The following is a 43,183-nucleotide window of genomic DNA, read 5'->3' as shown; positions in this document are numbered from 1 at the left end:
GAATCCGCCATCCGTGCAACCCTTTTATTTCGCTAACCTTTTGATTTACAAGAGGTTTTGCTTAAGGACTGCGCCGGAAGTGGTGCGCATTATAGGAGCCTGAAAACTAACGTCAACCGTTTATTTCCACATCGGACGAATTCGTTGCCGGGCTCCTATATCGATAGCCGTTCCGGCGAGTTAACACTTAGAACAGCGTCAGCGTATAGCTCAGGATCAGACGGTTCTCATCAATGTCACTGCGATAATTGGAGCGTGCCGCCACATTGCGGATACGAACACCTACGTTCTTAAGCGGACCGCTTTGAACGGTATAACCGAGGTCCAGATCGCGCTCGCGTGCATTGCCTTCGAAACCGTTATCTGTATCGACGTTATCGCTGGTGATGTAGCGCACCGTTGCGACCAGGCCCGGAACGCCGACAGCGGCGAAGTCATAGTCGTAGCGTGCCTGCCAAGAGCGCTCATCTTTTTCGGCGAACTCATAAGTCGGCACCTCGTTACCCAGCGGCGTTACGTTGGCGAAGACCCGAGGAAACGCGCTGTCGCCGTAAATCGCCTGATAACCGACATAGAACGTGTGGCCGCCCCGCTTGGCTGACAACAGCGAATAGAAAGCCTGATTGTCGATGGTACCGGCGAGCTTGCTGCCATCTTCCTGCGAGTCATAGAAGCCAAGGTTGGCGCCAAGCGTCCAGCTGCCCAACGGCTCGCTATGCTTAAGACCAATGAAGCGTTGGTTATAAATGTCTTCCAATTGCGCGTACCAGGCACTCAGCGAGGTTCGCTTGGCATTGAACGCATAGTCGCCCCCAGCATAGTTGAAGGCATCGCTCAGCCCAGTCTGCGGCGTACGCCCCAGCATGGCCCGCATCCGGTCATCCCCCGCTTCGTTGCGCAGGCTGGTCGAACGCAGATGACCTCCCTGCAAAGTCAGGCCGTCGATCTCGTTGGAAACGATACTTGCGCCCTGATAGGTAGGGGGTAAGAGGCGAATGTCGCTGAAGGTCAGGACCGGGAGATTCGGCTGCAGTTCGCCAATCTTCAGCTCGGTATTGGACAGTCTCACCTTGAGCGCAGCGCCCAGTCGGCTGTAGTCGTCCGCTGCGCGGCCATCGTCGCCGACGGGCAAAAGCCCGGTCCCCACTCTATCGCGGCTACTGTCCAGCTTCAGTCCGAGCAGCCCGATTGCATCGATGCCCACACCGACCGTCCCCTGGGTATAGCCGGACTTGAAGTTCAGGATGAAGCCCTGCCCCCACTCCTCTGCCTTCGATTGCTGACTTTTGCCTACGATGTCGGAGAAGTCCCGGCTGAAGTAGTAATTACGTGCTTGCAACGTGGCAGTGGACTCCTCGATGAAGCCGCCTTCGGCGGCCTGCACAGCTGGGAAGGCGGAAGCCGCTGCAACGGTCAAGGCGAGTCGGGAGATCATTGGTTTTTGCATGGTTGGCGTCTCTTGTTGTTGTTTGCAGGTGCACGCGGCCGCCCTCCGACGTGGCGTCAGCGGTAACGGCAGCTTTGGTTGCTCGGGTGTGGCGTTGGTGTCGCGAAATCAGCGTGCCGTCTGTTGCCTCTTCGCCGCTGTTGCCCAGGCCGGATGCAAGCGCAGTAGAAGATGGGCAGTGATGCCGAAGATCAGCCCCCAGAACGCAGCAGACAGGCCAAGGAACGACATACCTGACGCGGTGACCAGGAATGTAATCAGCGCTGCCTCACGGTCATCGGGCAGAGCCATCGCAGCGCTCAACGCGCCGCCAATGGCCGCAAGCAGTGCGAGACCGGCCAGGGCAGCAATCAGGGCCGCGGGGAAGGCAGTGAAGATGGAAACCAGCGTCGCGCCAAATATGCCCAGCAATAGATAAAAGACGCCGCCGGATACGCCGGCCACGTAGCGTTTCGCCGGGTTCTCGTGTGCCTCTCGACCGGTGCAGATCGCCGCGGTGATTGCAGCTAGATTCAGGCCGTGACAGCCGAACGGCGCCAGCAATAGCGAGCCCAAGGCACTACTGCTGATCAACGGGCTGGCTGGCGTGCTGTAGCCCGCGTTGCGCAGTACCGCCATGCCGGGAACGAACTGTCCGGTCAGCGCCACCATGATCAGAGGGAAGGCGATATTCAACATGACCTGCCAGCTGAAATCAGGGTTGATCCAGACCGGCGTTGCCAGTCCGATTACCAGGGCTTCGCTACGCAGCTCTCCTGATGCGATCGTGATCGTCACGCCGATCACCAACACCGCGAGCACCGCGTAACGCGGCATGGCGCGCTTGAAGATCAGATAAGTACAGAACATCGCCAGCACCAGCCAGGGCTGCTCCTTGATGGAGACGAAAAGCCCGGTACCGAAGCGGAACAGGATGCCCGCGAGCATCCCTGCAGCAATGGCGGACGGCAGACGATTGATGATGCGATCGAACGCACCGGAAAGGCCGACCAGCAGCACCACCACGCTCGTGACGATATAGGCGCCGATGGCCTCGTTCAGGGTGATGTCGGGCAACATGGTCACCAGCAATGCCGAACCCGGCGCGGACCAGGCGATGATGATCGGCACTTTGTAGCGAAGGCTGAGCAGGATGCCGAGCACACCGCTGCCGATGGAGATCGTCCAGACCCAGGAAGACAGTATGTCGTGCGGCATGTTGCCGGCTTTGGCCGCCTGAAAAATGATCACCAGCGGGCCGGCATAGGAAATCACGGTCGCGATAAAACCGGCGACCACGGCGGAGAGCGAGAAGTCTTTGAGCAGAGCTTTCATATCGCCTCGCAAGGTAAGGCTTGGGCGTCCGTGACAGTGTCCGGAGCACTCTTGTTTTATGTGATGCGGCCGGCAACCCGCATCGCTTGTGTCGCTGACCCGCATTGCGGTGCACATGGGTTGGAAACGCACAGCGCTCCCACTGGCACCATCACCTCGGGTATGAATGGTTTCATCCATCCACACCCGAGCTGCCATCAGGCGTTCTGCAGAGCGCGCGGGCGGGCGCTGCGCTGTTCGGCTTCCGGCGCCGGAGCAGCCTGCAGCTGGAAGTCGAAGGTCAGTTCGGCGAAGCGGCTGCCTTCGATACCACGGGCGCGGGCGGCTTCGGCGTCTTCGACGAAGCGGATGTCACCGACCAGGCCGTCGCGGGTGGCGTAGGCGAAGTCGTCCCAGAGGTACTCGTCGCCAGCCAGATTGATCTGGGTGGTCAGGTGACGGTGACCCGGTGCCGAGATAAAGAAGTGGATGTGCGCCGGACGGCGGCCGTGACGACCAAGATGATCCAGTACTTCCTGGGTCGGGCCATCGAGCGAGCAGCCATAGCCGGACGGCACGATGCTGCGCGCGCGGTAGTTGCCGTTCTCGTCAGTGACGATGCGGCGACGCAGGTTGTACTCCGACTGGCTCTTGTCGAAGTAGGAGTAGTTGCCCTTGGTGTTGGCGTGCCACAGGTCGACCACGGCGTTGGCGACAGGCTTGCCGTCCGGACCGGTGACTTGGCCCTGCAGGAACATCACGGTGGCGACGTCCAGTTCGCTGCCGTCGTCCATGCGCGTTTCAGCTTGGCTGATCGGGGCGCCGGCGACGTACAGCGGGCCCTCGATGGTGCGCGGGGTGCCGCCGGTGAGGCCCTGCTGCTCGTCCTTGGCGTCTTCCAGCAGGTCGAGGAAGTGCTCCAGGCCCAGGCCGGCAACCAGCAGACCGGCTTCGTGGCGACCGCCAAGGCGGTTGAGATAGTCCACGGCCTTCCAGAATTCGTCCTGAGTGATTTCCAGGTCTTCGACGATTTTCGCAGTGTCGACCAGGATGCGGTTGATCACGGTCTTCATGCGGCTGCTGCCGGCGTCGTTGCCGAAGCCGCTGGCTTCCTTGAAGAAGTTCTGAACGTCGCTGGTTTGGGAGATTTTTACAGTCATGGCACAGGCCTCATCTTGTAATTGTGGTCACGGTTTAACTGACCGGGGCGAACCCCGGCTTCGAACAGAAATCAGCGGTCGTCGTCGCGGATCGACGAGGGGTGCCGGCAAAGGGCGTTGACCTCGATCTCCATGTAGGGGAACAGCGGCAGTTGCATCAGGGTGTCGTGCAGTTCCTGCACGCTGGCCACATCGAACACGCTGTAGTTGGCGTACTGGCCGGCGATGCGCCACAGGTGGCGCCACTTGCCCTCGCGCATCAGGCCTTGAGCGAGTTCCTTCTCGTCGGCCTTGAGCTTGGCGGCCTTTGCCGGGTCCATGTCGACCGGCAGTTTTACGATCATCTTTACGTGGAACAGCATCTGTTCAGCCTCCGGTTACTTGCGAGCAAAGAACGCCAGGCGCTCTTCATCCAGGGTCAGGCCCAGGCCCGGCGTGCGCGGCACTTCCAGCCGGAAGTCGCGGTAGACCGGCGCCTCGGTGACGATTTCCTCGGTGAGCAGCAGCGGGCCGAACAGCTCGGTGGCCCAGGTGAGCTTGTTGATGGTGACGAAGGCATGCGCCGACGCCAGGGTGCCGATGGCGCCCTCGAGCATGGTGCCGCCGTAGAGTGCGATGCCCGCCGCCTCGGCGATCTGCGCGGTGCGCAGCACGGCACGCGGACCACCGTTCTTGGCGATCTTCAGGGCGAAGATGCTCGCCGCGCCGTCGGCGGCCAGGCTGAAGGCGTCCTCGACGCTCTCGATCGACTCATCGGCCATGATCGGTGCAGGGCTACGCTGGTTCAGACGAATCTGGCCGCCACGGTTGATCCGCGAGATCGGCTGTTCGATCAGGTCGATGCCGTTGTCGCCGAGGATGCGGCAGGCACGCAGCGCCACCGACTCGTCCCAGGCCTGGTTGACGTCTACGCGCACGCTGGCGCGCTCGCCGAGAGCCTGCTTGATGGCGATGACGTGCTTGAGATCGGCGCTCACTTCGCCCGCACCGATCTTCAGCTTGAAGATGCGGTGGCGGCGGATGTCGAGCATGTGCTCGGCTTCCTCGATGTCCTTGCTGGTGTTGCCACTGGCCAGGGTCCAGGCCACTTCCAGGCTGTCGCGAACGCGACCGCCGAGCAGCTCGCTGACCGGCAACCCGAGGCGCTTGCCCTGCGCGTCCAGCAGCGCGCTTTCGAGGCCGGACTTGGCGAAGGTGTTGCCCTTCGCCGCCTTGTCCAGACGCAGCATGGCTGCGTTGATATTCGCCGCATCCTGACCCACCAGCAGCGGGCCGAGATGGCTGTCGATGTTCTGCTTGATGCTTTCCGGGCTTTCGTTGCCGTAGGCCAACCCGCCAATGGTGGTGGACTCGCCGATGCCTTCGATGCCGTCGCTGCACTTCACGCGGATCACCACCAGCGTCTGCTGCTGCATGGTGTGCATGGCCAGCTTGTGCGGGCGAATGGTCGGCAGGTCGACGACGATCGCCTGGATGCTTTCAATCAGGATGGGGCTCATATCGATTTCCGATTTACCAGTGTCAGTTCAGGGGATCAGGCCTTGGCAGCCGAAATCACCACCGGGGCCGCAACGGTGCTGCGCTTGCTGGAGATGGCGAATACGCTCATGGCCAGCGCCGCGATGATTCCCGGTACGGCGAAGGCCATGAAGTTCAGTTGCAGCGGCAGGTTGATGCCCAGCAGCGCACCACCCAGCAGCGGCCCGACGATGGCGCCGTTGCGGCCGATGCCCGAAGCCCAGCCCAGACCGGTGGAGCGGATCGACAAGCCGTAGAACTGTGCGGCGGTTGCGTAGAGCAGGATCTGGGTGCCGATCACGGTGGCACCAGCGATAAAGATCAGGGTGTAGAGCACCGGCATCGGCGTCTTGAAACCCAGCAGGCTGATCGAGACCACGGAGATGGCGAAGAACACCACCACCACCTTGGACAGGTTGAAGCGGTCACCCAGCCAGCCGCCGAGAATCGCCCCGGCCATGCCGCCGAAGTTCAGTGCCAGCAGGAAGGACAGGCTCGAACCCAGGCTGTAGCCGGCGTTGGCCATCAGCTTCGGCAGCCAGGAACCCAGCGCGTAGACCATCAGCAGGCAGCAGAAGAACGCGACCCAGATCGACACGGTGCGCACGCCACGACCGTCGCGGAACAGCTCGAGTACCGACGCGCTCTTGCCCTTGATGTCGCTCATCACCAGTTCGTCGTTGGCGCCGAGCTGGCGGGTCGGATCAACCTTGTTCAGCAGCGCGCGGGCCTGTTCGGTACGACCCTGACGAACAAGAAAACCGACCGATTCCGGCAGATACCAGATGATCACCGGCAACAGCAGCAGCGGCACGGCGGCAGCGAAGAACATCGCTTCCCAGCCGAAACGCGGCAGCATGTAGATACCGAGACCGGCCGACAACATGCCGCCCAGCGAATAGCCGCTGAACATGACCGCGACCAGAGTGCTGCGCAGTTTCTTCGGCGCGTACTCGTTCATCAGCGCGACTACGTTGGGCATCAGCCCGCCGCAGCCGAGTCCGGCGAGAAAGCGGAAGATGCCGAATTCGGTTGGGGTGCTGGCGAAGCCGTTGAGCACGGTAGCCGAGCTGAACAGCACGAAGCAGATTGCGATACCCATCTTGCGGCCGATGCGGTCGGCCAGGGTGCCGAATACCAGGGCGCCGAACATCATGCCGAACAGCGCGTAACTGCCCAGAGCACCGGCTTCCAGCGGGGTCAGCCCCCACTCTTTCATGATCACCGGCAGAACCACGCCGTAGATGAACAGATCGTAGCCGTCGAAGATCAACAGCAGTGCGCACAGGCACACGACCAGCCAGTGAAACCCGTTGAAGCGGGCGTTATCGATGACCTCGTGTACGTCTACTTTTCGCATGGCGAGACTCTCTATTGTTTTTGTTAGTCGCAGGTCGGCCACCGCCGGCGAAACCACCAGTAGCGTCGTGCCCTGGCGCTTCCCCCGGCCAAGGCCGGTGTATCGATCACTCAGCCGAGGTCACCGCCTCCCACCGGCAACGTCACCCCAGTGATATAGGACGCATCATCAGAGGCCAGGAAGAGAATGGCGCCGGCTTGCTCGTCGATGGTTCCGTAGCGCTTCATCAATGATGAATCGACGGTCTGATCGACGATCTGCTGGTACCAGATCTTCTCCTGCTCGCTCTGCTCGGCGGCGTTGCGCGGAATGCGGCGTGGCGGCGCCTCGGTGCCGCCCGGCGCGGTGGCGTTGACGCGAACGCCGCGCTGGGCATTCTCGAACGCCAGGCAGGCGGTCAGTGCATTGACACCACCCTTGGCCGCGCCGTAAGGCACGCGGTTCAAGCTGCGGGTTGCGATCGACGAGACGTTGACGATGGCACCAGCGCCCTGCTCCAGCATGTGCGGCAGCGCGGCGTGACAGCACCACAGCGTCGGGAACAGCGAGCGACGCACTTCGGCCTCGATCTCGTGCTCCTGGTAATGCTCGAACGGCTTGGCCCAGATGGTGCCGCCGACGTTGTTGACGAGGATGTCCAGGCGCCCGAAGCGCGCCTTGGCGGCGTCCATGACGCGGTGACAGTCGGCGAACTGCTCGAGATCGGCGGTCATGGTCAGGACTTCGACGCCCTTGGCGCCGAGCTCATCGGCCAGTTCATGGACCAGTTCGGAACGGTCGACCAGCAGCAGGCGACCACGCTCTTCGCCCATGCGCTCGGCCACACGACGGCCGATGCCCTGTGCGGCACCGGTGATCACCGCGACTTTGTTCTGGAAACGTTTGTTCATCTACCCAACCTCTGGAATGGCGAGGATTCGGTGGGCAATGCTGCGCAGTTGCCCACCCTACGGTTGGCCGATCAGGCGCTGGCGGCGAACTTCTCGTAGTAGAAATTGGCCGGCTGCAGGCCCTGCTCACGAATGAACTGGTTAACCGACTCGACCATGGGCGGCGGGCCGCACAGGTAGATGTCCACTTCGCCTTCGTTGAGGTGCTTGGGCTCGATGTGCTGGGTGACATAGCCCTTCTGCGGGTACTGACTGTCGGTGCTCGACACGCAGGCGCTGTAGGTGAAGTTCGGGATGCGCGCGGCGAAGTCGGCGAGGCGATCCATCTCCACCAGATCAAAGTCGTTGGACACGCCATAGATCAGGTGCAGCGGATGCTCGCTGCCCTGCTCGGCGATCTTCTCCAGCATCGCGGTGAACGGCGCCAGGCCGGTACCGCCAGCCAGCAGCAACAGCGGACGCTTGATCTCACGCAGGTAGAAGCTGCCCAGCGGACCTGCCAGGGTCAGGCTGTCGCCGGCCTTGGCCATGCCGCTGAGGAAGCTGCTCATCAACCCGCCCGGGACATTGCGGATCAGGAAGCTGACCTCACCGTCCCTCTGCAGCGAACTGAAGGAATAGGCGCGGGTCTGGTCGGTCCCCGGCACCTGCAGATTGACGTACTGCCCCGGCAGGAAGGCCAGCTGGGTCAGGGCTTCGCCCTTGATCGACAGTGCGATGGTGCTTTGCGACAGCTGGCGGACGTTGCTGATGGTCGCTTCGTAGCTGGCCTGGGTGGTCTTGCAGACGTCCGACGAGGCCGGCACGCGAACCACGCAGTCGCTCTCGGCGCGCATCTGGCAGGTCAGCACGTAGCCCTGGGCGGCTTCGTCTTCGCTCAGCGCGTCTTCGATGTATTCCTCGCCAAGGTCGTACTGACCGGCTTCGGCAAAGCATTTACAGGCGCCGCAGGCACCGTCACGGCAATCGAGGGGGATGTTGATGCCCTGACGATAGGCTGCATCGGCTACGGTTTCGCCGATCTTGGCGTCGATGAAGCGGGTGACCCCGTCTTCGAAATTCAGTGCGATCTTGTGGCTCATGGCGCACCTCGCTCAGGCGTTTTCTTGTTGTCAGCGCATGGCCTGGCCATGCGCACACGTAAGGTGGGCGAGCAGCGGGTTGGCCGCCGCCCGTACGGGCGACTCAGATGTGGTAAACGTCTATCACCTGGCGCACGTAGTCGTTCTTCAGCACGACCTTCTTGGCCTTGATCAGCGGGCTCTCACCGCGCGTATCGAGGGTGTAGAAGCTGGTGCCGTAGAAGTGGTCGACGGTCTTGTAGCGGAAGCTCATGGTGTGCCAGTTGAAGCGCACCTTGCAGAAGCCTTCACCCTGCTCGACGATTTCCAGGTTGGTGATGTTGTGCGAGGTACGGGTGTCCGGGATCGTCGCACTGGAGCGCTCGGTGCGGATGCGGAACACGCGATCCTCCAGGCCGCCGCGGTTGCCGTACCAGATCAGGGAGATTTCGGTCTGCGGGTTTTCCACCAGCTCGTCGTTGTCATCCCAGGCCGGCATCCAGAAGGAGGCGTCCGATGCGTAGAGCTCGAGCCAGCTGTCCCAGTCCTTGTCGTCCAGGTAGCGCGCTTCGCGATAGAGGAAGTCACGTACCGCTTCGTAGGAAATGGCCATTTACGCGCCCTCCACGTGGATCAGTTGGTCCTGCTCTTTCTTCACGGCCTTGACCATCTGGTCGCGCCAGTAGCCGTGCTGCACCACGTACAGACCTTCGTCTTCGGTGCGCACGCCGCTGAGCAGCGGATGCAGGTCGATCTGCTGGGCGCTTTCGTCGGCCCCTTCGATCCAGTGAGCAGCGCCGCGGGACATATCGTTCCACTGCAGCGAACGGCCCTGGAAGCCTTCCTGACAGGCGCGGAACTCTTCCAGATCGTCCGGCGTGGCCATGCCCGAGACGTTGAAGAAGTCTTCGTATTGACGGATGCGACGGGCGCGAGCCTCGGCGCTCTCGCCCTTCGGCGCGATGCAGTAGATGGTGACTTCGGTCTTGTCGACGGAGATCGGACGGGCGATACGCAGCTGCGAGCCGAACTGGTCCATCAGGTACAGGTTCGGATACAGGCACAGGTTGCGCGAGTGGCCGATCATCCAGTCGGCACGGGCCTCGCCGAACTCTTCGACCAGACGATCACGCTGCGAGAACAGCGGACGGTCTTCCGGGTTGTCCCAGCGGGTCCAGAGCAGCATGTGGCCGTTCTCGAAGGAGTAGAAACCACCGCCCTTCTTGCCCCAGCCGCCGGCGCTCATGGCGCGAATGTCGTCGCCCGCGTCTTTCAGCTTGCGCTGCTGCTGGGTCGCGGCGTAGTTCCAGTGCACCGCGGTGACGTGGTAACCATCAGCACCGTTTTCGGCCTGCAGCTTCCAGTTGCCGTCGAAGACGTAGGTGCTCGAACCGCGCAGCACTTCCAGGCCTTCAGGCGACTGGTCGACGATCATGTCGATGATCTTGCGCGACTCGCCGAGGAAATCTTCCAGCGAGGAAACGTCGGGGTTGAGGCTGCCGAACAGGAAACCGCGGTAGGACTCGAAGCGCGCGACCTTCTTCAGGTCATGCGAGCCGTCGCAGTCGAAGCTCTCCGGATAGCCGGCTTCCTTGGGGTCCTTCACCTTGAGCAGCTTGCCCGAGTTGTTGAAGGTCCAGCCATGGAACGGGCAGGTATAGGTCGCCTTGTTGCCGCGCTTGTAACGGCAGAGCGTTGCGCCGCGATGGCTGCAGGCGTTGATGAAGGCGTTGAGGACCCCATCCTTGTTGCGGGCGATGAAGATCGGCTGCCGCCCCATGGTGGTGGTGTAGTAGTCGTTCTTCTCGGGAATCTGGCTCTCGTGGGCAAGGTAGATCCAGTTGCCCTCGAAGATGTGCTTCATCTCGAGCTCGAAAAGCTCCGGCGCGGTGAAAATCTCACGCTTGCAGCGAAAGATGCCTTTCTCTTTGTCTTCTTCAAGCAGCGAATCAAGGTAGTCGATTCCCAGGGACATGGCCGGGGCCTCCGTTGTTATTGTTTCTACGTGATGAAGGCTACGGCGCTGGAGGCGGCATCAATATCCGTTTCCTGCAGGACCTTTATCCGTTTTCTGCACAACGCAAGAAGGCAAATTGACGCACCCACAGGCAGCCGACGGCCAGCCCGCCCGCAAGGGGGCGGAACAGCTCGACAGCGAGGGTGGTAGTGAAGAAAAGGAGCCGCTGCCGTCGGAATGGCAGCGACTCAAGGGGACTCAGTGATGGCGGCGCAGCGTGTCCGAAGGCAGCTCGCCGAAGGTGCTCTTATAGCTTTCCGAGAAACGGCCCAGGTGCATGAAGCCGTAGTCCATGGCGATCTCGGTGATGTTGCGCACCTTCGCCGACGGGTCGCTCAGTCGACCGTGGATCTGCTCCAGCTTGCGCTGACGGATATACGATTTTGGCGTGGTGCCAACCTTGCGTTCGAACAGCAGGTAAAGCGAGCGCAGGCTCATGTTGGCCAGTGCGGCCAGCTGCTCAACCGAGATGTCCTTTTTCAGATGCTCATCGATGTAGTCGGTCAACCGCCCGAACGAAGGACAGCTGTCGCCGAAAGGATCGCGCCGGATATTGCTGGCCAGGCTGAAAAGCAGCTTGCTGGCGATGATCCGACTGTACTGTTCCTGGATTTGCGGGATGCTCTGCTCGGAGCCAGCCTCGCGGCAAATCAGGCTGACCAGACTATCGAAGCCATCCAGATCCTTGAGTGCATGGCGATTGGCACTGAAGCGAATGCCGTCGGCAGGTGCCTGCCATTGGTTCTCGCTGCAGGCTTTTTCCAGAAAGGATGCCGGCAACTTGACGATGAGCTTTTCGCAATCATCCGAATAAGTCAGGTCAACCGGGTCGTCGGGGTTGATCAGCAACAGCTCGCCGGGAGTGAAATAGTGCTCCTGGCCTCGCCCGCGCCACAGGCAGTGGCCGCGCTGCAACAGCTGCAAGTGAAAGATGGTTTCCAGCGCCGGCGAAGTGACATGGACACTGCCGCCGTAGCTGATCTGGCAGAGGTCGAGTTTGCCGAACTTGCAGTGACTCAGGCTCGCCTGCGGGCTGCCCGTGCGCGGCAGACGAATGCAGTGCGACCCCACGTGCTGATTGACGTAGTCCGAGACGGCATGCGGGTCGGCATGCTCGAAGATCCTGCTTTTATCGCTCAGCAGTCTGTCCATCACCAGGCACTCAAATTATTTTTATCGTTCGCGGCGCTCACGCACCAGCGCCTTTGCACCAGCACTGCAAGTGCTCGGGCTTGATCCATGTCAAGAATATAGGTTGATTCAAGCATAGGAGATTCGACCAACGGACGACATACGTTCGTTCGGTGACCGCACAGTTTTTGTACAGCTTCGAAGCGGTCAGGATCGAGCACGCTGACGCGGAGCTAACGCACCGACGACTGATCCTGAGTAGTCCTGCTCGGCACCCACCGATGCCGCCTGAGCCAGCGGGTCCGCCAGGCTGCCCTGCATGTCCTCGATCTGCTGAAACATACCGCTCAATACATCGACCAGCGCCGGGTCGAAGTACAACCCCGCCTGCTCACGGATATAGGCCTGCGCCCTCTCCTTCGACCAGGGTTCCTTGTACGGCCGCGGGGAGCGCAGCGCGTCGTATACGTCGCATAGCGCTACCACCCGCGCCGAGAGCGGGATCTGCTCACCCTTGAGGCCCTGGGGATAGCCGGTGCCGTCCCAGCGCTCATGGTGGTACAGGGCAATCTCGGCCGCCATTTCCAGCAACGGAGACTCTTCCCCGTCACGCAAGATCGCGTGGCCGATCTGGGTGTGCCGCTGCATGATCTTGCGCTCGAGGTCGGTGAGCGTGCCGGGCTTGAGCAGAATGTGGTCAGGGATGCCGATCTTGCCAACATCATGCATCGGAGCAGCCAGGCGTATGCGCTCCACCCACTCGGCAGGCTGGCCGAGCGCCGCCGCGATCAACGCTGCCGACTCACCGATACGGATAATGTGCTGACCTGTCTCGTCATCCTTGTATTGCGCGGCGCGCGACAGACTGCAGATGACCGACTGGTAGCTCGCGTTCAGCTGCTCGGTACGCTCTAGGACCTTGCGTTCCAGTGTTTCCCGTTCGGTCTTCAGCTGCTTGCTGGCCCAGCTCAGCTGCAACTGGTTGCGTACTCGCAGCAGCAGCTCCGGCAGGTCCAGCGGCTTGCTGATGAAATCATTGGCGCCCAGCTTGAGACTTGTGCAACGACTTTCCCTGTCACTGAGCGCGCTGACCATGACTACCATGCGGTTGTGTTCGCGGTCGGAAAGGCTGCGGAGAATGTCGAAGCCGTTGGGAGTCGGCATGTCCACATCGAGCAACAGCAGGTCCCAATCGTTCTGCTGCAGCCACGCAAGCCCCGCAGCAGAGTCGTTGAAAGCCATTATCCGTTGCACGCCGATTGCCCGAACGCTGGACTCAAGCAGACGCAGGCTGGCAGTGATGTCGTCGATGACGACTACGGTGGAGTGGCGAATTTCATCAGACAACACCTTGCGCCACCTCCGCCAACAGCGCCTCGATCAACCCGCGCAACTCCTGCATATCCAGCGGTTTGCGCAACAGCCCCTGGCAGTCCAGGCTTGCCGCTCGCAAGGCTTCGGCGCCAGTGACGGCACTCAGCACCACGACGGGCACGCCCTGGCAGCGCACATCGCGGCGCAAGCGACTCAACAGCTCCTCGCCATTCATCTCCGGCAATTTGAGGTCGAGCAACACCAGATCAGGCGGCGCTGCAAGTATCTGCTGCAGCGCGCTGACGCCATTGCTCGCCACCTCGACGCTCGCAATGTCCGCAAGCGCAGTGCGCACCAGAAACTGGCTGGCAGGGTTGTCCTCCACGTAAAAGACACGGGGTAATTCCTGGCGCACCACGGGTTCCAGTGACGCTTCGTTCCCCAGCAGCGGCAGCTCGATCCAGAAGCTGCTGCCAATGCCCGGTTCGCTGTGCAAACCCATGCGACCCCGCATGAGCGTTGCCAGCTCCTGGCAGAGCGCCAGGCCGATACCGGTTCCCTGGATCATGGTGTTCTCGCGTCCGAGGCGCTGGAACGGCTCGAATACCCGGTTCTGCTGGTCGCTTGCGATACCCAACCCGGTGTCCTCCACCAGCAGCCGGATATAACCGGTCGCCACCTGATAGCTGAGCGTCACCTGGCCGGCCGGCTTGTTGTACTTGATCGCATTGGAAAGCAGGTTGAGCAGGACCTGGCGCAGCCGCCGCGGGTCGGCGCGAACCTGCAGTGTGCTTTCGGGAAGATCGACGTTCAGTTGCAGCCCGCGCTCGGCCACCTCCGCACGTACCAGCTCGGCACTCTCCTGCATCAGCTTGCTGACGTTGACCATCTGCAGCTCTACCGAGGTTGACTGCAGCTGGGTGCCTGACCAGTCGAGGATGTCGCCAACCAGCTGATTGAGATGACGGCTGGCCCTGAGAATCTCATCGAGGAAGTCGGCGTTGCCATCGGGCCGCACGTCCTGCTTCATGCGCATGAGCTGGGCGAACCCCTGGATCGCATTCAGAGGTGTACGCATTTCGTGGCTCATGCTGGAGATGAAGCGAGACTTCGCCTGGTTGGCCACCTGAGCATCCAGGATCGCCTGCCGCAATTCCGCCTCGATACGCTTGAGCCCATCGATGTCCACATGGGTTCCGGCGACCAGCGCGGCCTTCCGGGTGACCGGGTCTCGCTCCAGCACCCTGCCGCGGCTCAGCAGCCAGTGATATTCGCCGTCACGGCCGGCGAAACGGAATTCGCCCGAATAGCTGTCATCCGTGCCATTGGCCATATCCACGTGAGCCTGGCGAACCCGCTCGACATCATCCGGATGCACCCGAAGGAAAAAGTCTTCAAGCGCGATGACTTCGCTGGAAAGGCCGAAGCGCTGACAGAAACGCCCGCGAAGTCGGGTCATCCCGGTTCGGTAATTGATTTCCCAGAGGCTTTCGGTAGCACTCTCCAGGACCAATTCAAGGCGCTCATGGGTACGCAGGCGCTGCGCTTCGCTGTTTTCCAGCTGCATGCCGACCAGCGAGGCGTGCCCGGCCATCTGGTCGAGTTCGCGTATGTCGGAGGTCACCCGGGCAGGCAGCCAGTTGCCCTGCCCGATCTGATCCATCATCTGCGAAATACCGGCAATCGGGGCCAGGAGCTGCTGGCTGAGCCTGCGTGCGCGCGTCCACATGTAAGCGAAGAAGGCGAGATAGAACAGCACCAGACCACCAATCAACAGATAGCCGATCTGCTGGTAGCGACTGGCCAGCGCGTTGGTCCGGCTGAACACGTCCGCCTCATCGACGACCGTCAGCAGGCGCCAGCCGGTAGGCTCGATGACCGACCACGCCACAAGGTGGGTACGCCCATTGAGCACGACTGATTCGACACCGCTGGACCTTGCATCGATGGCCTTCGCCAGCGCCAACGTCTGCGGGTTCCTGTCCAGCCTGAAGTCCTCCGGCTTGAAGATTTCGCGGCGCACGGCATCGTCGTAGGAGTGCTCGGTCAGCTCGTCCAGGCCGAAATCGGCTTCACCGGGCTCGGGCAGCGCAAGAATGTTCAGGTCAGCCCCGACCAGCATCGCATAGCCATTCCATGGCACCTGCAACTGGCCAATCTGCTCAAGAATGCCGCCAACCGTGATATCGACCCCGACCACACCTTCGAGGAAGTCGCCACGGTATACCGGTGCGATCGCCGACATCATCCAGCCGTGCCCGGCCGGATCGACATAAACATCGGTCCACACCACTTTGCGCTCGGGGTTATGCGTGGCATCGGCCAGGTAGTAGAAGTTGTAGTTGGGGATCACCATGTCATGCGGATACTGATCCGGCGTCAGAAACCAGGGATAGATGTGGTTGAGACTGTCCCAGCTGTTGAAGTAAACGCTGTCCACGAGCAGGTTGTTGCGCTCGATCTCTTTCATCAGCGGCTCCAGAACCGACAGCTTCGCGACCTTCTGTAGGTCCTGCTGCTCGGCCGCCGTGGAGTTCGCGTAGAAAACCGCGGCGCCCCCGTCATCTGCTGGCGTATAGCGCACACCGTTGTCGCTGAGCGCGAGCTTTGGCAGCGCTGGCGTGCTCTCGTCGAGCAGCGCCCGAGTGGTGAGATTGCGATAGGTCTCGGCCTGCGCGCGAACCTGCACAAGCTGCTCGACCACCACGCGGGCCTCCTGATTCGCCGAGGCTTCGAGGTCCTCGACGGCGCTTTGCCTCAGGTACTCGATCTGAGCATCGCGAATCGCGTTGTTACTCAGCAGATACACCGCGATAAGCACCATCTCCACCAGAACCAGTGGAATCAGCGCACTCTGGACGAACGCGCGCCAGATCCATTTACGCAGCCCGAGAAAAGTTTTCGACCGCATGAAGGTAATTCCCAGATTACTTAGAGATGCGCAAGAGTTGCGGGCAGTTCGAATGATTGAGCATGGGCCTGACACAGGTAGCCAAACGGCGAATGAAAAAGCCCAGGTTGCAAAGAAGAAGGTCAGCCCGAACAGCCGTATGGCTGGCTGACCTAAGTGCGTGACCATTCGGTTTGCAGGGGCGCGAAAACCTGCGCCACCAGAGATATGTGCCCGAAGAGCGCAGCACACGCACATTTGCTGAGGAAATTCTGCGGAGACGTGCACGTTAATTCAAGGCGGCGCCAGCTAATAAGAAATTTCCTACAGCGGCATCCGACGTTTCGCCGTTAAGCCGGAAAAAAACTCTGGGATCATTTCGACAGACAGGCAGGAACCTGACCGAGCAGCAATGAATCTGCCCCTGGCCCGGTGTCGCCAAGCAATCCGCTCACGGAAACCGGGTGAATCATTCCCGAGCAAAGGAGAAACACAGTGAACCCTGTCCAGGTTATCGCTGTTACTGGAGGTAGAGGGGGCTGCGGCAAGACGAACGTTACCGTGAATCTTGCGCTGGGCCTGGCTTCCCTGGGGCGCCGGGTCATGATTCTCGACGCGGACCTGGCGCTGGCTAATGCCCATGTCCTGCTTGGGCTAACCAGCAAACAGACCGTCGCCGACGTGCTACGCGGCACCTGCTCAGCGGAACAGGCGATGCTGACCTTCAAGGGAAATGTCCGGCTTCTGCCAGGGACATGCGGCGATCTGTCGATGGCGCATTTGACCGCCACCCAGCAAGCAGGCCTGATTCATGCTGTCAGCGATATCCGCGACACGCCCGACGCTCTGATTATCGACACGGCGTCAGGGATTTCCGATTCGACGATGAATTTCATTCGTGCCTCGCGGCAGGTACTGGTGGTCATCACCGACGAGCCGGCATCGTTGAATGGCGCCTACAACCTCATCAAATTGCTCAACCGCAATTACGGGATCAATCACTTCCATGTGCTGGCGAACATGACCCGCACGCCCCATGAAGGTCGCGCGCTGTTCTCCAGGCTGGTCCAGATCACCGATCGCTTCCTGAGCGTCGTACTGGACTACCTCGGCGACGTGCCATTCGATGAAAGCGTCCGCGCGGCAGCGCAGAAGCGCCGTGCGGTATTCGAAGCCTATCGGAAGTCGAAATGCGCCATGGCTTATCAAAAGCTGGCAAAGAAGGTCGATGAATGGCCGCTGCCGGTCTATCCCCGCGCGCATCTGGAGTTTTTTGGAGACAACCTGCTCAATCCCGCGCTGGAGCGCCTGGCGTCCTGACTCGAGTGCTGCGAACGGCAGTCAACAAGCGCCGAGCTGCAGTTCCTGGAGAGCGGCGTCCAGATTTCGTAATGCGTTCAGCAGCGACTCCGTCTCACGGCGCACGCCACCGAAGGACGATTGTTCGATACAGACAGCTTCCAACGCCTGGCAACTACGAACCACATCCTGCGCGCCAATCAGACCGACCGCCCCCCTGATCCGGTGGGCGAAACTGGCCAGTTCCTCGATGTCGCGCGCCATTATCAACTGCTCAAGCTTGTGAATATCTGCCTGGGTGGTCCGATGCAAGGTGCTTATCAGCAACTGCATCGCATTCGGATCCGCCGCGGGCAAACGCCTCAGTCGTTCCCGCAGCACTTGCGAATCCAGTTCACCGCCTGGAGCGTTCTGCGCATCTGACGACACGCCTTGCATATGCGCCTTTATATAGCGGTCGATATCGACCAGATCCATTGGCTTGAAAAAGCACTCATCCATTCCTGCCGACAGGCATCGCTCACGCTCCTCCGCAACGGCATTGGCCGTAAAGCCGATGATCAGACAGGGTTGCGCCGACGCTGCCTGTTCCTCTTTGCGGATTGCCAGGGTCAAGGCACAACCATCCATCACCGGCATTCGAGAGTCGGTGATCACAACGTCAACATCACCGGAAAGCCATTGGGCAAGCGCTGCCTCACCATCAGATGCGGCGACGACCCGATAGCCAAGAAAGCTGAACTGCTGCTGAAGCAGCATCAATCCAGGCGGATAGTCATCGACAACGAGCAATCCCAGTTGCGGCGGGTTCGCGGATTCATCACCAGACGGCCTATCTGCTGGATAAAGGCTGGTAACCATTAGCTCGACTCGGTAAGTGAGGAAGCACCGCAATATGCCAGGCGGCACGCTCGCCCCGGCTCGTTGATGCCGTGGTCAGGTGAAGGAATTACGCTTGGCGATTTCCGCCAGATCGACCAAGGTACGGACCCTGAGCTTCTCCATGATGCGTGTCTTGTAGCAGCTGATGGTCTTGTTGCTGAGCGCCAGATCCTCACCAATCTGCTTGTTCGAGTGACCCAGAGCCAAAAGACGCAGCACGGTGATTTCCCGGTCCGAGAGTGAGTTCAACCGCTCGATCTCCGACCCCGAAGCGTCGCGATGGCTGACGGAACCGGCAGTCAGGCTCGGAAAATAATCGTAGCCAGATCTTATCGCTTGGATCGCGCTGCTCAGCTCGCCAAGATCTCCGGTCTTGCAAACATAGCCCGCTGCCCCTGCCTGGCGGCACCGCGTAGAGAACAGTCCTGCTGGCTGCGAGCTCAGCACCAGCACCTTGAGCGCATCATTCAACAGCCGTAACCGCATGATCACCGACAAGCCGTCCAGCTTCGGAATACCGATATCGACAATGACCAGGTCAGGCTCAAGTGCCTTGGCCTGCTGTATGGCATCGACGCCGTTGTCGGCCTCTCCCACTACGCTATAACCATCACGCTCGAGCAGCATGCGCACTGCCAGACATATGAATGGATGATCATCAACGATCAGGACTGTTTTCATACATTACATAAACCGAGGCGTACTAATAGCACTATGACAGAGCCCAGCTCCTGCTTGCAATTATGTGAGCGACTTAACATTCCTGTTTAGCCAATATCAATTTCCGATATGGACTTTCATCTAATTCCATAATTGGAACACTTTAGGAACACGGAAAAACCGTAGCCTCGCAAGTCACAACTGACACTGCCAAAAAAAGCAAACCGATCAACTTTTGGCTGCCGTTAAGTTTCCGTCTCGAATGAGCCTGGCTAAACCAGCCAGGCGACATTTCTCTGCACACATAAGCGACCTGACCGATTGCCTCATCATCCGGTCAGCCTCGCCCAGCTTGCCTGCCCCTCAGCCGCGCGCACACGAGCTACTGCGTGTAAACTTGCGCACTGTTTTTCACAGGGCTGTGGCGCAACCCACCATACAGGGCATGCGCCGTGATCAGCCAAACGCCTTGTCGTCCCCTCGGCGTGGCGTGAGAACGCTCCCTCAGGAAATGCTGCAGCAACACTGCTGGAACCCTATGTACGAATCCGCCCTAGCCGACACGCCGCGCCCTGTACTTACCCGCCGCTTCTCCGTAGCACCGATGATGGACTGGACGGATCGCCATTGCCGGTACTTCCTGCGCCAGCTTTCCAAGCATGCCCTGCTCTACACCGAGATGGTCACCACCGGTGCGCTGCTGCATGGTGATGCGCAGCGGTTTTTGCAGCATGACGAGAGCGAACACCCGCTGGCACTCCAACTGGGTGGCAGCGTGCCCGGCGATCTGGCGGCGTGCGCGAGGCTCGCCGAAGCTACGGGGTACGATGAGGTGAATCTCAACGTCGGCTGCCCCAGCGATCGGGTGCAGAACAACATGATCGGCGCCTGCCTGATGGGCCATCCGCAACTGGTCGCCGATTGCGTTAAGGCCATGCGCGATGCGGTGGGCGTCGAGGTAACGGTCAAGCACCGCATCGGCATCAATGGACGCGACAGTTATGCCGAGCTCTGCGACTTCATCGGTCAGGTGCGCGAAGCCGGCTGCCGCAGCTTCACCGTGCATGCGCGCATCGCTATCCTCGAAGGCCTGTCGCCCAAGCAGAACCGCGAAGTGCCACCGCTGCGCTACGACGTCGCCGCCCAGCTCAAGCAGGACTTCCCGGACCTAGAGATTATCCTCAACGGTGGTATCAAGACGCTGGAAGAATGCCGGGCGCATCTGCAGATCTTCGATGGCGTGATGCTCGGCCGAGAGGCCTACCACAATCCCTATCTGCTGGCGCGGGTAGATCAGGAGCTGTTCGGCAGCGATACGCCGGTGATCAGCCGGGCGAAGGCACTGCGCAACATGCGGCCGTATATCGAGCAGCATCTGGCGCAAGGCGGTGCAATGCACCACATCACTCGGCATGTACTTGGCCTGGGACAGGGCTTCCCCGGCGCACGACGCTTTCGCCAGCTGCTTTCGGTGGACATTCACAAGACCAGCCAGCCTCTTGCACTGCTCGATCAGGCGGTAACGCTGCTCGAAGGGCACTGACCGTCCGCATGCAAGGAACGCAGTCTGCGCAATTGAATCAAAGCCAGGCGCATCCGGGTCCACACGCTCGTTGAGCGGGCCGTCTGGCTCGGGTAAGGTCATGCCACTCACAGGACGGAGCCCCTCTTACATGACTTCCAAGCTGGAACAACTCAAGCAGTTCACCACGGTGGTCGCCGATACCGGTGACATCGACGCCATTGCCCGCCTGAAGCCGGTGGACGCAACCACCAATCCGTCGCTACTGCTCAAGGCAGCAGCCATGCCGCGTTACGCGGAGCACCTCGGCAATGCCATGAAGCAGTGCCAGGGCGATATCGGCCTGGCCTGCGATCTCTTCGCCGTAGCCGTTGGCAAGCAGATTCTGGAGCTGATCCCCGGGCGCATCTCCACCGAGGTCGACGCACGCCTTTCCTTCGATACCCAGGCCATGGTTCAGCGCGGCGAGCGCCTGATAGGCCTCTACGAGCAGGCTGGCATCAGCCGCGATCGCGTATTGATCAAGATCGCCTCCACCTGGGAAGGCATCCGCGCCGCCGAGCAACTGGAAAAGGCCGGCATCCAGACCAACCTCACGCTGCTGTTCTCCTTCACCCAGGCCGTGGCCTGCGCCGAGGCCGGCGTGTTCCTGATCTCCCCGTTCGTTGGCCGCATCTATGACTGGTACAAGAAGCATGAGGGTCGTGACTACCAGGGCGCGGAAGATCCGGGCGTACAATCGGTCAGCCGCATCTACGATTACTACAAGGCGCACGGCTACAAGACGGTGGTAATGGGCGCGAGCTTCCGCAATGTCGGACAGATCGAGGCACTGGCCGGTTGCGACCGGCTGACCATCAGCCCGGAACTGCTCGGCGAGCTGGCCGAAGCCAGCGGCACGCTGGAGCGCCAGCTGCAGCCCGGTCGCGAATCAGAAGCGCGTATCAGCCTGGATGAGAAGAGTTTCCGCTGGGGCCTGAATGAGGATGCAATGGCGACCGAAAAGCTCGCCGAAGGCATCCGTCAGTTCGCGCGCGATCAGGAAAAGTTAGAAGCGCTGCTGGCCAAACTGGCCTGATCAGGACCGCTCCAAAGCGGTGACGAGGTCATGGAAGGCCTCGCGATTGGACTCGTTGAGGCTCATCAGAATCCGGTGAGCCTCCAACACCTTCGCTTTCACCACCTCTTCCGACTGATCCTGCGATGGCAGATCAGCCAGGCACTCGGGGCAAGGGAGCGGAGTGTCGACGATATTGAATACCTGATCGAAGCCCATCGACTGCAAGAGTCGAGTGATATCCGGGTGGGTAGTGACCAGGGTCGGCAACATGCCGACCTTCTGCCGCGACAGGATCGACAGCTTGGCCAGCAGGCCCAGGGTGGTGCTGTCGATGCTACGGCTCTCAGTCAGATCTATGACGATGGACGAAAAATTGAGCGACGAGAAGATCTTCTCGATCGTTGCATCCAGCGCCGAACAGAGCGTCAGACGAATCTCACCAATGAACTTCAGAACAAAGGTGCCATCCATCTCGGCGAACTGGATTCTTCCAGTACTCATGCAAGGTTCCTGCTCAACACCAGCAAGGCGATATCGTCGGGCATGTCAGCCAGTTCGGCCAACCCGAAGACTCGACGTAATCCATCCAGCGTGCCACCAGCCTGGGTTATCAGGCCGGGCAGCGCGGACTCTTTTTCTTTGAGTGTCTCACCGGGCAAAAGGTCCAGAATGCCATCGGAGAGCAATGTCAGACTGAAGGTCTCCGGCAGCTTCAGCTCGAAATTCTGGTAGGTGGCCTCGACGAACAACCCGACCGGCAGACCACGCCCTTCCAGATAGTGGGCACCTTCGCCGGTATAAAGTACCGGCATCGGCAGATGACCACCGATGCTGTAATGCAGCACGTCATGTTCCTGATCGATCACCCCGCCAAGCATGGTCACGTGCTTGCCCAGCTTGCAATTGATCAGACCGCGGTTGATGTGGTCGAGCACTTCCGACGGTTTGAACTCGCGCAGCATCCCACCGCGGCGCGATTCGTACAGCAGGCGGGTGGTCATGAACTTGAGCAGCACGGTGACGAATGCCGATGAAGCACCATGGCCGGACACGTCGGCGAGGTAAAAGCCGATGCGCCGCTCGTCCACGCGAAAATAGTCGACGAAGTCACCGGACAGGTACAGCGAGGGGATGATCTGGTGGGCGAAGTCGAAGCCATCGACGCTCCAGGGGGTCACCGGCAGCATGTTCATCTGCACCTGGCGACCAGCGTCCTGATCTTCCTGCAACAGATGCAGGCTGGCTTGCAGGTCGCGGTTGGCCGTTTCGAGCTGCTCGCGGTAGCGACGGTTCTCCAGGCGCAGACGGGAACGGTCCAACGCACGGCGTACCGAGTGTTCGAGCATCGCCAGGTCTTCGAGTGGCTTGATCAGATAATCGGCGGCGCCCAGGCGCAACGCCTCGACGGCATCGCTCATCACGCCGGCACCGGAAACCACGATCACCGGAAGGTCGATCTGACGCTCGCTGATCTGGCGGATCAGTTCCAGGCCATCCATCTGTGGCATGCGCAGGTCGCAGATCACCAGATCAGGCTGTTCCGAATCGAACAGCTCCATACCCTGCGGGCCATTGGCTGCCTGCAGGACACGGAAACCGCTGTCATCCAGATAGGCAGCCAGACTGGCTCGAACCACATCGTCGTCATCTATGATCAGCAGCGTCGCGCTTGGTTTAAGCATGTTCCTACCAGGCGGTATCGCCAGGATGATTGGCGAAAACATTGGCCCCGCGTAACGTCGGGTTGGGTACGTTTCAAGGCGCAGACGGTACTCCCATACGTTCGGGGTTTCAAGCCGACCGGCCGGCGCCTTTACAGGTCGAATTGAGGGGAGCTATAAGAACGCAGCGAACCATATATAAAAGGTTGAGACCATGAGCCAGAAAGACCGGGATTACAGCGAAAAACGCGATTTTATCCGCATGCAGATCGAAACCACCGTTGCACTGGAACATGGCGATACAAAACTCAGCGGCATCTGCACCGATCTATCCAGCACCGGCATGCAGGTACTGGCCAGTACGGACCTGCGCATGGGCGACAAGGTTCGCGTACTGATCCCTTCCGAACACAGTGAGCTGAAAGGCCTCGACGCACAGACCGAAGTCGTTCGCATCACCCAGCTTGACGATGGCCGGCAGAGCCTGGGTCTCGCCATCCTGTCCATGTCCTGAACTGGCGCTGCAGATGGCCGCGATCACGCGGCCATGAGTCAGAAGTCGTCCTCGACCTCGCCATCCTTGACGCGGAACTCGCGGTTCTGCAGATAGGCGTTGCGTACGAAAATGTAGCGATCGCCGCGAATCATCTTCTCAGCGGACAGCAGCCCGGCGCGGGTATCCACCAGATCGACGCCACGCGTGACATTGCGCGTCGGGACGTGCCCCATGTGCGGATAAGGCTCGAGGAACGAGTCCGGCACACGGCCAAAGGCATCACGCACAGTACTCGGCCCCAACAGCGGCAGCACGACGTAAGGCCCGCTTCCCAGGCCCCAGGCACCGAGGGTCTGGCCAAAATCCTCATCGTTCTTGTGCAGGCCCATGCGGGTGGCGACATCAAAGAAGCCGAGCACACCGAAGGTGGTGTTGAACAGGATACGGCTGGTGTCGATGCCAGCATCGCGAACCTTGCCCTGCAGCAGATCGTTGGTCAGCACGATCACGTCGCCGAGATTGCTGAACACGTTACCGATACCGTCTTCGACGAACTCAGGGGTCACCTTCTGGTAGCCCTTGGCCAACGGCTTGAGCGTGTAGGTGTCGACAGTGTCGTTGAAACGGAACACCGCACGGTTGACACCTTCCCACGGATCTTCTTCTGCCAGTGCAGGCGCCGCGCCAAGCATGGCGATAGTGGCGACGAAACCGGCCTTGAGCACGGCGATCCAGGCCGTAGCGATCTTGGGCATTGCTTTTTCTCCATAGGTACTGGTGCATGCGGCGCACCGACGCAGACCGCGCAGTATAGAGCGAACGCCTGATTTTCGGCAGTCAGCCGGACGTTTGGCTTTCATCTCTCCGCGCTCAGTCAACGCCGCCTTTGGCAAAGGCACAGACAAGGTGCGGCCGCTGGTTTAACCTTTGATCATCGAGGTTCATACCAAGTCGCCCGTAAACCCATGAGAGGGAAGCAAAATGCCGGAACATGATCTGCAGTCGCAGCTCGAAGAACTGCGTAATCAACTGGCCCAGGACACACCGCTGACTGACGAGGAACGGGCTTCGCTGCACGCCATCGCTCAGGACATCGAGTCCAGACTGGCGACTCAAGACACCGGCGAATCCAACGACTCGCTGGTGGATGGCGTCAACCTGGCGGTAGAGCGTTTTGAAGTCAGTCACCCGAATATGGCCATGACCCTGCGCAACATCATGCAGACCCTGGCCAACATGGGCATCTGAAGCAGGATGGCGGGTCGCGCTGCGGGCGCGACCCGTTGCGTCACTGACGTACCAGCCGGCGATTGTCGACGGCCATCGCCTCGGTACTGCGATAGGGATTGATATCCAGCCCGCCGCGGCGCACGTAACGGGCATAGACGGTCAGCTTCTCGGGCTGCAGCAGGCGCTGCAGATCGAGGAAGATGCGCTCCACGCACTGCTCGTGAAAGTCGGCGTGCTGGCGAAAGCTCACCAGATAGGCCAGCAGACTCTCCGCCTGCAACGCCGCGCCGCGGTACTCCACGACCACGCTGCCCCAGTCAGGCTGGCCCGTCACCGGGCAATTCGATTTGAGCAAGTGGCTGTACAGCGACTCCTCGATCACACGTCCCGCATCACAGACCAACAGCTCCGGCTGCGGATGGTCATAGTGCTCGATGGCAACGTCCAGATCGTCGATACAGCGACCCGGCAGCGTTGCAACGCCCTCGCTCGCCACCTCATCCAGCGTACGCAGGCGCACCTTTACGGCTTTGCCGGCCGCCGCGGATAGATCGGCGATCATCAACTCGACCAGCGCCTCACGCGACTCGAACACAGACTGGTTCAGCGAGTTCAGATAGAGCTTGAACGACTTGGATTCGATGATGCTCGGCGAGTCCGCCGGAATCTCGAATTCACCGATCGCCACCACCGGCTTGCCCGACGGCAACAGCCAGGACAGCTCGTAGCAATTCCACAGATCCACGCCCTGATAGGGCAGCGTCTCGGCGGTCAGTCCGAGTTCGGCCCACTTTGGCGCGCGCGGAATCGGAAACAGCAGGTGCGGACTGTAGGTGGCGACGTAGTCACTGGACTTGCCCAGCGGGGAATGTTCGGCGGGATGCTGCATCGGAATGGACCTGAACGAAAAACGCCGCGAAGTTTAGCGCTTCGCGACGTTCTTTTCAGCGCCATCGGCGCAGCGGCCGAATCCAGTGCCAGCTACTGGCGCATCCCGCGCCCACTCTTGAGCAGCCCGACGGAGACCAGATAGAGCGCCGCCACCGCTACCAGCATGAAGCTGATCGCCACCCCGATGCGGATATCCGAGACACCGAGAATCCCGTAGCGAAACGCATTGACCATGTGCAGCACCGGGTTGGCCAGCGACAGCGTCTGCCAGAACGGCGACAGCAGGTTGATCGAATAAAACACCCCACCGAGGTAGGTCAGCGGCGTCAGCACGAAGGTCGGGATGATCGAGATATCATCGAAATTGCGCGCAAATACCGCGTTGATGAAGCCGCCCAGGGCGAAGATGCTCGCCGTCAGGGTGATCACCAGCACGGTCACGCCCAGGTGGTGCACCTGCAGATCGGTGAAGAACATCGACAGCAGCGTGACGATCACCGCGACCGCCAGCCCGCGGGTGATGCCGCCCAGGGCAAAGCCGATGACGATCACATGCGGCGACACCGGCGAGACCAGCAGTTCCTCGATGGAACGCTGGAACTTGGTGCTGAAGAAGCTCGACACAACGTTGCTGTAGGAGTTGGTGATCACCGACATCATGATCAGCCCCGGCACGATGTAGTCCATGTAGCTGAAGCCGTCCATGTCGCCGATCCGCGCGCCGATCAGGCTGCCGAAGATGACGAAGTACAGCACCATGGTGATCGCCGGGGGCAGCAGGGTCTGCGGCCAGATGCGCGTATAGCGGCGGATCTCGCGCTGGACGATGGTCTGCAGCGCGACCAGGTTGGGACGCAGTTCGCCGCTCATGACTTCACCTTCAGGTTGTTCTCCACCAGCGACACGAACAGCTCCTCCAGTCGGTTGGTCTTGTTGCGCAGGCTCAGCACCTCGATGCCCTGGGCACTGAGCAGACGGAACAGTTCAGTCACGCCCTGACTCTTCTCCACCTGCACTTCGAGGGTGTGGTGATCGATCAACTGCGCCCGATAGCTGCCCAGCTCCGGCGCCACCAGTTGCGACTCCTTGAGGTCAAGCAGAAAGGTTTCCACGTGCAGCTGCGTAAGCAGTTCGCGCATGCTGGTGTTCTTGACGATCTGGCCGTGATCGATGATGCCGATGTTGCGGCACAGCTGCTCGGCCTCCTCCAGATAGTGGGTGGTGAGGATGATGGTGATGCCTTCACGGTTGAGCTCGGTGAGGAACGACCACATCGAACGGCGCAGCTCGATATCCACACCCGCCGTTGGTTCGTCGAGGATCAACAGGCGTGGTTGATGGATCAGCGCACGGGCAATCATCAGGCGACGCTTCATGCCGCCGGAGAGCATCCGCGAGGACACGTCACGCTTGTCCCACAACCCCAGCTGGTTGAGGTAGCGCTCGGCGCGCTCCTTGGCGACCTTCGCCGGAATGCCGTAGTAACCGGCCTGGGTGACCAGGATATCGAAGGCCTTCTCGAACTGGTTGAAGTTGAATTCCTGCGGCACCACGCCCAGGCAGCGCTTGAGCCCGGACGGGTCGCGATCCAGGTCATGGCCGAACACGTTGACCGTGCCGCCGCTCTTGTTCACCAGCGTGGAGAGGATGCCGATGGTCGTGGACTTGCCGGCGCCATTGGGGCCGAGCAAGGCGAAGAAGTCGCCTTCGGCCACGTCCAGATCGATGCCCTTGAGGGCCTGGAAGCCGTTGCCGTAGGTCTTGGTTAACTGCCGGATGGACAGAGCAGTACTCATAAGAAGGTGCACACAACGCAGGAGGAGTGAAGCTAGATAAGGGCGCGAGCAGCCAATTGCAACCGCGCGTTTCCCGGCACGCGTCTCACAGCCCCGCTTCGGGGCGCTCCAGCGGCACGACGATCAGCGCCGCACGCTGGCCTTCGGCAACATCGGCCATGGGAAACAGGATGCGGGCGCCCGGCTCGTCGACCACCCAGCGCCTGCCATCATCCTCGGCCAGCACGCTGCCGAGCGGAAGTGGTGAGAAATTTTCGATATCGGTGGGCACACACAAACGAAATCGTGGGCTGCGCTTGATGACTTCGCGAGAAATCTGCAGCAGCTGCGGCAGCGCAAGTGTAGCCACCGGCGCCTCGCGTCCCTCGATCATGAGGTACAGGCCCTGCTCGAACTGCGTGACGGCCAGAGGCAGGCTCTCGCCCGAACCCTCGGCAAGCTCCAGCGTGAACGCCTCGGCGCCGTAGCGGGTGGCGGTCATCGCGCTGAAGGTCGAGGTGGCCTGGCGCTGCAGCAGCACACCCTCGATCGCCAGCCTGTTCAGACGAGCCAACGACTCGGCCGACACCTGCTCACATTCTCGCCAGGGGCAGATCGCGAACTGGGCAAGGCGTGACGGGCGCATCGCCGAGTGCAGGTCATAGTGACGCCGCTGGCGCCCGCCCCCGCTGAAAAAGCCGCCAACCAGCGCTTCGAGTTCCGCCGCACGAATGGCTTCACCACCCCATACATCCGCATGCTCGCCGCGAAACAGGCGGTTCAGATCGTGTTCGACCTGCCGCACCATTCGGCGCATCGCTGCCGGATTGGCGAACAGCAGCAACAGCCGCCCACGCGGCTGCACATCGCCCCGCGCGAGCGCGCGGACCAGACGATCCAGAACATGTATGGGGATGAGTTCGTTGCCATGAATGCCTGCAGAAAGCAGCAGGTCGAGGCCATGATCCTGGCCGGGTGGCGGCGACACCAGCAATGCGCCGTCGGCCAGCCAGTGCAGCTTCACCCCGCGCGGGGTGAGCTGGACCTTCTCGCAGGGCTCGCGCCCGGCGAGGGTCAGTTCCAGCAGCTTGCCAAGGGCGAGCATGCCGGGAAATCGTCAGTGGTTGCAGTCAGGCCCGTGGACGTGTTCGTCGTCATCGGCTTCGGCCGGTTCCATTTCCAGCTGCAGGCTGACCAGATTGGTCGCCAGCGGACGCAGCACCAGATTGGCGTACTCGGTGTCGCCGTCCTCGACGTCCACACCGATCATCAGCTGACCATTGCCAACCTGCTGAATCCATACCTCGCGACCCTGCCAGATCACGGCAAAACGGGTGCAGGAGGTTTCCAGTTGGGTTCCGTCGACATCTTCCAGAACCAGTTGCAGGCTATCGCTCATTGAATTGCTCTCGCTAGTAGAACGCGCGGCGCCAGCAGCGCCGCGCTTGGGATGATCAGGCCTGGGTCAGCGTAGCGACGGCGCGCTCGAGACGATCCAGCCCTTCGTCGATGTCAGCTTGGTCGATCACCAGGCTCGGCGCCAGGCGTACCACGTCCGGCCCCGCCTGCAGGACCATCAACGCTTCCTTTTCGGCGGCGGCGCAGAAGGCACCGGCCTTGCCCTTCCAGGCATCACTCAGCACGCAGCCGATCAGCAGGCCACGACCACGCACCAGACTGAACACGCCATAGCGCTCGCCGATCTGCGTCAGACGGGCCTTGAAGCGCTCATGCTTCGCCTTGACGCCCTCGAGCACTTCCGGGGTGTTGACGATATCCACTACCGCCTCAGCCACCGCGCAAGCCAGCGGGTTGCCGCCGTAGGTGGTGCCGTGGGTGCCGACGCTCAGATGCGCGGCGATCTCGTTGGTGGTCAGCATCGCGCCGATGGGGAAGCCGCCGCCGAGGCTCTTCGCGTTGGTCAGGATGTCCGGCGTGATGCCGTAATGCATGTAGGCAAACAGCTCACCGGTGCGCCCCATGCCGGTCTGCACTTCATCGAAGATCAACAATGCGTTGTGCTCGTTGCACAGCTGCCGCGCACCTTCCAGGTAGGCCTGTTCGCCCGGCAGAATGCCGCTCTCGCCCTGGATAGGTTCGAGCACCACGGCGCAGGTCTTGTCGGAAATCGCTGCCTTGAGGGCTTCGAGATCGTTGTAGGGTACGTGGGTAATGCCTTCGATCTTCGGCCCGAAGCCGTCGGAGTACTTCGACTGCCCGCCCACCGTTACGGTAAACAGGGTCCGGCCGTGAAAGCTGTTCAGCGCCGAAATGATCTCGAATTTCTGCGGACCGTAGACGTCATGCGCATAACGGCGGGCCAGCTTGAACGCCGCCTCGTTGGCTTCAGCACCAGAATTGCAGAAGAAGGCGCGATCGGCGAAGGTCGCCGCGACCAGCTTTTTAGCCAGGCGCAGCGCCGGTTCGTTGGTATAGATGTTGGAGATGTGCCAGAGCTTGCCGGCCTGCTCTGTCAGCGCCGCCACCATCGCCGGATGCGCATGACCCAACGCGTTGACCGCGATGCCGCCAGCGAAGTCCACCAGTTCTCGCCCGCTCTGATCCCATACTCGCGAACCCAGGCCGCGTACCGGTACGAAGGCTGCTGGGGCGAAGGTGGGAACAATGACCTGGTCGAAATCGGCGCGTTCTACCGGGGTGTGCGGGGCGGACATCGGGGCTCTCCTGCGAGGCGACACTGAATGAGAAATGAAAACGCCCCGCCGTCGGCGGGGCGTCACTCGCGCAGTGTAAACGCAGGGCCGGCCCTCGTGCGCACTCGATCAGAAATTCTCTTGTGCAGCCGGCCTGGTGATCAGCCGAAGTGCTGCTGGTCCAGGGCAATCGCCTGATCGAGGCTCTCCAGCAACGCCTTGCGCACTTTCAGCTTGGTGTTCTTGTGCGCCACCATGTTGATCTTCTTCAGCTGCTCCGCTGTGGCTTTGGCCACCGCCAACAGCTCACCGGCTGGCACCACCCTGTCAAGGAAACCAGCGTCGACCGCACTCACCGGATCGAACATCTCGCCGTTGATCACCGAGCGGTGGAATGCGGATTTGCGCAGGCGGTCGCGCGCCAGTTCGATACCGGCATGGTGCATCGTCATGCCGATCTGCACTTCATTGAGGCCGATATGGAACGGCCCTTCGACACCGATGCGGTAGTCCGAAGACAGCAGCAGGAAAGCGCCCTTGGCAATCGCATGCCCTGGGCAGGCGACGATGATCGGGAACGGGTGCGCCAGCATCCGCCGCGCAAAGGTCGAGCCGGTGGCAACCAGGGCCATGGCGTTCTGTGGACTCGAGGTCATGACCTTGAGGTCATAGCCACCGGAAAGAATGCCCGGCTGGCCGGTGAGAATCACGATGGCGCGGTCCTGCTCGGCACGATCCAGTGCGGCGTTGAGCGCCTCGAATACCGCAGGCGAGAGCGCATTGACCTTGCCATTGCACAGCGTCAGCGTGGCGACGCCGTCTTCGAATTGGTAAGAGACCAGCTCACTCATGACGAGATTCCTTGTTTTTGAAGTGCGCAGACGTTACCCAGCACTCCGGTTCAGGTAAAGCACGATGACCGACCGATCAGTCACGCCTGAGACCTCAAATGCCGGCTAGAGTCATGGTTGCTGACGCTCAGGCATCCTGCTCGAAGGATGCGAGTGTCTGTGGATGCAGGATGGATTGCAGTTCCGGATCGGCGATATGCAGCCCGAAGGAGCCGTCGGGCAAGCCAATGGAAATTCGATAGGGAGTGCCCGCTGCGTCCACCGTGACCTGGGCGAGGTCCAGATAACGCGGAGCACAGCGCTGCTTGGCGGCATCGCGCAGGATCACGACGCGCGGCCGGAGCTGGAACTGCTTGTGTTTCTCTACCACCACGGCGACTTCACCGGTATGCAGTTCAACCAGTGTGCCGACCGGGAAGGCGCCCAGCCAGCGGATGAACTCGAGCACCAGGTCCTCGTCGAACTGCCTGCCACTGCCGCTGCGCAGAATCTCGAAAGCTGCCTGGACCGGTCGCGCGCAATCGTAGGCCCGATGGCTGGTGATCGCATCGAACGCATCCACGATGGTGATGATGCGCGTCATATAGGAAATCTGTCCGGGTCCCGAGCCTAACGGGTAGCCGGTACCATCGAGCCGTTCATGGTGACCGTACGCCGCATGCAGTGCCGCCTCCGGAACTCCGGGCTGGGCGCGAAGCGCTTCCAGACCGAAGACCGGATGCCGCTTGATGACTTCGAACTCCTGCGGCGTCAGCTTGCCGGGCTTGTTGAGAATCTGCGGATCAATGCGCATCTTGCCGACGTCGTGCAGCAGACCAGCCATCCCCAGCAACTGCAGCTTGTCATCCTGCAGGCCGAGATGGTTGCCGAACCCCATCGCCATGATCGAAACGGACAGGCAGTGCAGGCTGGTGTACAGATCCTTGTTCTTCAGCCGGATCAGCCAGAGCATCGCGCTCTCGTTGCGCAACATGCTTTCCAGATTGCGCTTGACCGCGCCGTGGCACGCCCGGGTGTCGATGACCCGGCCATGCTGAACATCGGCTAGCACCTGCTCGGTCAGCTGGGAGCCATCCTGGTAGGCGGCGCGAGCCTCTTCCACTTCGGTCGAGAGCGCGTGATAGGTACGCTCCTGCGGCTTGCGCACGCGTGGCGTCCCGGTTGCGACAGGGGCGCCGTGTTGCAGGCGGACTCGCCGCGTGTCGTCGACATAGACATAGTCACAGCAGCTGCGAACCGCACGTATCTCACCGGGCGTCAGCAGCGGAAAGCCCTGGAATGCGAAGTTCGTTTCGTTCCATGGTCGGTCCAGCTCGCAGACGTACATACCCAATTCCAGGCTGGCGACAGCCACCCGGCGACGGGTCGGCACCAACAAGGTATCGGTATGGTTGTCTGATTGGCTTGTCCGTCGCATGGGACAGGTGCGCTCCGCTCGGCTTCTTTCCAAAATAACCCAGGCAGTGACCCGGGTTGCAACAGCAGTCTAGCGGAACATGCTGCCCGTCACCTGTGTGATGCCGGATTTGTTAAGCGCATGAATAAGCTAAAAAAGTTTTTGCCAAAGGCGGTGTGTTCGATTACATTAGCGCGCCTCGACGGACATGAACCTCCGTCGATCCGGTGAGGTGTCCGAGCGGTTGAAGGAGCACGCCTGGAAAGTGTGTATACGAGAAATCGTATCAAGGGTTCGAATCCCTTCCTCACCGCCATATTCGATTCAAGCAAACCCCTGACTTCACACGAAGTCAGGGGTTTTTGCGTTTGAGGTCCGACGCTCGCCTGCCATACATCCGCCGCCGGTTGCCGGCGTGACCAAGCTGTAGCAGATTCGCCCTTCCCTCCTGCGCCGAGACGAAGCCCATGGGCGACCCTTATGATCTGCAGCGTTTCGTCGATGCCCAGCAGGGTCACTACGAGCAAGCGCTCAAGGAACTGCGCAGCGGCCGCAAGCATTCGCACTGGATGTGGTTCATCTTTCCGCAACTTCAGGGCCTGGGCCGTAGCGCCATGGCACAGCGCTACGCCATCTCGGGTCGCGATGAAGCAATCGCGTACCTGCAGCACCCATTACTGGGAGCGAGGCTGCGGGCGTGCACCGAGGCGATGCTCGAACACGGCACCCGCAGCGCTCGACAGATCCTCGGCAGCCCGGATGACCTGAAATTTCATTCCAGCATGACGCTATTTGCCCAGGCGGCAACGGACCCAGCGCCATTCGCAGAAGCGTTACAGGTCTTTTTCAACAGCGAACCGGATCCGGCTAGCCTGGAGCGGCTGAACGACTGATCAGCCTCAGCGCTGCACAGCCATGCCAGACAATTAACGCTGGCCGGCAGCGCCACCTGTGGCACCGCCAGTGGCAGCGCCTCCGCTGTCCGCCCCACCGGCGTCGTTACCGCCACCTGTTCCGATTCCACCCGGAGGGGTGACGCCACCCTGGCCCGCGTTTCGATTGGCACCACCCGGAGTCGCTTGCGGCGACGTAGTGCCCGGAGCGGGAGTCGTCCCCAAGCCACGATTCGGTTGCTGAACATTGTCCTGGGCACTCGGTAAACCGGTCCCTGCAGGCGGGTTTGCGGTGCCAGGCACATTGGGCCGGGGATTGATGGCATCGCTCTGCACGCCGCCGCGATTGAGGCCCTGCGTATCGTTCCCGGTAGCTGCAGGTTCACGGATACGGTTGATATCACGGCCGATCTGCTGGCGATTCTCCTCCAAATCGGCCCCCATCTGCTCGCGCTCCTGCTGCAGGGTCATATCCTCCTGCTGGGCAGAGACAGCCGTCGAGACGGCAGCGAGCAGCACTATCAGCGATAGCTTTGACGTGTTCATGGCTTGCCCTCCGAATGAATCACTCAAGGAAGACAACCAAAAGCCCGGCGCAACTTCATCGCTCCGTCAATTTGCTGGTGTGGAACTTGCTTGCTTATTTATAGCCAGGCGAACGTCCGGTACGTCTCGTTTCCGTCGCACGACTCGTGGAAATCACAAACAGCGTACCGTCTCGGTCCTTCCGGCAAGGCGACAATTCGCTGCACACAAGAATAAAAGGCCATGTCATGCTCAACCAGAAGAAGTTCCGGCAGGCGACCCTGATCGTCATCGCCACGGCAGTGATTCTTATCCTGCCCAATCTGACCCGTATATTCAGCTGAGCGCGCGCCTCAGGCGCGCCCATGAGGAAGCCCTGATGCGCACGCCCGCCCTGTTCGTACTACTTGCCCTGAGCCTCGGCGCCATGGCCGGCGAGATCGACCAAACCACCGCGCTGCAGGTCATGCAGCGCCCGGACGCCGTTGTGATCGATGTCAGGACCGCCGAAGAATTCGCCGAAGGCGCGCTACCGGGCGCCAGACGAATCGAGACACCAGATCTTGCCCGGCGCATCGGCACTATCGCGCCCGACAAGGACACGCCCGTGGTGCTCTACTGCCGCAGCGGCCGGCGCTCGTCGGCCGCACAGGAGGTGCTGGAAGATCTCGGCTACAGCCAGGTCATCAACGCCGGCGGCTACGATCAGCTTGCCGCCCTCCTGCAGCGCAACTGAAGCGCGCACCGGTCGATAGCGCCTGCCACACCCGTCCTGCCGGGCACGACAAGGGAACTTATGCGCAGCAAGGACCACTGAAAAACGTGGTCTTCGCCGCATCAAGCGCACCCTTGCCGGAGGATATGGATGAACTGGGACGCCCTGCTCAACGAGACATTCTGGATCAACCTGGCCATCGTGCTGGGCATCACCATCGTCACCTTTCTGGTCCTGCGCACCATTCTCGGCATCGTGACCCGGCGCCTGAGCAAGCTGGCGACCGGAGCGAAGACCAAGTTTCTCGGCATCGCCGCCGAACTGCTTTCGCGCACCAGCAACCTGCTGATCCTGGCCTTCTCACTACTCATTGCCCTGAAGACGGTCGAATTGTCGCCACGCTGGGAATCGACCATGTCCCACGGCTGGTTCATCGCCCTGGCGTTCCAGTTCGCCCTGTGGATGGACACCGGCGTGCGCCTGTGGATGGAAAGCCTGACCCGCGACGGCAAGGCGCGCAATCCGGTTACCACCACCATCATCGGCATCATGATCCGCATCGTGGTCTGGACCATGATGCTGCTGTCGATCCTCGCCAACCTAGGCGTCGACATCACCGCCATGGTCGCCAGCCTGGGGGTCGGCGGTATCGCCATTGCCCTGGCCGTACAGACGCTGCTGAGCGACATCTTCGCCTCCTTGTCCATCGGCGTGGACAAGCCCTTCGAGATCGGCGACTTCGTGGTCTTCGGTGAAGTCGCCGGCAACATCGAGCACATCGGCCTGAAGACCACGCGCATCCGCGCGCTCAGCGGCGAACAGGTGGTCGTCGCCAACGCCGACCTGCTCAGACAGATCGTGCACAACTACAAGCGCATGAATACCCGGCGGATCGTTTTCAAGTTCGGCATCACCTACAACACCCCTACCGAAAAGGTGAAAGAGGTGGCAGCACTGGTGAAGCGCATCATCGACGGCATCGAGGTGGCGAAGTTCGACCGCGCGCATTTCCTCGGCTTCGACGACAGCCAGCTGACCTTCGAGGTCGTCTACATCATGCAGGTCTCGGACTACAACCGGTACATGGATACCCAGCAGGAGATCAACCTGGCACTGCTCGAGGGCATCCGCGAAATGGGCGTGCAGTTCGCCTTCCCGACCCGCAGCGTGGAATTCATCGGCGGCAGTCTGCCGGAAATCACCGTGGCCGGCGTTGCACAGGAAAAGCCGGCCGCCAACCAGAACGAGGGAGACGCCGGGCGCCAACCCCGCGAAGCCCAACCGCGGGCCTGAACCATTCCCGGTGCCACCGCATGCCCGGCGGCACCTCGTCCCTTCGCTGTAGCGGCGCAAGCGCCTATGCTGACGATGGAAGCTGTTCGAATCTAAAAGGATAAGACTCATGACACTGCTCTGGTTGCTGGTCCTGCTGCTCGGCATCGCCGTACTCGCCCATCTGCGAGTGTCGCCGGTGCCGGCCCTGGTGATCGTCGCCACCTACCTGATCTTCATGACCGCCGCCGATACGTCCGGCGTGGTGGTATTGCTGCTCTGGCTGACACTGATCGCCGTCGCTGTGCCGCTGCTGGTCGCGGATGTGCGCCGCAAGTATTTCAGCGGGCCGATGTTCGACTGGTTCAAGAAGGTGCTACCGCCGATTTCCGCGACCGAGCGCGATGCCATCGATGCTGGCACCGTCTGGTGGGACGGCGAGCTGTTCAGCGGCCGGCCGAACTGGGACACCCTGCTCGGCTATCCGAAGGCGCGCCTGACCGCGGAGGAACAGGCCTTCCTCGACGGCCCAACCGAAACCCTCTGCGCACTGGTCAGCGAATGGGACATCGCGCAACGGATGGACCTGCCGCCTGCTGCCTGGGACTACATCAAGGCCGAAGGCTTCTTTGCGCTGATCATCCCCAAGGAATATGGCGGCAAGGGCTTCTCCGCCTACGCCCACTCGCAGATCGTCATGAAGCTGGCGACCCGCAGCGGCGATCTGGCCAGCACCGTGATGGTGCCCAACTCCCTCGGCCCGGCCGAGCTGCTGATGCATTACGGCACCGATGAGCAACGCAACCACTACCTGCCGCGTCTGGCCAATGGCACCGACATTCCCTGCTTCGCCCTGACCGGCCCCTACGCCGGCTCCGACGCGGGCGCGATGAACGACAGCGGAGTGATCTGCCGCGGCCAGTGGCAGGGCGAAGAAGTGCTCGGCCTGCGGCTGAACTGGGAGAAGCGCTACATCACCCTCGGCCCGGTCGCGACGCTGCTCGGCGTGGCCTTCAAGACCTATGATCCGGACCACCTGCTGGGCGATGAGGAAGAGCTCGGTATCAGCCTCGCGCTGATCCCCACCGACACCCCCGGTGTCGACATCGGCCGTCGTCATCTGCCGCTGGGCGCGGCGTTCATGAACGGGCCGAACTGGGGCAAGGATGTCTTCGTGCCACTGGAAGCCATCATCGGCGGCCGCGACATGATCGGCAAAGGCTGGATGATGCTGATGAACTGCCTGTCGGTCGGGCGCTCCATCTCCCTGCCGGCGACCGGCACCAGCGCGGCCAAGGTCTGCAGCTACGTGAGCGGCCGCTATGCGCAGGTCCGCGAGCAGTTCAACGTGCCGCTGGCCGCCTTCGAAGGCATCCAGGAGCCGCTGGCACGCATCGGCGGCAACGCCTGGCTGATGGACGCGGCACGAATCCTCACCGCCAACGCCGTCGACCTCGGCGAGAAGCCCTCGGTGCTGTCGGCGATTCTCAAGTACCACCTCACCGAGCGCGGCCGCGACTGCATCACCGATGCCATGGATATCCATGGCGGCAAGGGCATCATCCTCGGACCGAACAACTACCTCGGTCGGCTGTGGCTGTCGGCGCCGATCTCCATCACCGTGGAAGGCGCGAACATCCTCTCGCGCAACCTGATGATCTTCGGCCAGGGCGCAATCCGCTGCCATCCGTTCGTGCTGCGGGAAATGGAGCTGGTCCACGAGCCCGATCGCGAAGCCGCTGTCGTGAAATTCGATGAGCTGCTGATGCAGCATATCGGCTTCGCCGTCAGCAACACCGCCAGCACCCTGCTGCTGGGTCTGAGCTTCGGCCTGATGGGGCGCGTACCGGGGACGAGCATCACGCAGCCCTACTTCCGCGCACTCAACCGCATCGCTGCAGCATTCGCCATGCTGGCGGACCTGTCGATGATGCTGCTAGGCGGCGAACTCAAGCGTCGCGAACGGCTGTCGGCCCGCCTGGGCGACGTGCTCAGCCATCTCTACCTCGCCTCCGCGGCGCTCAAGCAGTTCCATGACCTTGGCCATCCGGCTGAACAGGAACCACTGCTGCGCTGGGCGCTGGAGGATTGTCTGGAAAAGGCCGAATCCGCGCTGCAGGACGTGCTGGCCAACTTCCCCAACCGCATCCTCGGCCACCTGCTGCATGCCCTGGTCTTCCCGTTCGGCGCACGCCACAAAGGGCCATCGGATGCACTGGACGCCGAAGTCGCCGCCCTGCTTGGCCGTCCGGAAGGCGATCCAGCCCTGGAAAGCATTCTCGACGGCATGTATCGCCCGCATGATCCAGAGCAGCCCCTCGGTTCGCTGAAGCACGCGTTCGAAGCCATTGCCAGCAGTCAGGGCACGGCGAAGAAACTGGCCAAGGCAGTGAAGGCCGGCACCGTACAACCCGCCCCCGGCGAGAGCCTGGTCGACGCAGCATTGACGGCCGGTGTGATCGACGCCGTCGAAGCCGAGCAGTTGCGGACGGCGGAGCTCGCTCGACGCAAGGTCATCGATGTTGACGACTTCTCCAAGGATGAGCTCGAGTTGCAACAAGGCCGTATCCGCTGACAGCACGGAAGCGACTGCAGCGCAGGGTGAGCCTTGCAGGTTCACCCCGCGCCAAACCGCTCAGTCCGGCCGGCGCCGCGGCCACACCAGACTGAAGCGCGCACCACCCAGCTCGCTGTGACTCAACTGCGAGCGGCCGCTGTGCCAGTAGATGATCCGCCGCACGATGGACAGACCCAGCCCGTGCCCACCCGAGGCGCGGGTGCGGCTGTCATCCAGACGCAGGAACGGGGTGAAGACCTTTTCCCAGTCCGCTTCCGGCACACCGGGACCGTCGTCGTCCACATCCAGCCGCACCGTTTGCCCATCGATGGCGAAGCTGACCTGCACCCGACGCTCGGCATGGCGCATGGCATTGTTGATCAGGTTGCTCAGGGCGCGGCGCAGGTACTGCGGCTCCGCCTCTGCCCAGCAGCTGCCATCGGCGGCCGTTGTGCACTCTCCACGGCTGACGCTGATATCGGGGCGTAACGGCGCCAGCTCACCGATCACCTGATCGACCAGTGCCCGCAGGTCGACCTGCTGGAAATTCAGCTTCGGCGAGCCGCGCTCGAGCCGCGAATACACCAGCATCTCGTCCACCAGCGCATCGAGGTCGTCGATATCGCCATCCATGCCTTGCAGGTACTTGCGCCGAGCCTCGTCCGTCTGCGCCTCGGCGCTCATCTCCAGGCCGAAACGCAGGCGCGCGACCGGCGTGCGCAGTTCGTGAGCGACCGCGCTGACCATTTCCCGCTGCACGGCCAGCAGGCGTTGCAGATGCCTGGCCATGCCATTGAAGGCCGCGGCCAGGCGCCCGACCGAATCGGTGCCGACATCCGGCACGCGGGTTTCCAGATTGCCCGCGGCGATACGGGTCGCGGCGCCTTCCAGCACGCTCAGGCGCTGCTCCAGCTGGCGCACCAGCAGGTACACGGTAAGACCGATCAGCGACAGGCCGAGCAGGCCGATCAAGATCAGCAGCTGCGGTGGGTAGGGATTCATCTGGTACAACGGGCCAAGCTGCATGATCCAGCCGGTGCCGGCAATGGCGGCGAATACGCGGACTGCATCGCCGCCCTGGGCGAGCGCCATCACCGTGTCGCCCTCGTCCAGGCGCCGACGCTGGTCGTCGTCGAGGTTGGCGCTGTCGCGCGTGAGCAACTCCAGATCGAAGCCGAACCCCCGCGCCTGCTTGAGCTCGGCCAGGCGCTGCGGCTGTTCGGCTTCGGGATAGCGGATCAGTTCGTCGATCAGCAGGTAGATGGTGGCGCGCGCCAGCTGTTCGCTGAGCTGCTCGACTTCACCGGTAAGCACCAGCCGATCCCGCGCACTGACCAGGCTGAACACCGTGGTGCTCTGCGGACGAATCTGCTCGACCAGCACCTGCCCACGCAGCAGGCGCGCCTCCAGGCGGCTTTCAAGGCGAACGTCATCCAGCGTGCGCACCCGCAGCGGAATGCCCAGCAGCCGGCCCCAGAGGTTCGCTGCCTGGCGCCGTTCGATCGGCGTCATGCTGCTCATGTTGTGCGCCATCAGACGGAAGGTACCGCTGGCCAGGCGCTCGCGGTGATCGTCCGCGCGGTACTGGTTGAGCAGGTGCAGGCCGCCGGCGCCGAGCAGCGCCACCAGCACCAGCACCCCCAGCATACCGCCATAGATGCGCAGGAAGATCGAGTTCATGGGCGGCAGCGCTACACCATCGCCACGGCAGCTTCGGAAACGAACAGATAGCCCTTGCCGCGTACCGTCTTGATCAGTCGCGGATGATCGGGGTCGTCACCGATCTTGGGGCGGATGCGCGAGATACGCACATCGATGGAGCGGTCCTGGCCGTCGTATTCGATGCCGCGCAGCTCGGCGAAGATTTCTTCACGGGAAAGGATGCGCCCGGGGTTGGAGGTCAGCAGCCAGAGCAAGTCGAACTCGGCGCCGGTCAGCTCGATCTGCTGCTCGCGCAGCCAGGCTTCGCGCAGGGCGCTGTCTATTACCAGCGGGCCGAATTGCAGGCGCTTGGCATTGGCCGATGCCTCCGGCGGCTGGCGGCGCAGCAGTGCACGGATGCGCGCCAACAGCAGACGTGGACGCACCGGTTTGCAGACATAGTCGTCCGCACCGGTTTCCAGCCCCAGCACCTGATCCAGGTCGTCGGCCCGAGCGGTGAGCATCAGGATCGGACCATCGTAGCGATCACGTACCCGTCGACAGATCGACAGGCCATCCTCGCCGGGCAGCATCAGATCGAGCACCACCAGATCGGGTCGTTCCTCGATGATGCGCTCGACAGCGCAGGCGCCATCCGACTCGATCGACACCTCGAAGCCGCCGTTGCCCTGCAGGTACTCCTGCGTCAGCTCAGCCAGCCGTCGATCATCCTCGACAATGAGAATCCGCCACGTCTCTTGCTCCATCCCCCGCCCCCTGCCGAACCGTCAGGCCACAAACGAACAAGCGCGCATTGTACCCAACGCCCGGGCCCGAACGATGCACAAAAAGCGGGCAGCGGCAAACACAACATGTTGTGTCATTGACCATCATCAAAATATGCCCGGCGGCGCGTATTTCGTCGGCATTCGGCCGAGCGCCGAAGCCATGCGGCCTGCGGCCGGACGCCGCGCTTTCACCCACAAACCGCACACACCTTATCCACAGGTTATCCCGGCCGGCTGCCTTGCATTGGCCTCAAGCCAGCATTATCTTGTCGCCCCTGCGCGTCGTAGCCCCTAGATGTTGGGCCTTTGCGCACCAAGTGACACAATCGAGACATATTCGAGCGCAGGGCTACTGTCCCGCGTCTCATTGCTCTGCAACACCGTCGGCAGCCCCAGGTCAAGCATTCATGCAAGCCTTCGACAGTCGTCTCCCTGACTCCAAGCGCGGAACTAGCTGCTGTGCTTGGAGCCAAGACAAAACACAACATATTGTGTTGACAGTTTTTCCAGCCTGACTATCCTTCCGGCAACGACTTAGCTCGTGAGCGGCCGAGTCAGGACCATTCCTTGCGATACCGCCATGCGCTGCAATGCGGGGCATGGTTCATGCAGTAACGACGCCCGGGCGACCACGCCCGCGCAGACAGAATCCGAACCGCGACTATAAAGAGAGAATCCGGAGCCCCCATGCAGAACCCTTCCACTCGCGAGAACCCGCTGTCAGCCGATGCACCGGATCTGGCGGCTACCGCCCCGGGCCAGCTGCGCGTGATCAAGCGCAACGGTACCGTCGTCCCCTACACCGACGACAAGATCACCGTCGCCATCACCAAGGCCTTTCTCGCAGTGGAAGGCGGTAACGCTGCCGCCTCCTCGCGCATCCACGACACCGTCGCGCGCCTGACCGAACAGGTCACCGCCACCTTCCGTCGTCGCATGCCCTCCGGTGGCACCATCCATATCGAAGAAATCCAGGACCAGGTCGAACTGGCCCTGATGCGTGCCGGTGAGCAGAAGGTCGCGCGTGACTACGTGATCTACCGCGAAGCCCAGGCCGTCAAGCGCAAGAGCGCCAGCGGCGGCAGCGACATCGCCCAGCCGCACCCGAGCATCCGCGTCACCCGCACCGATGGCAGCCAGCAGCCGCTGGACATGGGTCGCCTGCAGACCATCATCACCGAGGCCTGTGAAGGCCTGGCCGAAGTCGATGGCGCGCTGATCGAGCGTGAAACCCTGAAGAACCTCTACGACGGCGTGGCCGAGAAGGACGTCAACACCGCCCTGGTGATGACAGCCCGCACCCTGGTCGAGCGTGAGCCGAACTACAGCCAGGTCACCGCGCGCCTGCTGATGGACACCCTGCGTGCCGAAGCCCTGGGCTTCCTCGGCGTAGCCGAGTCCGCCACCCACCACGAGATGGCCGACCTGTACGCCAAGGCCCTGCCGGCCTACATCGAGAAAGGCGTCGAGTTCGAACTGCTCGATTCCAAGCTCAAGAGCTACGACCTGGCCAAGCTGGGCGCCGCACTCAACCACGAGCGCGACCAGCAGTTCACCTACCTCGGCCTGCAGACCCTGTACGACCGCTACTTCATCCACAAGGACAACGTCCGCTTCGAGCTGCCGCAGATCTTCTTCATGCGCGTCGCCATGGGCCTGGCCATCGAGGAAGAGCAGAAAGAAGCCCGCGCCATCGAGTTCTACAACCTGTTGTCGTCCTTCGACTACATGGCCTCGACGCCGACCCTGTTCAACGCCGGCACCCTGCGTCCGCAGCTGTCCTCGTGCTACCTGACCACCGTGCCGGACGACCTGGGCGGCATCTACGACGCCATCCGCGATAACGCCCTGCTCTCCAAGTTCGCCGGCGGCCTGGGCAACGACTGGACCCCGGTGCGCGCACTGGGCGCCTACATCAAGGGCACCAACGGCAAATCCCAGGGCGTCGTGCCCTTCCTGAAGGTGGTCAACGACACCGCCGTCGCGGTCAACCAGGGCGGCAAGCGCAAGGGCGCCGTGTGCGCCTACCTGGAAACCTGGCACCTGGACATCGAGGAATTCCTCGAGCTGCGCAAGAACACCGGTGACGACCGTCGCCGTACCCACGACATGAACACCGCCAACTGGATTCCGGACCTGTTCATGAAGCGCGTCTTCGACGACGGCCCCTGGACCCTGTTCTCCCCGTCCGACGTCCCCGACCTGCACGACCTCACCGGCCGCGCCTTCGAGGAGCGTTACGAGTACTACGAGGAGCTGACCAAGTACGGCAAGATCAAGCTGTTCAAGACCCTGCCGGCCAAGGACCTGTGGCGCAAGATGCTCTCGATGCTG

39 protein-coding genes and 1 tRNA gene (1 of these 40 running past the window's edge) are annotated in these 43,183 nt (G+C 61.7%); 11 read left to right on the top strand and 29 right to left on the bottom strand.

The features are described from left to right. Window positions 1–187 precede the first annotated feature (187 nt). The 13 genes from BHD08_RS15315 to BHD08_RS15255 all read right to left on the bottom strand — a co-directional run bounded on the left by BHD08_RS15315 (window position 188) and on the right by BHD08_RS15255 (window position 16,102). Entirely contained in the window at window positions 188–1,435 is a 1,248-nt protein-coding gene (locus BHD08_RS15315; RefSeq protein WP_256678698.1) for an OprD family porin, read from the bottom strand. 120 nt (window positions 1,436–1,555) lie between these two features. After that, entirely contained in the window at window positions 1,556–2,761 is a 1,206-nt protein-coding gene (locus BHD08_RS15310) for a benzoate/H(+) symporter BenE family transporter (RefSeq protein ID WP_125023298.1), read from the bottom strand. Window positions 2,762–2,958: 197 nt separating this feature from the next. After that, the gene (gene catA / locus BHD08_RS15305) at window positions 2,959–3,900 is read right to left on the bottom strand and encodes a catechol 1,2-dioxygenase (protein WP_015277456.1); all 942 of its coding nucleotides are present in this window, start codon (window positions 3,898–3,900) and stop codon (window positions 2,959–2,961) included. 71 nt (window positions 3,901–3,971) lie between these two features. After that, complete coding sequence (gene catC / locus BHD08_RS15300) at window positions 3,972–4,262, bottom strand: muconolactone Delta-isomerase (RefSeq protein WP_015277457.1); 291 nt, start codon at window positions 4,260–4,262, stop codon at window positions 3,972–3,974. 15 nt (window positions 4,263–4,277) lie between these two features. Continuing rightward, window positions 4,278–5,399 carry a muconate cycloisomerase family protein gene (locus BHD08_RS15295; protein WP_125023296.1) on the bottom strand — a complete coding sequence of 374 codons (1,122 nt, stop codon included), beginning with the start codon at window positions 5,397–5,399 and terminating at the stop codon, window positions 4,278–4,280. A gap of 35 nt (window positions 5,400–5,434) precedes the next feature. Further along, on the bottom strand, window positions 5,435–6,778 hold the full coding sequence (locus tag BHD08_RS15290) for an MFS transporter (protein WP_125023294.1): 1,344 nt from the start codon (window positions 6,776–6,778) through the stop codon (window positions 5,435–5,437). Between the two features lie 110 nt (window positions 6,779–6,888). Then, window positions 6,889–7,668 (bottom strand): 1,6-dihydroxycyclohexa-2,4-diene-1-carboxylate dehydrogenase, encoded by a 780-nt coding sequence (locus BHD08_RS15285; RefSeq protein ID WP_125023292.1) that lies wholly within the window; start codon window positions 7,666–7,668, stop codon window positions 6,889–6,891. Between the two features lie 71 nt (window positions 7,669–7,739). Further along, window positions 7,740–8,750 (bottom strand): benzoate 1,2-dioxygenase electron transfer component BenC, encoded by a 1,011-nt coding sequence (benC, locus tag BHD08_RS15280; RefSeq protein WP_125023290.1) that lies wholly within the window; start codon window positions 8,748–8,750, stop codon window positions 7,740–7,742. 103 nt (window positions 8,751–8,853) lie between these two features. Beyond that, window positions 8,854–9,342, bottom strand: coding sequence for a benzoate 1,2-dioxygenase small subunit (gene benB, locus BHD08_RS15275; RefSeq protein WP_015277462.1), 489 nt, complete (start codon window positions 9,340–9,342; stop codon window positions 8,854–8,856). Beyond that, window positions 9,343–10,704: a benzoate 1,2-dioxygenase large subunit gene (gene benA / locus BHD08_RS15270; protein ID WP_015277463.1), complete on the bottom strand. Its 1,362-nt coding sequence runs from the start codon at window positions 10,702–10,704 to the stop codon at window positions 9,343–9,345. Between the two features lie 240 nt (window positions 10,705–10,944). Beyond that, the gene (locus tag BHD08_RS15265) at window positions 10,945–11,898 is read right to left on the bottom strand and encodes an AraC family transcriptional regulator (RefSeq protein ID WP_125023288.1); all 954 of its coding nucleotides are present in this window, start codon (window positions 11,896–11,898) and stop codon (window positions 10,945–10,947) included. Window positions 11,899–12,084: 186 nt separating this feature from the next. Then, window positions 12,085–13,227 carry an HD domain-containing phosphohydrolase gene (locus BHD08_RS15260; protein ID WP_125023286.1) on the bottom strand — a complete coding sequence of 381 codons (1,143 nt, stop codon included), beginning with the start codon at window positions 13,225–13,227 and terminating at the stop codon, window positions 12,085–12,087. Beyond that, window positions 13,217–16,102 (bottom strand): ATP-binding protein, encoded by a 2,886-nt coding sequence (locus tag BHD08_RS15255; RefSeq protein ID WP_125023284.1) that lies wholly within the window; start codon window positions 16,100–16,102, stop codon window positions 13,217–13,219. Before BHD08_RS15255 ends, BHD08_RS15260 begins: the two co-directional genes overlap by 11 nt. A 474-nt stretch (window positions 16,103–16,576) precedes the next feature. Between BHD08_RS15255 and BHD08_RS15250 the strand changes: the two genes are divergently transcribed. Next, window positions 16,577–17,401 carry a MinD/ParA family protein gene (locus BHD08_RS15250; RefSeq protein ID WP_125023282.1) on the top strand — a complete coding sequence of 275 codons (825 nt, stop codon included), beginning with the start codon at window positions 16,577–16,579 and terminating at the stop codon, window positions 17,399–17,401. Between the two features lie 21 nt (window positions 17,402–17,422). On the opposite strand, the gene BHD08_RS15245 is transcribed toward BHD08_RS15250, so the two are convergent. Beyond that, window positions 17,423–18,241 carry a response regulator gene (locus tag BHD08_RS15245; RefSeq protein WP_125023280.1) on the bottom strand — a complete coding sequence of 273 codons (819 nt, stop codon included), beginning with the start codon at window positions 18,239–18,241 and terminating at the stop codon, window positions 17,423–17,425. Window positions 18,242–18,316: 75 nt separating this feature from the next. Further along, entirely contained in the window at window positions 18,317–18,943 is a 627-nt protein-coding gene (locus BHD08_RS15240; protein WP_106155279.1) for a response regulator transcription factor, read from the bottom strand. 517 nt (window positions 18,944–19,460) lie between these two features. Between BHD08_RS15240 and dusA the strand changes: the two genes are divergently transcribed. Then, a complete protein-coding gene (gene dusA / locus BHD08_RS15235; protein WP_122099691.1) occupies window positions 19,461–20,465 on the top strand; it encodes a tRNA dihydrouridine(20/20a) synthase DusA in 1,005 nt (334 codons plus the stop codon). Window positions 20,466–20,595: 130 nt separating this feature from the next. Next, window positions 20,596–21,522: a transaldolase gene (gene tal, locus BHD08_RS15230; protein WP_125023278.1), complete on the top strand. Its 927-nt coding sequence runs from the start codon at window positions 20,596–20,598 to the stop codon at window positions 21,520–21,522. On the opposite strand, the gene rssC is transcribed toward tal, so the two are convergent. Together rssC and rssB are read right to left on the bottom strand one after the other, a co-directional pair. Next, window positions 21,523–22,005 (bottom strand): anti-sigma factor antagonist RssC, encoded by a 483-nt coding sequence (gene rssC / locus BHD08_RS15225; RefSeq protein WP_015277472.1) that lies wholly within the window; start codon window positions 22,003–22,005, stop codon window positions 21,523–21,525. After that, window positions 22,002–23,186, bottom strand: coding sequence for a two-component system response regulator RssB (rssB, locus tag BHD08_RS15220; RefSeq protein WP_106155282.1), 1,185 nt, complete (start codon window positions 23,184–23,186; stop codon window positions 22,002–22,004). The genes rssC and rssB overlap by 4 nt, the downstream gene beginning before the upstream one ends. 193 nt (window positions 23,187–23,379) lie before the next feature. On the opposite strand from rssB, the gene BHD08_RS15215 reads away from it, so the two are divergent. Then, complete coding sequence (locus BHD08_RS15215) at window positions 23,380–23,679, top strand: PilZ domain-containing protein (protein WP_106155283.1); 300 nt, start codon at window positions 23,380–23,382, stop codon at window positions 23,677–23,679. A 38-nt stretch (window positions 23,680–23,717) separates the two neighbouring features. On the opposite strand, the gene BHD08_RS15210 is transcribed toward BHD08_RS15215, so the two are convergent. Next, window positions 23,718–24,416, bottom strand: coding sequence for a VacJ family lipoprotein (locus BHD08_RS15210; RefSeq protein WP_106155284.1), 699 nt, complete (start codon window positions 24,414–24,416; stop codon window positions 23,718–23,720). 226 nt (window positions 24,417–24,642) lie between these two features. Here BHD08_RS15210 and BHD08_RS15205 point away from each other — a divergent pair, with 226 nt between their 5' ends. Next, a complete protein-coding gene (locus BHD08_RS15205) occupies window positions 24,643–24,909 on the top strand; it encodes a DUF4404 family protein (RefSeq protein ID WP_106155285.1) in 267 nt (88 codons plus the stop codon). 40 nt (window positions 24,910–24,949) lie between these two features. Here BHD08_RS15205 and queF read toward each other — a convergent pair whose 3' ends face one another. From queF to BHD08_RS15165, 8 genes are all read right to left on the bottom strand, one after another. Next, window positions 24,950–25,780 carry an NADPH-dependent 7-cyano-7-deazaguanine reductase QueF gene (queF, locus tag BHD08_RS15200; RefSeq protein ID WP_125023276.1) on the bottom strand — a complete coding sequence of 277 codons (831 nt, stop codon included), beginning with the start codon at window positions 25,778–25,780 and terminating at the stop codon, window positions 24,950–24,952. 92 nt (window positions 25,781–25,872) lie between these two features. Further along, window positions 25,873–26,652 carry an ABC transporter permease gene (locus BHD08_RS15195; RefSeq protein WP_014820047.1) on the bottom strand — a complete coding sequence of 260 codons (780 nt, stop codon included), beginning with the start codon at window positions 26,650–26,652 and terminating at the stop codon, window positions 25,873–25,875. After that, window positions 26,649–27,578 carry an ABC transporter ATP-binding protein gene (locus BHD08_RS15190; protein WP_106155287.1) on the bottom strand — a complete coding sequence of 310 codons (930 nt, stop codon included), beginning with the start codon at window positions 27,576–27,578 and terminating at the stop codon, window positions 26,649–26,651. Before BHD08_RS15190 ends, BHD08_RS15195 begins: the two co-directional genes overlap by 4 nt. Window positions 27,579–27,663: 85 nt before the next feature. Next, window positions 27,664–28,662 carry a succinylglutamate desuccinylase gene (locus BHD08_RS15185; RefSeq protein WP_125023274.1) on the bottom strand — a complete coding sequence of 333 codons (999 nt, stop codon included), beginning with the start codon at window positions 28,660–28,662 and terminating at the stop codon, window positions 27,664–27,666. Window positions 28,663–28,674: 12 nt separating this feature from the next. Beyond that, window positions 28,675–28,956: a hypothetical protein gene (locus tag BHD08_RS15180; RefSeq protein ID WP_015277480.1), complete on the bottom strand. Its 282-nt coding sequence runs from the start codon at window positions 28,954–28,956 to the stop codon at window positions 28,675–28,677. 55 nt (window positions 28,957–29,011) lie between these two features. Beyond that, on the bottom strand, window positions 29,012–30,232 hold the full coding sequence (locus tag BHD08_RS15175; protein ID WP_125023272.1) for an aspartate aminotransferase family protein: 1,221 nt from the start codon (window positions 30,230–30,232) through the stop codon (window positions 29,012–29,014). Between the two features lie 140 nt (window positions 30,233–30,372). Further along, window positions 30,373–31,062, bottom strand: a complete 690-nt coding sequence (locus BHD08_RS15170; RefSeq protein ID WP_106155290.1) for a crotonase/enoyl-CoA hydratase family protein — start codon at window positions 31,060–31,062, stop codon at window positions 30,373–30,375. Window positions 31,063–31,189: 127 nt separating this feature from the next. Then, complete coding sequence (locus BHD08_RS15165; RefSeq protein WP_125023270.1) at window positions 31,190–32,479, bottom strand: HD-GYP domain-containing protein; 1,290 nt, start codon at window positions 32,477–32,479, stop codon at window positions 31,190–31,192. A gap of 205 nt (window positions 32,480–32,684) precedes the next feature. Here BHD08_RS15165 and BHD08_RS15160 point away from each other — a divergent pair. Both BHD08_RS15160 and BHD08_RS15155 read left to right on the top strand, forming a co-directional pair. After that, a tRNA-Ser gene (locus BHD08_RS15160) sits at window positions 32,685–32,774 on the top strand. Between the two features lie 151 nt (window positions 32,775–32,925). Next, a complete protein-coding gene (locus tag BHD08_RS15155) occupies window positions 32,926–33,351 on the top strand; it encodes a DUF1810 domain-containing protein (protein ID WP_122099696.1) in 426 nt (141 codons plus the stop codon). Between the two features lie 33 nt (window positions 33,352–33,384). Here the strand turns inward: BHD08_RS15155 and BHD08_RS15150 are convergent, their stop codons facing one another. After that, a complete protein-coding gene (locus tag BHD08_RS15150; RefSeq protein ID WP_122099697.1) occupies window positions 33,385–33,897 on the bottom strand; it encodes a hypothetical protein in 513 nt (170 codons plus the stop codon). Window positions 33,898–34,255: 358 nt separating this feature from the next. On the opposite strand from BHD08_RS15150, the gene BHD08_RS15145 reads away from it, so the two are divergent. The 3 genes from BHD08_RS15145 (at window position 34,256) to BHD08_RS15135 (ending at window position 38,438) form a co-directional block, all read left to right on the top strand. Next, on the top strand, window positions 34,256–34,612 hold the full coding sequence (locus tag BHD08_RS15145) for a rhodanese-like domain-containing protein (protein WP_122099698.1): 357 nt from the start codon (window positions 34,256–34,258) through the stop codon (window positions 34,610–34,612). Window positions 34,613–34,741: 129 nt separating this feature from the next. Next, window positions 34,742–35,884 carry a mechanosensitive ion channel family protein gene (locus tag BHD08_RS15140; protein WP_122099699.1) on the top strand — a complete coding sequence of 381 codons (1,143 nt, stop codon included), beginning with the start codon at window positions 34,742–34,744 and terminating at the stop codon, window positions 35,882–35,884. 109 nt (window positions 35,885–35,993) lie between these two features. Beyond that, window positions 35,994–38,438, top strand: coding sequence for an acyl-CoA dehydrogenase (locus BHD08_RS15135; RefSeq protein ID WP_125023268.1), 2,445 nt, complete (start codon window positions 35,994–35,996; stop codon window positions 38,436–38,438). Window positions 38,439–38,498: 60 nt separating this feature from the next. On the opposite strand, the gene BHD08_RS15130 is transcribed toward BHD08_RS15135, so the two are convergent. Next, window positions 38,499–40,100 (bottom strand): ATP-binding protein, encoded by a 1,602-nt coding sequence (locus tag BHD08_RS15130; protein ID WP_125023266.1) that lies wholly within the window; start codon window positions 40,098–40,100, stop codon window positions 38,499–38,501. 11 nt (window positions 40,101–40,111) lie between these two features. Further along, window positions 40,112–40,828 (bottom strand): winged helix-turn-helix domain-containing protein, encoded by a 717-nt coding sequence (locus BHD08_RS15125; protein WP_106155298.1) that lies wholly within the window; start codon window positions 40,826–40,828, stop codon window positions 40,112–40,114. Window positions 40,829–41,536: 708 nt separating this feature from the next. On the opposite strand from BHD08_RS15125, the gene BHD08_RS15120 reads away from it, so the two are divergent. Then, window positions 41,537–43,183, top strand: partial view of a ribonucleoside-diphosphate reductase subunit alpha gene (locus BHD08_RS15120; RefSeq protein ID WP_125023264.1) — the 5' portion only. Its footprint extends 1,236 nt past the window's final position; 1,647 of the gene's 2,883 nt are visible here — the first part of the coding sequence; the start codon lies at window positions 41,537–41,539; its stop codon lies off the right edge, out of view.

Source organism: Pseudomonas sp. SCT (genome assembly GCF_003864275.1).
GTDB classification, from domain to species: Bacteria; Pseudomonadota; Gammaproteobacteria; order Pseudomonadales; family Pseudomonadaceae; genus Stutzerimonas; species Stutzerimonas stutzeri_AE.
Note: the sequence above shows the minus strand (reverse complement) of the source record. Positions and strands in the feature narration are given on the sequence as shown.

Bases quoted from the DNA above. Each gene is read 5' to 3' on its own strand.
- rssC (WP_015277472.1), bottom strand. From the start codon at position 22,005: ATGAGTACTGGAAGAATCCAGTTCGCCGAGATGGATGGCACCTTTGTT.
- BHD08_RS15295 (WP_125023296.1), bottom strand. From the start codon at position 5,399: ATGAGCCCCATCCTGATTGAAAGCATCCAGGCGATCGTCGTCGACCTG.
- BHD08_RS15135 (WP_125023268.1), top strand. From the start codon at position 35,994: ATGACACTGCTCTGGTTGCTGGTCCTGCTGCTCGGCATCGCCGTACTC.
- catC (WP_015277457.1), bottom strand. From the start codon at position 4,262: ATGCTGTTCCACGTAAAGATGATCGTAAAACTGCCGGTCGACATGGAC.
- rssB (WP_106155282.1), bottom strand. From the start codon at position 23,186: ATGCTTAAACCAAGCGCGACGCTGCTGATCATAGATGACGACGATGTG.
- BHD08_RS15210 (WP_106155284.1), bottom strand. From the start codon at position 24,416: ATGCCCAAGATCGCTACGGCCTGGATCGCCGTGCTCAAGGCCGGTTTC.
- benB (WP_015277462.1), bottom strand. From the start codon at position 9,342: ATGGCCATTTCCTACGAAGCGGTACGTGACTTCCTCTATCGCGAAGCG.
- benA (WP_015277463.1), bottom strand. From the start codon at position 10,704: ATGTCCCTGGGAATCGACTACCTTGATTCGCTGCTTGAAGAAGACAAA.
- BHD08_RS15265 (WP_125023288.1), bottom strand. From the start codon at position 11,898: ATGGACAGACTGCTGAGCGATAAAAGCAGGATCTTCGAGCATGCCGAC.
- BHD08_RS15245 (WP_125023280.1), bottom strand. From the start codon at position 18,241: ATGGTTACCAGCCTTTATCCAGCAGATAGGCCGTCTGGTGATGAATCC.
- BHD08_RS15130 (WP_125023266.1), bottom strand. From the start codon at position 40,100: ATGAACTCGATCTTCCTGCGCATCTATGGCGGTATGCTGGGGGTGCTG.
- BHD08_RS15310 (WP_125023298.1), bottom strand. From the start codon at position 2,761: ATGAAAGCTCTGCTCAAAGACTTCTCGCTCTCCGCCGTGGTCGCCGGT.
- dusA (WP_122099691.1), top strand. From the start codon at position 19,461: ATGTACGAATCCGCCCTAGCCGACACGCCGCGCCCTGTACTTACCCGC.
- benC (WP_125023290.1), bottom strand. From the start codon at position 8,750: ATGAGCCACAAGATCGCACTGAATTTCGAAGACGGGGTCACCCGCTTC.
- BHD08_RS15170 (WP_106155290.1), bottom strand. From the start codon at position 31,062: ATGAGTGAGCTGGTCTCTTACCAATTCGAAGACGGCGTCGCCACGCTG.
- BHD08_RS15155 (WP_122099696.1), top strand. From the start codon at position 32,926: ATGGGCGACCCTTATGATCTGCAGCGTTTCGTCGATGCCCAGCAGGGT.
- BHD08_RS15175 (WP_125023272.1), bottom strand. From the start codon at position 30,232: ATGTCCGCCCCGCACACCCCGGTAGAACGCGCCGATTTCGACCAGGTC.
- BHD08_RS15240 (WP_106155279.1), bottom strand. From the start codon at position 18,943: ATGAAAACAGTCCTGATCGTTGATGATCATCCATTCATATGTCTGGCA.
- catA (WP_015277456.1), bottom strand. From the start codon at position 3,900: ATGACTGTAAAAATCTCCCAAACCAGCGACGTTCAGAACTTCTTCAAG.
- BHD08_RS15165 (WP_125023270.1), bottom strand. From the start codon at position 32,479: ATGCGACGGACAAGCCAATCAGACAACCATACCGATACCTTGTTGGTG.
- BHD08_RS15190 (WP_106155287.1), bottom strand. From the start codon at position 27,578: ATGAGTACTGCTCTGTCCATCCGGCAGTTAACCAAGACCTACGGCAAC.
- BHD08_RS15285 (WP_125023292.1), bottom strand. From the start codon at position 7,668: ATGAACAAACGTTTCCAGAACAAAGTCGCGGTGATCACCGGTGCCGCA.
- BHD08_RS15205 (WP_106155285.1), top strand. From the start codon at position 24,643: ATGCCGGAACATGATCTGCAGTCGCAGCTCGAAGAACTGCGTAATCAA.
- BHD08_RS15290 (WP_125023294.1), bottom strand. From the start codon at position 6,778: ATGCGAAAAGTAGACGTACACGAGGTCATCGATAACGCCCGCTTCAAC.
- BHD08_RS15140 (WP_122099699.1), top strand. From the start codon at position 34,742: ATGAACTGGGACGCCCTGCTCAACGAGACATTCTGGATCAACCTGGCC.
- BHD08_RS15150 (WP_122099697.1), bottom strand. From the start codon at position 33,897: ATGAACACGTCAAAGCTATCGCTGATAGTGCTGCTCGCTGCCGTCTCG.
- queF (WP_125023276.1), bottom strand. From the start codon at position 25,780: ATGCAGCATCCCGCCGAACATTCCCCGCTGGGCAAGTCCAGTGACTAC.
- BHD08_RS15185 (WP_125023274.1), bottom strand. From the start codon at position 28,662: ATGCTCGCCCTTGGCAAGCTGCTGGAACTGACCCTCGCCGGGCGCGAG.
- BHD08_RS15315 (WP_256678698.1), bottom strand. From the start codon at position 1,435: ATGATCTCCCGACTCGCCTTGACCGTTGCAGCGGCTTCCGCCTTCCCA.
- BHD08_RS15255 (WP_125023284.1), bottom strand. From the start codon at position 16,102: ATGCGGTCGAAAACTTTTCTCGGGCTGCGTAAATGGATCTGGCGCGCG.
- BHD08_RS15125 (WP_106155298.1), bottom strand. From the start codon at position 40,828: ATGGAGCAAGAGACGTGGCGGATTCTCATTGTCGAGGATGATCGACGG.
- BHD08_RS15215 (WP_106155283.1), top strand. From the start codon at position 23,380: ATGAGCCAGAAAGACCGGGATTACAGCGAAAAACGCGATTTTATCCGC.
- BHD08_RS15195 (WP_014820047.1), bottom strand. From the start codon at position 26,652: ATGAGCGGCGAACTGCGTCCCAACCTGGTCGCGCTGCAGACCATCGTC.
- BHD08_RS15180 (WP_015277480.1), bottom strand. From the start codon at position 28,956: ATGAGCGATAGCCTGCAACTGGTTCTGGAAGATGTCGACGGAACCCAA.
- BHD08_RS15145 (WP_122099698.1), top strand. From the start codon at position 34,256: ATGCGCACGCCCGCCCTGTTCGTACTACTTGCCCTGAGCCTCGGCGCC.
- tal (WP_125023278.1), top strand. From the start codon at position 20,596: ATGACTTCCAAGCTGGAACAACTCAAGCAGTTCACCACGGTGGTCGCC.